Source organism: Vibrio renipiscarius (assembly GCF_000827885.1).
GTDB lineage: Bacteria > Pseudomonadota > Gammaproteobacteria > Enterobacterales > Vibrionaceae > Vibrio > Vibrio renipiscarius.
The window spans coordinates 173,015-224,587 of sequence record NZ_JTKH01000008.1; the positions used below are offsets into that span (position 1 = coordinate 173,015).

Annotated in this window: 45 protein-coding genes, 1 tRNA gene, 3 rRNA genes and 1 other RNA gene (1 of these 50 running past the window's edge); 17 read left to right on the forward strand and 33 right to left on the reverse strand. The window is 46.0% G+C overall.

The genetic code is table 11. The features are described from left to right. Positions 1-524 carry the 3' portion of a TIGR04211 family SH3 domain-containing protein gene (locus OJ16_RS08150; RefSeq protein WP_040989139.1) on the forward strand. 88 nt of this gene lie to the left of the window's left edge, so 524 of the gene's 612 nt are visible here — the last part of the coding sequence; its start codon lies off the left edge, out of view; its stop codon occupies positions 522-524. A gap of 111 nt (positions 525-635) precedes the next feature. Here OJ16_RS08150 and OJ16_RS08155 read toward each other — a convergent pair whose 3' ends face one another. Both OJ16_RS08155 and OJ16_RS08160 read right to left on the reverse strand, forming a co-directional pair. Continuing rightward, positions 636-1,409, reverse strand: coding sequence for a general secretion pathway protein GspB (locus OJ16_RS08155; protein ID WP_040989140.1), 774 nt, complete (start codon positions 1,407-1,409; stop codon positions 636-638). Then, a complete protein-coding gene (locus tag OJ16_RS08160; protein WP_040989190.1) occupies positions 1,409-3,052 on the reverse strand; it encodes an ExeA family protein in 1,644 nt (547 codons plus the stop codon). Before OJ16_RS08160 ends, OJ16_RS08155 begins: the two co-directional genes overlap by 1 nt. Positions 3,053-3,141: 89 nt before the next feature. Here OJ16_RS08160 and OJ16_RS08165 point away from each other — a divergent pair, with 89 nt between their 5' ends. Beyond that, positions 3,142-4,359 carry a multifunctional CCA addition/repair protein gene (locus tag OJ16_RS08165; RefSeq protein ID WP_040989191.1) on the forward strand — a complete coding sequence of 406 codons (1,218 nt, stop codon included), beginning with the start codon at positions 3,142-3,144 and terminating at the stop codon, positions 4,357-4,359. A gap of 192 nt (positions 4,360-4,551) precedes the next feature. On the opposite strand, the gene eno is transcribed toward OJ16_RS08165, so the two are convergent. The 5 genes from eno to rlmD all read right to left on the reverse strand — a co-directional run bounded on the left by eno (position 4,552) and on the right by rlmD (position 12,457). Further along, the gene (gene eno, locus OJ16_RS08170) at positions 4,552-5,850 is read right to left on the reverse strand and encodes a phosphopyruvate hydratase (protein WP_040989141.1); all 1,299 of its coding nucleotides are present in this window, start codon (positions 5,848-5,850) and stop codon (positions 4,552-4,554) included. A 76-nt stretch (positions 5,851-5,926) separates the two neighbouring features. Further along, the gene (locus tag OJ16_RS08175) at positions 5,927-7,567 is read right to left on the reverse strand and encodes a CTP synthase (protein WP_040989142.1); all 1,641 of its coding nucleotides are present in this window, start codon (positions 7,565-7,567) and stop codon (positions 5,927-5,929) included. Positions 7,568-7,772: 205 nt separating this feature from the next. Beyond that, the gene (gene mazG / locus OJ16_RS08180) at positions 7,773-8,570 is read right to left on the reverse strand and encodes a nucleoside triphosphate pyrophosphohydrolase (RefSeq protein WP_040989192.1); all 798 of its coding nucleotides are present in this window, start codon (positions 8,568-8,570) and stop codon (positions 7,773-7,775) included. Positions 8,571-8,829: 259 nt separating this feature from the next. After that, a complete protein-coding gene (gene relA, locus OJ16_RS08185) occupies positions 8,830-11,052 on the reverse strand; it encodes a GTP diphosphokinase (protein ID WP_040989143.1) in 2,223 nt (740 codons plus the stop codon). A gap of 76 nt (positions 11,053-11,128) precedes the next feature. After that, a complete protein-coding gene (gene rlmD / locus OJ16_RS08190) occupies positions 11,129-12,457 on the reverse strand; it encodes a 23S rRNA (uracil(1939)-C(5))-methyltransferase RlmD (RefSeq protein ID WP_040989144.1) in 1,329 nt (442 codons plus the stop codon). A 159-nt stretch (positions 12,458-12,616) separates the two neighbouring features. On the opposite strand from rlmD, the gene barA reads away from it, so the two are divergent. After that, positions 12,617-15,409, forward strand: coding sequence for a two-component sensor histidine kinase BarA (gene barA / locus OJ16_RS08195; protein ID WP_040989145.1), 2,793 nt, complete (start codon positions 12,617-12,619; stop codon positions 15,407-15,409). A 117-nt stretch (positions 15,410-15,526) separates the two neighbouring features. Here barA and acpS read toward each other — a convergent pair whose 3' ends face one another. The 11 genes from acpS to rpoE all read right to left on the reverse strand — a co-directional run bounded on the left by acpS (position 15,527) and on the right by rpoE (position 24,687). Then, positions 15,527-15,910 carry a holo-ACP synthase gene (acpS, locus tag OJ16_RS08200; protein WP_040989146.1) on the reverse strand — a complete coding sequence of 128 codons (384 nt, stop codon included), beginning with the start codon at positions 15,908-15,910 and terminating at the stop codon, positions 15,527-15,529. A 3-nt stretch (positions 15,911-15,913) separates the two neighbouring features. Continuing rightward, on the reverse strand, positions 15,914-16,645 hold the full coding sequence (pdxJ, locus tag OJ16_RS08205) for a pyridoxine 5'-phosphate synthase (RefSeq protein ID WP_040989147.1): 732 nt from the start codon (positions 16,643-16,645) through the stop codon (positions 15,914-15,916). Then, positions 16,642-17,364: a DNA repair protein RecO gene (recO, locus tag OJ16_RS08210; protein WP_040989148.1), complete on the reverse strand. Its 723-nt coding sequence runs from the start codon at positions 17,362-17,364 to the stop codon at positions 16,642-16,644. The genes pdxJ and recO overlap by 4 nt, the downstream gene beginning before the upstream one ends. Before the next feature lie 101 nt (positions 17,365-17,465). Continuing rightward, positions 17,466-18,440 (reverse strand): GTPase Era, encoded by a 975-nt coding sequence (gene era, locus OJ16_RS08215; RefSeq protein ID WP_040989149.1) that lies wholly within the window; start codon positions 18,438-18,440, stop codon positions 17,466-17,468. Further along, positions 18,433-19,110 (reverse strand): ribonuclease III, encoded by a 678-nt coding sequence (gene rnc / locus OJ16_RS08220; RefSeq protein ID WP_040989150.1) that lies wholly within the window; start codon positions 19,108-19,110, stop codon positions 18,433-18,435. Before rnc ends, era begins: the two co-directional genes overlap by 8 nt. Positions 19,111-19,125: 15 nt before the next feature. Continuing rightward, complete coding sequence (lepB, locus tag OJ16_RS08225; RefSeq protein WP_040989151.1) at positions 19,126-20,022, reverse strand: signal peptidase I; 897 nt, start codon at positions 20,020-20,022, stop codon at positions 19,126-19,128. A gap of 90 nt (positions 20,023-20,112) precedes the next feature. Next, the gene (lepA, locus tag OJ16_RS08230) at positions 20,113-21,906 is read right to left on the reverse strand and encodes a translation elongation factor 4 (RefSeq protein WP_040989152.1); all 1,794 of its coding nucleotides are present in this window, start codon (positions 21,904-21,906) and stop codon (positions 20,113-20,115) included. Positions 21,907-22,020: 114 nt separating this feature from the next. Beyond that, a complete protein-coding gene (locus OJ16_RS08235) occupies positions 22,021-22,491 on the reverse strand; it encodes a SoxR reducing system RseC family protein (protein ID WP_040989153.1) in 471 nt (156 codons plus the stop codon). Continuing rightward, positions 22,488-23,468 carry a sigma-E factor regulatory protein RseB gene (gene rseB / locus OJ16_RS08240; protein WP_040989154.1) on the reverse strand — a complete coding sequence of 327 codons (981 nt, stop codon included), beginning with the start codon at positions 23,466-23,468 and terminating at the stop codon, positions 22,488-22,490. Before rseB ends, OJ16_RS08235 begins: the two co-directional genes overlap by 4 nt. After that, the gene (locus OJ16_RS08245; protein WP_040989155.1) at positions 23,465-24,085 is read right to left on the reverse strand and encodes a sigma-E factor negative regulatory protein; all 621 of its coding nucleotides are present in this window, start codon (positions 24,083-24,085) and stop codon (positions 23,465-23,467) included. The genes rseB and OJ16_RS08245 overlap by 4 nt, the downstream gene beginning before the upstream one ends. A gap of 23 nt (positions 24,086-24,108) precedes the next feature. After that, positions 24,109-24,687 carry an RNA polymerase sigma factor RpoE gene (gene rpoE, locus OJ16_RS08250; protein WP_040989156.1) on the reverse strand — a complete coding sequence of 193 codons (579 nt, stop codon included), beginning with the start codon at positions 24,685-24,687 and terminating at the stop codon, positions 24,109-24,111. Positions 24,688-24,999: 312 nt separating this feature from the next. Here rpoE and nadB point away from each other — a divergent pair, with 312 nt between their 5' ends. Then, positions 25,000-26,619, forward strand: a complete 1,620-nt coding sequence (gene nadB, locus OJ16_RS08255; RefSeq protein WP_040989157.1) for an L-aspartate oxidase — start codon at positions 25,000-25,002, stop codon at positions 26,617-26,619. Between the two features lie 44 nt (positions 26,620-26,663). Here nadB and OJ16_RS08260 read toward each other — a convergent pair whose 3' ends face one another. Both OJ16_RS08260 and OJ16_RS08265 read right to left on the reverse strand, forming a co-directional pair. After that, positions 26,664-26,978, reverse strand: a complete 315-nt coding sequence (locus OJ16_RS08260) for a hypothetical protein (RefSeq protein ID WP_040989158.1) — start codon at positions 26,976-26,978, stop codon at positions 26,664-26,666. 49 nt (positions 26,979-27,027) lie between these two features. Next, a complete protein-coding gene (locus OJ16_RS08265; RefSeq protein ID WP_040989159.1) occupies positions 27,028-27,288 on the reverse strand; it encodes an FAD assembly factor SdhE in 261 nt (86 codons plus the stop codon). A 246-nt stretch (positions 27,289-27,534) separates the two neighbouring features. Between OJ16_RS08265 and ygfZ the strand changes: the two genes are divergently transcribed. From ygfZ to OJ16_RS08280, 3 genes are all read left to right on the forward strand, one after another. Continuing rightward, positions 27,535-28,506, forward strand: a complete 972-nt coding sequence (gene ygfZ / locus OJ16_RS08270) for a tRNA-modifying protein YgfZ (protein ID WP_040989160.1) — start codon at positions 27,535-27,537, stop codon at positions 28,504-28,506. Further along, positions 28,496-28,972 carry an aminoacyl-tRNA deacylase gene (locus OJ16_RS08275; protein ID WP_040989193.1) on the forward strand — a complete coding sequence of 159 codons (477 nt, stop codon included), beginning with the start codon at positions 28,496-28,498 and terminating at the stop codon, positions 28,970-28,972. The genes ygfZ and OJ16_RS08275 overlap by 11 nt, the downstream gene beginning before the upstream one ends. 592 nt (positions 28,973-29,564) lie before the next feature. Further along, the gene (locus OJ16_RS08280) at positions 29,565-29,771 is read left to right on the forward strand and encodes a DUF1107 domain-containing protein (RefSeq protein WP_040989161.1); all 207 of its coding nucleotides are present in this window, start codon (positions 29,565-29,567) and stop codon (positions 29,769-29,771) included. Positions 29,772-29,859: 88 nt separating this feature from the next. Here OJ16_RS08280 and OJ16_RS08285 read toward each other — a convergent pair whose 3' ends face one another. Genes OJ16_RS08285 through OJ16_RS08295 form a run of 3 tightly spaced genes read right to left on the reverse strand, consistent with a single transcriptional unit; the run spans position 29,860 to position 32,878 of the window. After that, a complete protein-coding gene (locus tag OJ16_RS08285) occupies positions 29,860-31,086 on the reverse strand; it encodes an FAD-dependent 2-octaprenylphenol hydroxylase (protein ID WP_040989162.1) in 1,227 nt (408 codons plus the stop codon). A gap of 21 nt (positions 31,087-31,107) precedes the next feature. Beyond that, complete coding sequence (gene ubiH / locus OJ16_RS08290; RefSeq protein WP_040989163.1) at positions 31,108-32,286, reverse strand: 2-octaprenyl-6-methoxyphenyl hydroxylase; 1,179 nt, start codon at positions 32,284-32,286, stop codon at positions 31,108-31,110. A gap of 13 nt (positions 32,287-32,299) precedes the next feature. After that, positions 32,300-32,878 carry a YecA/YgfB family protein gene (locus tag OJ16_RS08295; protein WP_040989164.1) on the reverse strand — a complete coding sequence of 193 codons (579 nt, stop codon included), beginning with the start codon at positions 32,876-32,878 and terminating at the stop codon, positions 32,300-32,302. A gap of 236 nt (positions 32,879-33,114) precedes the next feature. On the opposite strand from OJ16_RS08295, the gene zapA reads away from it, so the two are divergent. The 5 genes from zapA (at position 33,115) to serA (ending at position 36,580) form a co-directional block, all read left to right on the forward strand. Beyond that, positions 33,115-33,438 (forward strand): cell division protein ZapA, encoded by a 324-nt coding sequence (gene zapA, locus OJ16_RS08300; protein WP_040989165.1) that lies wholly within the window; start codon positions 33,115-33,117, stop codon positions 33,436-33,438. A 69-nt stretch (positions 33,439-33,507) separates the two neighbouring features. Further along, positions 33,508-33,691, forward strand: a non-coding RNA gene (gene ssrS, locus OJ16_RS19750) — 6S RNA. 31 nt (positions 33,692-33,722) lie between these two features. Beyond that, the gene (locus OJ16_RS08305; RefSeq protein ID WP_040989166.1) at positions 33,723-34,316 is read left to right on the forward strand and encodes a 5-formyltetrahydrofolate cyclo-ligase; all 594 of its coding nucleotides are present in this window, start codon (positions 33,723-33,725) and stop codon (positions 34,314-34,316) included. 53 nt (positions 34,317-34,369) lie between these two features. Then, complete coding sequence (rpiA, locus tag OJ16_RS08310; protein WP_040989167.1) at positions 34,370-35,026, forward strand: ribose-5-phosphate isomerase RpiA; 657 nt, start codon at positions 34,370-34,372, stop codon at positions 35,024-35,026. A 324-nt stretch (positions 35,027-35,350) separates the two neighbouring features. Continuing rightward, a complete protein-coding gene (gene serA, locus OJ16_RS08315) occupies positions 35,351-36,580 on the forward strand; it encodes a phosphoglycerate dehydrogenase (RefSeq protein ID WP_040989168.1) in 1,230 nt (409 codons plus the stop codon). Between the two features lie 80 nt (positions 36,581-36,660). Here serA and ilvN read toward each other — a convergent pair whose 3' ends face one another. From ilvN to OJ16_RS08345, 6 genes are all read right to left on the reverse strand, one after another. After that, positions 36,661-37,155 carry an acetolactate synthase small subunit gene (ilvN, locus tag OJ16_RS08320; RefSeq protein ID WP_040989169.1) on the reverse strand — a complete coding sequence of 165 codons (495 nt, stop codon included), beginning with the start codon at positions 37,153-37,155 and terminating at the stop codon, positions 36,661-36,663. A gap of 1 nt (position 37,156) precedes the next feature. Continuing rightward, a complete protein-coding gene (locus OJ16_RS08325) occupies positions 37,157-38,881 on the reverse strand; it encodes an acetolactate synthase 3 large subunit (RefSeq protein ID WP_040989170.1) in 1,725 nt (574 codons plus the stop codon). 419 nt (positions 38,882-39,300) lie between these two features. After that, positions 39,301-41,109 carry an AMP-dependent synthetase/ligase gene (locus OJ16_RS08330; RefSeq protein WP_040989171.1) on the reverse strand — a complete coding sequence of 603 codons (1,809 nt, stop codon included), beginning with the start codon at positions 41,107-41,109 and terminating at the stop codon, positions 39,301-39,303. Between the two features lie 212 nt (positions 41,110-41,321). After that, positions 41,322-42,284 (reverse strand): transcriptional regulator LeuO, encoded by a 963-nt coding sequence (gene leuO / locus OJ16_RS08335; protein ID WP_040989172.1) that lies wholly within the window; start codon positions 42,282-42,284, stop codon positions 41,322-41,324. Positions 42,285-42,672: 388 nt separating this feature from the next. After that, entirely contained in the window at positions 42,673-43,719 is a 1,047-nt protein-coding gene (locus OJ16_RS08340; protein WP_040989173.1) for an MJ1255/VC2487 family glycosyltransferase, read from the reverse strand. Continuing rightward, a complete protein-coding gene (locus OJ16_RS08345; protein ID WP_040989174.1) occupies positions 43,716-44,252 on the reverse strand; it encodes a phosphatase PAP2 family protein in 537 nt (178 codons plus the stop codon). Before OJ16_RS08345 ends, OJ16_RS08340 begins: the two co-directional genes overlap by 4 nt. A 556-nt stretch (positions 44,253-44,808) precedes the next feature. On the opposite strand from OJ16_RS08345, the gene leuA reads away from it, so the two are divergent. From leuA to OJ16_RS08370, 5 genes are all read left to right on the forward strand, one after another. Then, the gene (gene leuA / locus OJ16_RS08350) at positions 44,809-46,356 is read left to right on the forward strand and encodes a 2-isopropylmalate synthase (RefSeq protein ID WP_040989175.1); all 1,548 of its coding nucleotides are present in this window, start codon (positions 44,809-44,811) and stop codon (positions 46,354-46,356) included. Positions 46,357-46,469: 113 nt separating this feature from the next. Next, positions 46,470-47,561: a 3-isopropylmalate dehydrogenase gene (gene leuB, locus OJ16_RS08355; protein WP_040989176.1), complete on the forward strand. Its 1,092-nt coding sequence runs from the start codon at positions 46,470-46,472 to the stop codon at positions 47,559-47,561. A gap of 217 nt (positions 47,562-47,778) precedes the next feature. Then, complete coding sequence (gene leuC, locus OJ16_RS08360; protein WP_040989177.1) at positions 47,779-49,179, forward strand: 3-isopropylmalate dehydratase large subunit; 1,401 nt, start codon at positions 47,779-47,781, stop codon at positions 49,177-49,179. Between the two features lie 10 nt (positions 49,180-49,189). After that, entirely contained in the window at positions 49,190-49,792 is a 603-nt protein-coding gene (leuD, locus tag OJ16_RS08365) for a 3-isopropylmalate dehydratase small subunit (protein ID WP_040989178.1), read from the forward strand. Between the two features lie 130 nt (positions 49,793-49,922). Then, positions 49,923-50,717, forward strand: a complete 795-nt coding sequence (locus OJ16_RS08370) for a DUF547 domain-containing protein (protein WP_040989179.1) — start codon at positions 49,923-49,925, stop codon at positions 50,715-50,717. Between the two features lie 98 nt (positions 50,718-50,815). On the opposite strand, the gene rrf (OJ16_RS08375) is transcribed toward OJ16_RS08370, so the two are convergent. From rrf (OJ16_RS08375) to OJ16_RS08390, 4 genes are all read right to left on the reverse strand, one after another. Beyond that, positions 50,816-50,931: ribosomal RNA gene (rrf, locus tag OJ16_RS08375) — 5S ribosomal RNA — on the reverse strand. Between the two features lie 16 nt (positions 50,932-50,947). Continuing rightward, positions 50,948-51,023: transfer RNA gene (locus OJ16_RS08380), tRNA-Thr, on the reverse strand. A 101-nt stretch (positions 51,024-51,124) separates the two neighbouring features. After that, positions 51,125-51,240, reverse strand: a 5S ribosomal RNA gene (rrf, locus tag OJ16_RS08385). A 92-nt stretch (positions 51,241-51,332) separates the two neighbouring features. Further along, positions 51,333-51,573: ribosomal RNA gene (locus tag OJ16_RS08390) — 23S ribosomal RNA — on the reverse strand; the annotation flags it as partial.

The window sequence follows — 51,573 nt, forward strand, 5'->3', positions numbered from 1 at the left end:
TCACTTACATGCATGCTGGGCCAAGTAACCAGTTTCGAATCATTGGCAGCGTGAATGCCGGTGAGCAAGTGAAGCTTATTGATGTTAATAAAGATTCTGGTTACAGCCAGGTCGTTGATAGTCGAGGCCGTAAAGGCTGGGTATCGACCAGCTTTATTACCACTCAAGAAGGTATGTCAACTCGCCTACCAAAGCTTGAAAAAGAGCTATCGGTAGTAAAAGAGAAGTTGGCGAATGCTAGCGGCATTGCTAACCGTGAAAAAGAAGGCCTTGTTGATTCTCTCAACACCCGTAATAGCCAGATCTCTGAGCTGGAAAAAAATTACGGTGAGATGAGCCAGCAGCTGACGGCATCACAAACCGAAGTGCGTAATCTACGCGCGAAACTTGATACGCAAAAAGATGATTTATTGCTGAAATATTTCATGTACGGCGGCGGTGTTGCCGGTATCGGTTTGTTGCTTGGTTTGCTACTGCCCGTTTTAATGCCACGTAAGCGTAATTCGCCAAACGGCTGGGCATAAATAAACATCCAATAAAAAAGGTCACATCGCGTGACCTTTTTTATTACTCGAAACAGCAGAGAATCGTTTTCTGCCATCCTATCGCGTTCTTACCGAATCGCTCAGAGCACGCTACCCTTGCCAATCATACAGGGCGGGAATGCGAATCAACTCACCATGAAACTCAATCACACAAGCTTGTGACTCTATCGCGATAAGTTCGATGCTATCGGGTAAATGATCCCCTTGTTTATATTCCACGTCGTTCACTTTGACCCAACGTTTGGCTTCATTACTAGAGTACACATGCGTTTGAAAGTTAAGTGCCGGTAAACGGCTAAACCAGTGGCTGCTATTCTCAACTAAACTCTGAGCCTGCGTGCCTTCCGGTTCATCGTTCGTAAACTCTGGCGCATCCATCGCCACTTGTAAGCGCTGAGCGATATCAGGCGACAAGCCACTTAAATCAAGCCCACTTAACAAGTCATCATCACTCACCACTTGCTCTTCGATGTCTTGTTCAGCCGCCTCACCCGCTTGCGAGAGCGCTTCGGTCGATTGAAAGCTCGACTCATCGATCATCGGTTCATCAATGAATGGCACTTCCGTTTGGGTATCGGCTAGCGTGGAAAACAGAGGGTATGGCAACATCTCCAATACCGCGGGCACTTCGATGATTTCTACCTTGCCCTGATTCTCTTCCACCCAGACATCACGTTCGCGGTCATAATAGCGAACACCCACCCAAGCCAGCGAAACCGCCACTGGCGTCAGTAACAAAAACACATTCAATGGCCAACGAGAACGAGAACGCGGCATCGCATTCGCATGGTAATGCAATGCCGATGCATGATGGCTCTGATAGCCTTTCTGAGACTCGCTAAGCTGTTCAATTAGATTTGCCATTACTCTTCCTCACCCAACATCAAATGGGGCGCTTGATCTTGCGAGAGCAGCTCTAAACGCTGCAAAGTACGCTGCCCAGCAATACCATCCACTTCGAGCCCCTGCCAATGCTGAAACAAGCTGACTTTATGCGTTAATGCTTCGCCATAATGCTCAGTATTACTCATCGGCAATTCCAGTAGGTGTGATAGTTGATAATCTAAGCTCGCAACGGCATGGCCACTCATGCCCGGCTTCAACGCTTGTGGCCATAGTTTTTGCCAAATAAGGTAATATTCACCCGACCAAATTTCATCAAGCCAATGTCGCTCAAACCCAACCCGTTGCCCATCAATAAGCAGCTCAACGCGCTCTTGGTTCGCTTTGTAGAGAATGGCGTAATACGGCTTATCCTCAATCGTGACGTTCAATACCACCGGCAAATTCGCCGCGAGCACCTGTTCAAACGGGCCACTGAAATTTTGGCAATGAAACAGTGATTGCGGGTTATCAACGCACATTTTATCCACGACGGAAGCACGATACCCCCACACTTTATACAATTCAGAAAGTGCATGCTCAAGCGGCGCGGCTTGCTCGGTATTTCCTTTTAAAATAAGCGAATTGAGTGCTGATGGATAAACCAATTCCTGCTCGATACGATTTGGCTTTTTGGGGTACTGTTGCTCAATACTGGCTTGCACATAGTGTCGGAATGATTCGGGCAAAGACGGTTCGGCATACAGCCAACTGCCCCAAGCCAATACGATGCCCGCCGCAGTGCAAAGCAGGGCCTGCATCCAATGATGACCGAACGACTTAGTTCTGATCTTGGCTTGTGGTGCATAATAATTCGCTTGAAAGCTCATTACTTCTTCACAAGCCCACTCAACGGATGGATTGGATGGCGCAGCTTCACCCCGTTGATAGGCTTGCTTTAATGCCGCATCACATACTAAGTTTATTAAGCGTGGAATGCCCTGCGTTTCTTGGGCAATCAGCTTGAGTGCTTTCGTGGAGAAGAGCTCACTGTCTCCCCCTGCGAGTTGCAGGCGGAAACGAATATATTTCGCCGTTTCATCCACATCGAGGGGCAATAAATGGTAACGCCCCGTCACTCGCTGCGCCAATTGTCGCAATTGCGGCATCTGTAGCTTTTGCTGCAATTCTGGCTGACCAATCAACAGGACTTTAAGCAACTTGCGCTGCTCGGTTTCGAGGTTGGTCAATAAGCGCAATTGCTCCAACACTTCCGCAGACAGGTGCTGAGCTTCATCAATCAATAATAAGGTTTGCTTGCCCTGTGCATAACTCTCTAATAAAAACTGTTTAATGGTCGTGGTCAGCTGCTTTAATGTGGCACTTTCCCCGTATTCCAAAGAGAACTCATCACAAATCGCTTCTAATAACTCAACATTAGAAAAGGTAGGATTTAGAATACACCCTGCCTGCGTCGACGCATCGAGCGCTTTAAGCATGGCTTTTGAGACGGTGGTTTTACCCGTTCCAACCTCCCCCGTCAGCATCGCAAAACCGCCACCATCACCTAACCCAGCTTGGAGGTGATAGATCGCTTCTTTATGACGTTGACTTAAATAGAGGAACCGTGGGTTAGGGACAATCGAAAACGGTAGCTCCACAAATCCAAAATGAGTGTTATACATAGTAATGGTCGCTGGGAATTTATGGATAACGAAAGTAACATTGCTGACCAGAATAGCCAATGGCAATCCAAACAAATAGAGAGGCAAAAGTGCAAAGATACTTAGTCGGTGGGGCGGTTCGCGATCAGTTACTCGACCTTGAGGTGTATGATCAAGATTGGGTAGTCGTTGGTGCGACACCAGAATATATGCTACAGCAAGGCTATACCGCAGTAGGGAAAGACTTCCCTGTGTTTCTGCACCCTAAATCGAAACAAGAGCACGCCCTCGCCCGTACGGAACGAAAAACGGGTGCCGGTTATACCGGGTTTGATTGCTACTTTGCACCGGATGTCACTCTAGAAGAAGACTTATTGCGCCGCGACTTAACCATTAATGCAATGGCACAAGACGGAAATGGCCATATCATCGACCCATTCGGCGGCCAACACGATCTGATTAACCGCAAATTGCGCCATGTTTCTGATGCCTTTGTCGAAGATCCTCTGCGCGTATTACGCGTCGCACGCTTCGCTGCCAAACTGGCACATTTGGGCTTTACAGTGGCAGACGAAACTTTGCTACTCATGGCTCAAATTGTCCAAAAGGGCGAACTGGAACATTTAACCGCAGAGCGTGTTTGGCAAGAATGGCAAAAATCCTTAACGACCCAAGATCCTGATGTTTTCTTGCAAGTGCTGCGAGATTGCGGCGCACTTGCGGTCGTATTGCCCGAGATCGATCAGCTGTTTGGTGTTCCTCAGCCAGAGCAGTGGCACCCTGAAATTGACACCGGCGTACACACGTTACTCGTTGCGAAACAAGCGGCCCGACTCAGTCCCTCTCCCATCGTTCGCTTTGCCGCTCAAGTGCACGACTTAGGCAAAGGAGTGACGCCTGAAAAAGAATGGCCAAGCCATAAAATGCATTGTCATACCGGACTTAAACTGATTAAAGCCCTGTGTGCCCGCATCCGAGTTCCTAATGAATACCGCGATTTAGCGCTGATGGTATGTGAACAACATTCCAATATTCACCGTGCGGCTGAGTTGAAATCGGCCACTAAACTCAAAATACTCAATAAATTTGATGTCTGGCGTAAACCCGAAAGATTAGACGACATTTTACTGTGCTGCATGGCAGATAGCCGCGGACGCACAGGACATGAAAAGATTGAATACCCGCAGAAGTCTCTGTTTGAAGACGCCTATCAGGCTGCGTTAGCGGTGGACGTTAAAGCGATCATTGCCGACGGATTTAAAGGGGCGGCGATTCGAGAAGAAATGGATGTTCGACGAGTGATGGCCATCGAAAACGGCCGAACATAACAAAGCCATAGGCCACGCAAAGCCGTGTCCCTGCGCAATTAGACTCTCACAACAAACGTCTCAACACTTGAGGCGTTTTTTTTGCGTGGCAAAGTGTAGAGCGCGCTCACTGTGAGCTTTCCTCCAAAGACAAAAAGGCCCCACCGAAGTGGAGCCTTTCAAAGCATTAAGCGAATAACTTAGAAATCTAAATTATTGACCTTTAACTTCTTTAAGACCGTTAAAAGGAGCGCGCTCACCTAGAGCTTCCTCGATACGGATAAGTTGGTTGTACTTAGCAACACGGTCAGAACGGCTCATAGAACCCGTTTTGATTTGACCTGCAGCAGTACCTACCGCTAGGTCAGCGATAGTTGCGTCTTCAGTTTCGCCTGAACGGTGAGAGATTACAGCTGTGTAACCTGCGTCTTTAGCCATCTTGATTGCAGCTAGAGTTTCAGTTAGAGAACCGATTTGGTTGAACTTGATAAGGATAGAGTTAGTGATGCCTTTCTCGATACCTTCAGCAAGAATCTTAGTGTTAGTAACGAATAGATCGTCACCAACTAGCTGAATTTTGTCGCCTAGAAGTTCAGTTTGGTGTTTGAAACCAGTCCAATCAGACTCGTCAAGACCGTCTTCGATAGAAACGATTGGGAATTGCTCAACTAGACCAGCTAGGTAGTGGTTGAACTCTTCAGAAGTGAAAGTTTTGCCTTCACCTTTCATGTTGTAGATGCCAGCGTCTTTGTCGTAGAACTCAGATGCAGCACAGTCCATAGCAAGAGTGATGTCTGTACCTAGTACGTAACCTGCAGCTGCAACAGCTTCTGCGATTACTTCTAGCGCTTCAGCGTTAGACTTAAGGTTAGGAGCGAAACCACCTTCGTCGCCAACTGCAGTGTTGTAGCCTTTAGACTTCAATACTTTAGCTAGGTTGTGGAATACTTCAGCGCCCATGCGAACTGCTTCTTTAAGAGTTTTTGCGCCAACTGGTTGGATCATGAACTCTTGGATGTCAACGTTGTTGTCTGCGTGCTCGCCGCCGTTGATGATGTTCATCATTGGTAGAGGCATAGAGAACTGACCAGCAGTACCGTTTAGCTCAGCAATGTGCTCGTATAGAGGCATGCCTTTAGCAGCAGCAGCCGCTTTTGCGTTTGCTAGAGAAACAGCTAGGATAGCGTTCGCGCCGAACTTAGATTTGTTTTCAGTGCCGTCTAGCTCAATCATTACTGCGTCGATTGCAGCTTGATCTTTAGCATCTTTGCCTACTAGAGCGTCAGCGATTGCGCCGTTAACAGCTTCAATTGCTTTAAGAACGCCTTTACCTAGGAAACGTGATTTGTCACCGTCACGTAGCTCAAGAGCTTCACGTGAACCAGTTGATGCGCCAGATGGAGCAGCAGCCATACCGACGAAACCGCCTTCTAGGTGTACTTCAGCTTCTACAGTTGGGTTACCACGTGAATCGATGATTTCACGACCTAGAACTTTAACGATCTTAGACATTGAATGTTTCCTTCTCGTTGAATATATAATGTCAAAATTAACGGCAGCAACATTGAAATGCTGCTGCCTGTATTCCTTACTTCTCTAATTCGCCGCGCTGGAACTGACCAGCTGCTTTTACGAAACCGGCAAACAGAGGGTGACCATCACGTGGTGTAGAGGTGAACTCTGGGTGGAACTGAGCCGCAACAAACCATGGGTGGTTCGGGTTCTCAATCACTTCTACCAGTTTCTTGTCCGCTGAAAGACCAGACACTTTTAAGCCTGCTTTTTCAATTTGTGGACGAAGATTGTTGTTCACTTCGTAACGGTGACGGTGACGCTCATGAATCGTCGCGCTTCCGTATAGTTCGTGAGCTTTTGTTCCTTTCTCAAGGTGACATAGCTGTGAACCAAGACGCATAGTACCACCTAGGTCAGAGGTTTCAGTACGTTCTTCAACTTTACCTTCGCCATCAACCCATTCAGTGATCAAGCCAACCACTGGGTACTTCGTCTCTTTATTAAATTCTGTTGAGTGTGCACCTTCCATACCCGCAACGTTGCGCGCGTATTCAATCAGTGCCACTTGCATACCTAGACAGATGCCTAAGTAAGGTACGTTGTTCTCACGAGCGTATTGTGCTGCAAGAATCTTACCTTCGATACCACGGTCGCCAAAGCCACCAGGTACTAGGATTGCATCAAAACCTTCTAGGATTTCAACACCTTTGCTCTCAACATCTTGAGAATCAACGTATTGAATCTTAACGCTTAGACGGTTCTTAAGACCGGCATGCTTTAGCGCTTCGTTAACTGATTTGTATGCGTCTGGTAGTTCAATGTACTTACCAACCATACCAATCGTCACTTCACCCGTTGGGTTCGCTTCTTCGTAGATGACTTGTTCCCACTCAGAAAGGTTTGCTGCTGGTGCAGTAATACCAAAACGAGTACATACAAGATCATCAAGGCCTTGAGCATGAATAAGTTGAGGGATTTTGTAGATAGAATCTACGTCCTTCATTGAGATTACTGCTTTTTCTTGTACGTTACAGAATAGAGCAATCTTCTTACGTTCGTTGGCAGGGATCACACGATCACTACGACAAACGAGAATGTCAGGCTGGATACCGATTGAAAGAAGTTCTTTAACAGAGTGTTGAGTCGGTTTCGTTTTCACTTCACCTGCCGCAGCAAGGTAAGGAACCAATGTTAGGTGCATGAACATCGTATGTTCACGGCCTAGCTCAACAGCTAGCTGACGAATCGCTTCCATAAACGGTAGAGATTCGATATCACCAACCGTACCACCAACTTCAACGATCGCAACGTCGTGGCCTTGAGAGCCAGCAATTACGCGGTCTTTGATTGCGTTTGTGATATGAGGGATAACCTGAATAGTGGCGCCTAGGTAGTCACCGCGACGCTCTTTTGCTAGAACGTCTGAGTAAACACGACCTGCCGTAAAGTTATTGCGTTTAGTCATCTTGGTACGAATAAAACGTTCGTAGTGACCAAGATCAAGGTCTGTTTCTGCGCCATCTTCCGTGACGAACACTTCACCGTGTTGAGTTGGGCTCATAGTGCCTGGGTCAACGTTGATGTAAGGGTCAAGCTTCATCATGGTCACTTTAAGACCACGAGCTTCTAGAATAGCCGCAAGAGATGCAGCAGCAATACCTTTACCTAGAGAGGATACAACCCCGCCAGTAACAAAAATGTAATTTGTCGTCATGTTTAACCTGAAATTGGTTGAATGAGGGAAATAGATTTCTTCTGGACGGGATAAAAATATACCAGAAGCACCTAACCGCCACAACGTGAAATCTATCACACCACTCTTTTTTATTTTTTGCTTCAAATCAAACTGAGTGAATACGGCAGTCTCTTAGCTGAACTGAAGCCGCCCTTCTTGCCTTAAATTATCATCGGGCAAGAGTTTACTTCGATTCATCCCGTTTGACTTCGTCCCACCAAGCGTCTAATTCGTCCAAATTGCACTGATTAAGTTGTCGTCCATTTTGCGCTACTTTTTGCTCAACCGATTGAAAGCGCTTTACAAACTTCAAGTTGGCTTTGGCCAGTGCCACTTCAGGATTAACTCGCAGATGACGGGATAAATTCACCGTTGCAAACAGCAAGTCACCGAGTTCCATTTCAACCTTGTCTTGCGCCACTTCCACTTGCAGCGCTTCTTCCATCACTTCATCGATTTCTTCACGAACTTTATCGACCACCGGACCCAGTGAATCCCAATCAAAACCTACGCTGGCACACTTTTTTTGAATCTTTGTAGCACGTGAAAGTGCAGGTAGCGAGTTTGGTATTGAGTCTAGAATACTTTGTTCTGATTTGCCTACTTGTGCCTTTTCTTTTGCTTTTTCTGCTTCCCAATTCGCACTAATTTCTTCATCAGAATTAAACGTAACCTCAGAAAAAACATGAGGATGTCGACGCGTTAATTTTTCATTAACCGTTGCAACGACCTCTGAAAAATCGAACAAATCTTGTTCTTTCGCCAGCTGGCTATAAAAGATCACTTGGAACAATAAATCCCCCAGTTCTTCTTTTAGATTCGGCCAATCTTGATTATGAATTGCATCCACCACTTCATACGTTTCTTCGATAGTATGCGGCACAATTGTTTCAAAATTTTGTTGACGATCCCAAGGGCATCCCTCTTTCGGATCGCGCAACTTGGCCATAATCTGTTCTAACTGTTCAATTGGGTGACTCATTTTCATTTTTTCCTTAAACAAAAAGGCGAGCAGCATAACCACTCACCTTTGTAATTTTTATTTGTGCCGTTTGCTGGCATACGGATTCTGGCCGTCTAAGTGCTAAAACTAGATTCCCTATCACGCGCGTTTCGCTGTAAGGATTGACCACTCGAGTCTTTTTTCTCAGTCGACCCAAAAATGATGCTGAAGCCATTCTCTAAATAATGGCGACTGTCGCGTTGTTGATTGCGCGACAGTCGTCAGTATGACGAGAATGTTAGCCGAGGCGCTTCACCGTCATCACATCTTTGATCTGTTCGACTCGCTTCGATACACGCGCCAGCACTTCAACGTTACTGACTTCTAAATCAAAGTCTAAAATCGAGAGTTGGGTACGATAATCCACACGGCTCTTCATGCTGTTCACCTTCACTTTTTCGTTGGCAAACAGCGTGGTGATCTCTTTCAACAAACCTCCGCGCTCCATGGCTTCGACACGTAGAGTCAGTAAGTAAGAACCCGCAAAACCACTGCCCCAGACGGTATCGATAATACGTTCAGGTGCATGATGTCGTAATTCTTCAAGCTGCTCACAGTCAGCACGGTGCACCGAGATGCCACGACCTTGAGTGATGTAGCCACAAATCACGTCGCCTGGGATCGGTTGGCAACAACGTGCTAAATGATTCATCAGGTTATCGACCCCTTCAACGACAACGGCGTCTTTATTTGGACGAGTTGGAATTGATGGCTTACTTTCCGCTTCAAGCAGTTTTTCAAGCGCTTGTTTATCTTCTTCTTCCGCGGTCGGCTTGTTAACCAAGGCGTTGATATGATTAATTATTTGATTGATGCGCAAGTCACCACTGCCAACGCCCACATACAATTCATCGGCTGAATTGACATTGAAACGTTTCAGCGCGTATTGCTCTGCGTGTTTGAGTGTTGCACCAATCTTACCCAATTCATGCTCGAGAATTTCACGCCCGGCTTCGAGGTTTTTCTCTCGACTCTGTTTGCGGAACCATGCATTAATTTTGGCACGCGCACGACCTGAAGTGACAAAGCCTAGTGATGGGTTTAGCCAGTCGCGCGATGGGTTCGGTTCTTTTTGGGTAATGATTTCTACTTGGTCGCCCATTGATAGCTTATGGGTGAATGGCACGATGCGTCCGGCCACTTTGGCACCAATGCAGCGGTGACCGACCATTGAGTGAATGTGATAAGCGAAATCAAGCGGTGTTGCGCCCATTGGCAAATCAACCACATCGCCACGAGGAGTAAAGGCATAGACACGATCATCAAACACTTGGCTGCGCAGTTCATCGAGCATTTCGCCCGAGTCTGACATTTCTTCTTGCCAGTCGATCAGTTTACGTAGCCATGTAATCTTCTCGTCGTAGCCGCTACGACCTGAGCTTGCACCTTCTTTGTATTTCCAGTGTGCTGCCACACCCAACTCAGAATCTTCGTGCATATCTTTGGTGCGAATCTGAATCTCAATGGTTTTGCCTTCTGGCCCCAAAACCACCGTATGGATTGATTGATAGCCATTCGGTTTTGGGTTAGCCACGTAATCGTCAAACTCACTTGGTAAGTGTTTGTATTTCGTATGAACGATACCTAGCGCCGCGTAACAGTCTTGCAATTTATCAGCGATGATACGCACAGCGCGCACATCAAACAGCTCATCAAACTCCAAGCTCTTTTTCTGCATCTTACGCCAGATGCTGTAGATGTGTTTTGGACGGCCGCTCACCTCGGCATTAATGCCGGTAGATTGCATTTCTTCCGTCAAATCATCGACAAAATCTTTGATATATTGTTCGCGTACGATACGGCGCTCAGACAGCTGTTTCGCGATCTGTTTATAGGTTTCAGGTTGCTGGTAGCGGAAAGCGTAATCTTCGATTTCCCACTTTAATTGACCAATACCAAGACGGTTTGCTAATGGTGCGTAAATATTGGCACACTCTTGAGCCGCTGCTCGGCGTACCTCAGCCGGTGCTTTTTTTACTTCAATCAGATTACAAATTCGCTCAGCCAACTTAATGACTACGCAGCGAAAATCATCCACCATGGCCAATAGCATGCGGCGCACGTTATCGACTTGCGATGACGCAGCACTGCCTTCTAAGGTGACGTTAAGCTGCCCTAGGGCGGCCATTTCTTCCACGCCATCAATCAGCTTAATGATTTCTTTGTTGTATTCTTCTTCAAGCTTTTCGCGTTGCAAAGCACCACTGGACACCAAAGGAAAGAGCTGTGCCGCCACCAATGTTGATTTATCCATGGATAATGTGATGAGAATTTCAATCATCTCTCGACCACGCCACAACAAGAGTTGAGCGTTATCGTTGCCTTGCAAAAATGTTTCGCACTGACGATATACTTCCGTTAAGCGCTGAGCAGTTTTCGCATCTTGTTTTAAGCTTGAAATCCACTTATCCAGCTCAAACTGTTCATCTTGATTTAAGTGCGCGCTTCTTACCGCAACCATTTTTCTTCGTCCTAGTTGTTATTTTCTTTTACCGACTAACCTTGTCTAATAGGCTGTGTCACCTAACGTTGACGCGTTATTTACCATCACGCTTTACAAAAAGAGCCATCGACTCTAAATGCGCAGTGTGCGGGAACATATCTAACATGCCTAACTTTTCCAACTGATATCCTTGTTTCAGCAAACTTTGGCTGTCACGGGCAAGCGTAGCAGGATTACATGAAACATAAACCACGCGACGAGCGCCTAATCGAGCCAATTGATCCACTATACCACTTGCGCCCGCTCTAGCTGGATCGAGCAGTATCTTATCAAACTTTTCACTTGCCCACGGCTGAGATGACAAATCTTGTTCTAAATTTGCTTGGTAGAACAGAGCATTGTCTAACTGATTCAGTGCTGCGTTACTTTGCGCCTTTTCAACCATCGCATCCACGCCTTCCACACCAACGACCGCTTTAACTTGCTTAGCGATAGGCAGGCTAAAGTTGCCTAAACCACAGAACAAATCCAAAACACGATCATTGCCATCAAGATCTAACCAAGCAAGCGCCTGCTCAACCATTTGTTGGTTCACCTTTTGGTTAACCTGAATAAAGTTATTAGGTGCAAATGGAATGGTCGTGCCGGTTTCAAGATAATGCGCTTCTTGCCCTAACACACGGTCGAGCTGATCAGTTTGTGGCATTAAATACAGCGTTGCGTTGTACTTTACAGCAAAGGCTTCAAGTTGCTTTTGCTCTTTATTCGTTAGCGGGCTTAGGTGACGTAACACCATGACGTTGGTGTTATCACCTTTCACCAGTTCAATATGTCCGATCGACTCTTGACGAGTAAAACCTTGCAGCAATTGATGCAACTCAGGCAGCATCGCATTCAGTTCTGGCGCCAGTACCGGACAATGGGTGACATCGACTATTTGCTTACTTTGCTTACGGCGGAAACCAAATTGCAATTGACGCGTTTTTTTATCAAGCATCACACTGATACGAGCACGACGACGGTAGCCCAAGCCTTCTCCTGAAATGGCCGACTCTAGCGCTAACGTCTGGCCTGAAAACTTACTCATCAAATCTGACAGGGTTTGTTGCTTGTATTCTAACTGGGACTCTAAGCCAAGATGCTGCATGTTACAGCCACCACATTGGTCGTAGACTGGGCAAAATGGCTTAACTCGTTGCTCGCTTGCTTTTTGTACTTTAATCAAACTCGCGCGAGAAAATTTACTCTTCTCTTCGATGAGTTGAACCAGTACTTGCTCACCTGGCAATGCGCCATCAATGAAGATTGGCTTGCCCTTTTGAAAGCAGATACCAGCCCCTTGGTGATCCAATTTATCCACCGTCATCGATTGATGTTTGGTATTAAGTTGTGTTTTCTTCTTCGGTTGGAAAAATTGCGCCATGCTCTGTGCCTGCTCTCTATTGCTGCAAATAGTCCAGGCATCACCTTTTAGAGCCTGGATCATTGTATGAGCCGAGTGAGTTGATTATGCTTAACTCTTCGACGGCTCATTTTTATGATGGCTATTTTCCCATATCCACACCACGATGTTTAGACAATAATGACCAGATATGGCTTACGCGCCCGCGTTATTACTCTCACTCTAGCGCCAACCCTTATAATCGGTTTGCTTCTGAGCGCAATTTTTTCATTTAACCGTTATCACGACCTAGAAAAACAAGTCATCAATTCTGGTTTAAGTATTATTGAACCACTCGCGATCGCCAGTGAAGATGGTTTAAAAAATAACAGTCGAGAGTCGGTTCGACGCATCATCAGCTACGCCCACAGAAAAAACTCTAAGTTTGTCCGTAGTATCGCGGTGTTTGATTACAACCACGAACTCTTTGTGACCTCGAATTTCCACCCAAGTTTTGAATCGCTCACCTTTCCTCGTAATGAACCGATTCCACTTTTGGTCACCTCACACCTCAAAGAAAACACGCTGGTACTGCGCGCGCCGATCATCAGCGAGTCAGGCATTATTGCCAGCCCTCGAGGCCAACAAAACAATCCGGCGATGGGTTACATCGCGATTGAACTCGACCTCTCCTCGCTACGATTGCAGCAATACCAAGAAATTTTCTCGGCCTTTTTAGTGCTATTGACCGGGCTTGGCTTGTCGGGTTTCTTCGCCATGCGCTTAATGCATGATGTCACCCGCCCGATTTCACACATGAAAAATATGGTCGACCGTATTCGTCGCGGCCATCTTGATGTGCGTATCGAAGGCAAAATGCACGGCGAATTAGACCAACTGAAAAACGGCATCAATGCGATGGCCGTATCGCTGTCTGAATACCACGTAGAAATGCAGCACAGTATCGATCAAGCCACATCAGATTTGCGTGAAACACTGGAACAGTTGGAAATCCAAAACGTTGAGTTAGATATTGCCAAAAAACGCGCCCAAGAAGCCGCGCGAGTAAAATCGGAATTCTTAGCCAACATGTCGCACGAATTGCGCACGCCACTCAATGGGGTCATTGGCTTTACTCGACAAATGCTTAAAACCAAGCTCTCAAATAGTCAAACTGACTACCTGCAAACCATCGAGAAATCGGGCAACAATTTATTGACCATCATTAACGACATTCTGGATTTCTCGAAGTTGGAAGCAGGTAAACTGGCGCTGGAGAACATTCCGTTTGAGTTCCAAGAAACCTTAGAAGAGGTAGTGAACCTACAAGCCACCAGCGCACATGAAAAAGGGTTGGAAATCACACTCAAAATTGACCCTAAAGTGCCGATCGGCCTTGTTGGTGATCCACTGCGCATCCAGCAAGTTCTGACCAACCTTGTCGGTAACTCGATTAAGTTCACGGAACGCGGCAACATTGATATCAGTGTTGAGTTGCGTTCACAAAAAGAAGATGCGGTCGAATTGCAGTTTATGGTGCGAGATACAGGCATCGGCATCTCAGAGCGCCAACAAGCGCAATTGTTCCAAGCCTTTAGTCAGGCTGACGCCAGCATATCTCGCCGCTATGGCGGAACCGGCCTTGGCTTGGTCATTACCCAGAAACTGGTCAGCCAAATGGGGGGTGAGATCAGCCTAACCAGTCGCTTACACCAAGGTTCAACCTTCTGGTTCACGCTGCGTTTGCACACCACTGATATGCCGATGAGCGAGCTTATTGAGACTCAAGTATTGAATCAGCGTTCACTGCTGCTGGTTGAACCCAATATGCAAGCGGCTTCAATTACACGTCAAATGCTGGCTCAGCAAGGTTTAGTGGTCACCTACCGCTCATCACTACCGGATGAGATAGAACGATTTGATTATGTGTTACTGAACTTAGCGCCAAATCGCACCAATGAATTAGGGAAAGTAGAGAAACAAGTAGAGAAGGCGCTGCTGTGCGCTCCTCATGTGGTCGTAGGCACACCAAGTACCACATTGGCGCTCTCTGATCACCTGATTCAGAAATACCAGATTCACTGCGTGACAAAACCATTGTCACGTAAGAAATTACTTCAGACACTCGCGGCAAACCAAGAGAGCTTGCCAGACATCGAAATTGAAATACCGATCAGTACCCAGACCCAACCGCTGACGGTAATGGCCGTTGATGATAACCCAGCCAACCTGAAGCTGATCAGCGCGCTACTCGAAGAGCGAGTTGAACGTGTTGTGACATGCACCAATGGCAGCGATGCGGTTAAACAAGCCGAAAAACACCATTTCGATATCATCTTGATGGACATTCAAATGCCGCATATGGACGGCGTGACGGCTTGCGGCAAGATCAAACAAATCGAACTCAATGCAAACACGCCGATCATCGCTGTAACGGCACATGCGATGAGCGGTGAGCGAGAACGGTTACTCAACGCGGGAATGGACGACTATCTAACTAAGCCAATTGAAGAGCATGTACTGCAACAGGTTTTGATGCACTGGAGTCCGCACACCAAAGAAGATGAATTGCAAAAGCTGACACTGCCGACGCAATCAGAGATGGAGCCCATCATCGCGACCAATGAACACAACAATATGATTATTGATTGGCAAGCGGCGTTGAAGCAATCAGCCAACAAAGAAGACCTGGCTAAAGAGATGCTCAGCATGCTGCTCGATTACATGCCAGAAGTCAGCGCGGTGGTTGAAGACGCTCTTGAAGATGAGACGTTTGACATCGAGCAATTAATCCACCATGTGCATAAACTGCATGGCAGTTGCTCTTACTGCGGTGTTCCTCGCCTGAAAAATGTCTGCGCCACGATAGAAAAAGCGCTCCGTTCAGGCAGCGGTATTGAGGATATTGAGCCGGAGTTGTTTGAACTGCAAGATGAGATGGAAAAAGTCACCGCCAGTGCAAAACCGTATTTAGACGGGGTCACAAACTCTTAGCGTGATCGACCATCCATAAAAAAGAGCGCATCACATTGCGCTCTTTTTTTATCGATTCCACAAAGTCCGTTGTAATACCAATCTGCAAAGATGATCACCGACTTATGTGGATGGCTATTAATGGCTTTCGTAAATAACCGTGGCCATCGCATAATGACGTTCGTCAGAAATAGACAGATGAATACTGCTGACCTTACGTTGCTGTGCAATCTCCAAGGCTTTATTGCTCAGCGTCAATATTGGCTTGCCCCAAGCGTCATTACTAATGGTAAAGTCTTGAAAACTCACCCCCATTGCAATGCCCGTACCCAGCGCTTTTGATGCAGCTTCTTTAGCCGCAAAGCGTTTCGCCAAATAGCGCCCTTGCTGCTTAATAGAATGAAAAACGACCAATTCATCCGGCGTCAAAATCCGCTCCGCAAATGCAGGACCGCTACGAGTTAACGCTTTTTCGACTCGCTCAATTTCAGCAATATCTGTTCCTAAACCGACGATAGCCATGACTTATTTACGCGCTTCAACCATCAGGGCTTTCATATCTGCAACCGCTTTGCCCAAACCATCAAATGCAGCGCGACCAATGATAGAGTGACCAATATTGAGCTCGTAGATTTCTGGAATGGCTGCGATTGCCGCCACGTTATGATAGGTCAAACCGTGTCCCGCATTGACGACAATGCCCAAACTCGCAGCATAACTCGCCCCTGCCGCAATTTTTTTCAGCTCATTGGCTTGCTCAATGTCACTTTCTGCATCGGCATAGTGGCCCGTATGAAGCTCAATAAAGGGCGCACCGCAGGCTTTTGCTGCATCAATTTGTTCACGATCCGCATCAATAAAAAGAGAAACCTTGATACCGGCAGCCGACAACGTTTGAGTCGCCGCTTTCACTTTCTCTAATTGACCGGCGACGTTAAGCCCGCCTTCTGTCGTCAACTCTTCACGCTTTTCTGGTACGAGGCATACATATTCCGGATTGGTTTTTAATGCAATCTCAACCATTTCATCCGTTACCGCCATTTCAAGATTCATGCGCGTTTGCAGCGTTTCACTAAGAATACGCACATCGCGATCATTAATATGGCGACGATCTTCACGTAGGTGAATGGTGATGCCATCCGCCCCAGCTCGCTCTGCTATCTCTGCCGCATGGACAGGATCGGGGTATTTCGTTCCGCGTGCATTACGTAACGTTGCGATATGGTCAATATTGACACCTAGGTAAATTGAGCTCATTTTTCAATACTCCTTGCTCGTGGGGCTCTTGAAATAAAGAGTTCCCTACTTTTTAATGGTTTACCGCCAAGATAAGGCTTTAAGGCTATACGTGTAAAGCGCTTTGCCGCTTGAAGCTGCTCTTTAGTCACAAAGCGGCGCTCGCTGATCGCGATCAACTCATCACCTCGGAACGAGAGGTTGTCGAATCGTACTGAGGCAATAAAACCTTTCTGCTCACGATAGCGATAAGTCATCTTCGGGTCTACCGGCTCTCCTGTCCCAGCACAATGGAGAAAATCGACCCCGTACCCCATGGCAGACAGTAGCGCTAACTCGAAACGGCGCAGAGCTGGTTCTGGGTTCTCCGCTTGTGCCAATTCTGTCAACGCGTGGAGATAATCATGAAACAACCCCGGCATCGCCACTTCAGCCATCAATACCCGCCCAAGCAATTCATTCACGTACATTGCTGAGTAGAGGAAAATGCCTGAAAGCGGTAGACCGAGACTAATGGGTTCAGCTTGGCGTAGGGTTTTCATCGAGCCATTGCCTGACCATTTGAGCAAGAGTGGCGTAAAAGGCTGTAAGGCACCTTTTAGGTTCGAGCGTTTACTACGCGCGCCTTTAGACATCAGCGTCACTCGGCCATACTCCTCACTAAAGACATCAAGAATTAAACTTGATTCACTGTAAGGACGGCGATGAAGCACAAAACAACGCTGCAAGCCTTCTGACATTTTTCCATCCAAGATTTTTGCGGGTTAGAAACAAAATAAGGAGCCAAACGGCTCCTTATTATCAGTTCAATTTCGGAGCGACATACTCTCGCTATTCGAAATTATAAATCGTCGATGTAACCCAGTGAACGTAGGGCGCGCTCATCGTCAGCCCAACCTGATTTCACTTTTACCCAAGTTTCTAGGTAAACTTTACGGCCGAACAATTCTTCCATATCAAGACGCGCTTCGCGACCGATGGTTTTGATCTTATCGCCGCCTTTACCAATCACCATCTTCTTCTGACCACTACGCTCAACAAGAATTAGGGCATTGATATGGAAGCCATCCGTATCTGGGTTGTAATCGAAACGCTCAATTTCAACCGTTACAGAGTAAGGTAATTCCTCACCCGTAAAACGCATCAATTTTTCACGTACAATTTCAGATGCCATGAAGCGCTGTGAACGGTCTGTCACATACTCTTCAGGGAAATGGTGCGTCGCTTTCGGAAGGAAATCACGCACGTGCTTACGCAACACGTCAACGTTCTTACCCAACTTCGCTGAAATTGGCACGATATCGACAAAGTCCATCAAACTTGAAATGTCTGACATGTGCTTCATGACATCATTTCGGTCTGCAACAACGTCTACCTTGTTGATACATAAAACCACTGGGAACTTAGCGTTACGCAGCTTATTCAGTACCATTTCATCGTCAGCAGTCCAGTGCGTACCATCGACAACAAAGAACACCAAGTTTACATCACTCAGTGATGAGCTTGCTGCACGGTTCATCAAACGGTTAATCGCACGCTTCTCTTCAATGTGTAACCCTGGCGTATCAACGAAGATCGCTTGGTAATCACCTTGAGTGTCAACGCCCATGATGCGGTGACGGGTCGTTTGTGGCTTACGTGAGGTAATCGAAATCTTCTGACCAAGGATGTTGTTCAGTAGTGTTGATTTGCCTACGTTAGGGCGACCAACAATCGCGATAAAGCCACAGTGTTGGTTTTCAGGTGTGCTTTCTTTACTGGTTGAGTTAAAGAAGGCGTCGATATCAAACTCGTTATTATCTTTTGAATCAGTCATTGGTCAATTGCTCTAATGCGCTTTCCGCAGCCGCTTGTTCTGCCTTGCGACGGCTGGTACCTTTGCCAATTACAGGCGATCCAATACCTGCAATCTCACAAGACACAGTAAACTCTTGGTTGTGTGCCTCACCTTTAATATTAGTCACAATATAGGTTGGAAGAGGTTTTCTTCTTCCTTGCAAAAACTCTTGAAGACGAGTTTTTGGATCTTTTTGTGATGCACCCGGTTTAATTTCATCTAAACGAGATTGATACCAGCTAAGCACAACGCGACGAACAACTTCAACGTCACTATCTAAATAGATCGCGCCAATAATCGCTTCAACTGCATCGGCTAGAATAGAATCACGACGGAAACCGCCACTCTTCAATTCACCTGGACCTAATTTTAAGTAATCTCCTAGGACAAACTCACGCCCTAATTCAGCCAACGTATTACCACGCACCAGCGTTGCACGCATACGGCTCATATCACCCTCATTCACTTTCGGAAAACGGTGATACAAATCATCAGCAATGACAAAACTTAAAATTGAATCGCCCAGAAACTCAAGACGTTCATTGTGTTTCCCATTGGCGCTACGGTGAGTCAGCGCCAGATGGATAAACTCGGCATCATTAAATGTGTAGCCGAGTTTTTTCTCTAAAATTGCGATTGGAGAATTCATACTCTCTCGATTTGGTTAGTTAATACCACCGATGCGATTGAAGCGTACATCGGTTGGGATCCAAGTAGGTAAAACGCTATTTTCATCACGCTCAAATTCAAAGCTGATCCAAATAGCAACGGCTTTACCGACTAAATTGGCTTCTGGAACAAAGCCCCAGTAGCGACTGTCAGCACTGTTGTCACGGTTATCACCCATCACAAAGTATTGACCTTCTGGAACAACCCACTCACTGACACCGCTGCGTGGCTCATAGGCCTCGACGCGATCACGACGAAGTGGATTGATAAGAATTTGATGCGCATGCTCGCCAAGTTGTTCATTCATTTGAACCATCGGAACACCACTTTGCATAAACTGGCTTTCCGTCACGTTCGATAATTTCACTGGCTTACAAATGCCTTCACCTGGTTTTTGAATACAAATGTCTTTGTCGCGGCTGTAACGTACGATATCACCTGGCAAACCGACTACACGTTTAATGTAGTCAATGCTTGGCTGTGGTGGGTATTTAAACACCACTGAATCGCCACGCTCAGGCTTACCGGTTTCGACTAATTGTGTGCGCCATACTGGATCTTTTAGACCGTAAGCGTATTTCTCAACCAGAATAAAATCACCAACTAATAGCGTTGGCATCATCGAACCCGAAGGGATCTGAAACGGTTCATAAATAAATGAACGCAGTACCAAGACAAAGGCAATAACAGGGAAAATCGATACGCTATTTTCAATCCACCAAGGCTGCGCGCTGACTTTTTCTTTTGCCGCCGCATCTAAGCCGTTAGTCTGCGCTTCCACTTCAGCTAATTTTAGCTGACGTTTTTTCGCAAAAACTAACTTCTCTAGCACCCATACGATTCCCGTAATTAAAGTGACTAAAACGAGAATGAGTGAAAATGTATTCGCCATTGACTTCCCTTACTTTCAAAAATGCGAAAGTGAAAGAGCCGAAACCCTTTCACTTTATTTGATCATGATACTGAGCGGTTGCTCAATTTATTAATCTTTACCAACATGAAGAATCGCTAGGAACGCTTCTTGAGGCAGTTCAACGTTACCGATCTGCTTCATACGTTTCTTACCTTCTTTCTGTTTCTTCAACAGTTTCTTCTTACGGCTGATATCGCCACCGTAACATTTTGCGATTACGTTTTTACGTAACTGCTTAACGGTAGAACGCGCGATGATGTGGTTACCAATCGCTGCTTGAATTGCGATATCAAACATTTGACGAGGAATGAACTCTTTCATCTTCTCAACCAATAGACGACCACGGTTTTGTGATTGATCTTTGTGAGTGATGATTGCAAGTGCATCCACTTTGTCGCCATTCAATAGTACGTCTACACGTACCATGTTCGACATTTCAAAACGTTGGAAGTTGTAATCCAGTGACGCATAGCCACGTGACGTTGATTTCAAACGGTCAAAGAAGTCGAGAACCACTTCTGCCATTGGAATATCGTAAGTCACTGCCACTTGGTTACCGTGGTAAACCATGTCTACCTGCATACCGCGTTTTTCAACACACAAGGTGATCACATTACCTAGGTAATCCGCTGGTACCAAGATATTACAGCGAGCAATCGGCTCACGCATTTCTTCGATATCGTTGATCGCTGGCAATTTTGCCGGACTATCAACGTACAGCGTGGTACCGTCGGTTTGGATCACTTCGTACACTACGGTTGGTGCGGTAGTGATAAGGTCGAGATCGTACTCACGCTCTAGACGCTCTTGAATGATTTCCATGTGCAACATGCCAAGGAAACCACAACGGAAACCAAAGCCTAGTGCTGCTGAGCTTTCTGGCTCATAGAACAGTGACGCATCGTTTAGGCTTAGCTTGCCTAGTGCATCACGGAAGTTTTCGTAATCATCAGATGAAACAGGGAACAAGCCCGCGTATACCTGAGGCTTCACTTTTTTAAAGCCTGGTAGCGCTTTCTCACTGCCGTTTTTAGCCAGTGTTAGCGTATCGCCTACTGGTGCACCCAAGATGTCTTTGATACCACAAACTACCCAGCCAACTTCACCAGTATTAAGCTCTTTGGTATCAATCTGTTTTGGTGTGAAGATACCTAGACGGTCAACACCCCAAACTTGGCCAGTACTCATTACTTTGATCTTGTCGTTTTTCTTGATTGAGCCGTTTTTAACACGAACCAAAGAAACAACACCAAGGTAGTTATCAAACCATGAGTCGATGATCAGCGCTTGTAGTGGCGCATCTGGATCGCCTTCTGGCGCTGGGATCGCCGCTACGATGTTTTCTAGAACATCGTCAACACCTAAACCTGTTTTTGCACTACAACGCGTTGCTTCCATCGCGTCGATGCCAACAATCTCTTCGATCTCTTCCGCTACGCGCTCAGGCTCAGCTGCTGGTAAATCGATTTTATTTAGAATCGGAACCACTTCTAGGTTCATTTCGATTGCGGTGTAGCAGTTTGCCAAAGTTTGTGCTTCTACGCCTTGACCGGCATCGACAACCAATAGCGCACCTTCACAGGCAGCAAGAGAGCGAGAAACTTCGTAAGAGAAGTCTACGTGCCCCGGAGTGTCGATGAAGTTTAGCTGGTATGTTTCACCGTCTTTCGCCGTGTAATCAAGAGTCACACTTTGTGCTTTGATGGTAATACCGCGCTCACGTTCAAGGTCCATAGAGTCAAGAACTTGGGCTGCCATTTCGCGATCGGATAAACCGCCACAAACTTGGATCAGACGGTCAGATAGGGTCGACTTACCGTGGTCGATGTGGGCGATAATCGAAAAGTTACGAATGTGCTTCATGGTTTGGTATGACTAAGCTCTTTTAAATAGGACATAAGAAAGCCGTCGTTTGACGGCATTTCAATCAAGTTGGAGGATTCTATCCAATTTTGTTACCCAAGTCACTTGAGTATTTCACTGGATAGGCTCGCCCAATACTCTTAATAATATGACTTGTTGCGAGGATTGTCGCTCTATGCGAGAAGCAAAACGCTTGGCAAGCATAATGCCAAGCACCGTCGCTAAGGCTGAGCATAGAATGACAACGCCCTCCCCTAAGCCGAATGCTGGCGCGACCCACCAATGCGCAACGAGGGCGCCAAAGATGAGCGAAAACAATGGGACAAGGTAAACAATCGCCGCCGATTGCAGTAGGTTCTTTTCGGCCATGCCAATTTCAACAACTTGGCCAACTTGCAGTAATTGTTTCGTCACTAAATGCCAATAGAGCGTTTTGCTACCGATCGCTTTAGAGACAATGCCGGTACCGCAATTTTTTTGCGAAGCACAGCTAGAGCAACTGGTTTTTTGCTCACAACTCAACTCTACCTGATATCCCGATTGGCTTTGAACCACCGATGATACCGTCGCTAATGCCGTCATCATTGTGTGAGTTTCTCTTGCACTTCAACGTTCGGCTTAACAAAAGAAATCGACTGAGCGATTCGCTTAGCGGTTGCAGGAGGAATATCCCCCACCACTGAGATTTCTGCATCGCCACGAACAAAAGTATGCAGGGTACGACGACCTTGGCGAACAATTTGCCCTTTCAATGAGTGATCATCTCGTTGAGAAATATAAATCGAGAAGCTAAACAAGCCATCACTGTACATCTGACTTTCAACCATTTGATCCGTCACCGCCATACGATAACGATTGAGCTCTTTCGCTTCAAAACCTTTTGGTATCCAGCCCACCGTCCAGAATGTTTGTTTAACTTCGCCTTTCGGTAAAGACAGTACCTGAGGCAACTTCACCTCATTCAAACCGCTGAGTACTTCAGCAATTTTGTCGGTGACGTTGTACGAGATCGTGCGGTATTGCTCGAGGACTTCGCCATCACGATCCACTAGATCGGCGCGTAATGGCAGGTGGCTGGTTTCATCAACCCATAACATGTAGCTATAACGGAGACCGTCTTTTGGCACAACACGAATGACCTGACAAGCAACGCCCGCCTCACGCGCACGACCGACTTTAATAAAGTCGTAAATGTCGCTGAGTTGGTCAATGTTCGAATTCAGCATCGGAATGGTCGGCGCAACCATATTGCCCGATTCAATCGTAAAAGGATCGACACCGGGTTCAATGTAACTCACTTCATCACCACGACGGATAACTTCACGAATCGGTCCGCTGAGGTAGACTAGATGCGCAAGCTGCTGCTCACCATCAAGTGCGTGGCGATATAATAGCGGTTCAATACTATTTTTCTTAATCAGGATATAAGAGAGTTCATAATTGAGGTGCTGACTTGCGTCGTTCATTTGATGCAACAAAGCCTCTGCAGGTGGTTCACCAGCAAAGGCTAATGGTGTATTCAAACTGAACAGTGTCAGCGCACTGATCAGAATTTTTTTCATTCAACTACCGTATCTGGATTATCGTTACGCTCCATTGCGCTTTCACTGTTCAGTCTAAGCTGGAGTTCGTAATCTTGCAGCATAGCATTAATGCGGCGACGCTGCTCTTGTACGTTAATGTCATTCTTTGATGAGGTGTCGATTGAATCGCGAGTTAAACTCACCGGTTCAACACTACCACTAAACGGGATCGTCTGGAGTACAGGCAATTGATCCGTTTCACTGGTTGCTTCACCACCAAACTGTTGCACACCTAAAATCACGGCAAGAGACACACACGCCGCAATACCAACTTGACCAAATTGCGTTATCCACGTTGGCAGATGACGTTTTGCTTGGTGCGGTGCTGGTTGAGATTCAATTCTCGCTTCATTAATGTCACTGACGTTATTCGCCGTAAACACATTATGTGCAGGTTCATTTTCTAGCGCTAAAGCAACGCTTTCAGCAATATTCCACTCCGGCTTTTGAGGTGCCTCACCACGTAGAACATCACCAATTAAATGGTAGTTTTTCCACGCTTCTAAGCCATTCTGGTCATTTTCCAGCTCTACAATCAAAGCCTTATCAACCAGTTCTCCATCCATGAGTGCTGAAAGTTTCTCTTTGTCAGCCATTCTTTTCACCATATTAGTTGCGACTAGCGTTGCAAAAGTGGTTGGATTTTTTTCTCAACCGCTTCTCGTGCACGGAAGATACGCGAACGTACCGTTCCAACAGGGCAATCCATTACTGCGGCAATCTCTTCATAGCTTAAGCCATCCAGCTCACGCAAAGTCATCGCAGTTTTTAAATCGTCAGGTAGTGCTTCTATCGCACCGAAAACGACACGTTTCAATTCATTGGACAACGTTAAGTTCTCAGGGTTCGATATTTCTTTTAATGCACTCCCCGTTTCATAATATTCGGCGTCTTCAGTGTCCACATCTTGCGCTGGCGGCCTACGGCTTTGAGCGGCTAGGTGGTTTTTCGCAGTATTAACAGCGATACGATATAACCAAGTATAAAATGCGCTTTCGCCACGGAAACTCGGTATTGCTCGATAAGCTTTAATAAATGCTTCTTGCGCTACGTCAGGCACATCGCCAGGGTTATTAACGTAACGGGAAATAAGGTTGCAGACTTTGTTTTGATATCTCAAAACTAATAAATTGAATGCTTGCTTATCGCCACTCTGAACTCGCTCAATTAATACTTGATCGGTCAGCTGCTCGTTCATTCGAGCGGGTACTCCTATCGTTCTACACCCTTACCTAAACAGATATGAGTATTTATTATGCATAATGTAGTATTGACACCACTGCTTACTTGAGCACTATTGTGACCAGGCAAAAAACAGAAAGTTCAAAGAAAATTCTGTTTTTTGTGATTAAGTAATGGGCTACTTCGTCTTTGCTCGATTGTGCGGACGACAGGCATGAAAAGCAATGACAATAAAACACTATTCCGATGGACTGAGTGTTATTATTGGCATTAATCGTTTTAGATAGAGTGCTTCCACTCTACGATAACTCAGGATTTTAAAACTTTTATGAACGCGAACCGTGAACATCAGTGTGATGTGTTAGTGGTAGGTAGTGGTGCGGCCGGTCTATCGTTAGCGTTGCGTGTAGCCGAACATGGCAAAGTCATTGTGTTAAGTAAAGGACCACGCAGTGAAGGTGCAACATTTTACGCCCAAGGCGGTATTGCCGCGGTGTTTGATGAGTCTGACAGCATAGATTCACACGTTGAAGATACGCTGATTGCAGGCGGAGGCATCTGTGAAGAAGAAACCGTTAAATTTATTGCTGAAAACGCGAAAGAGTGTGTGCAGTGGTTAATTGATGGCGGCGTCCCCTTTGACCGTGTTGAAAATGACAGCGATGAAGCGCCTCGTTATCACCTAACCCGAGAAGGTGGCCACAGTCACCGCCGCATTCTGCATGCCGCAGACGCGACCGGGATGGCGATGCAAACATCGCTGCAAGATAATGTTCATAATCACCCTAACATTACGGTTTTAGAGCGTCATAATGCTCTTGACCTAATCACTGAAGACAAAATTGGTGGTGATAGTGAGAAGGTGATCGGTGCCTATATCTGGAACCGCAATGATGAGCACGTTGAAACCGTCCGTGCGAAATTCGTGGTTCTCGCCACCGGTGGCGCCTCAAAGGTGTATCAGTACACTTCAAATCCGGATGTCTCTTCTGGTGATGGCATTGCTATCGCTTGGCGTGCCGGTTGTCGTGTCGCCAACCTTGAGTTTAACCAGTTCCATCCCACTTGCTTATACCACCCAGAATCACGCAACTTCCTATTAACGGAAGCCCTACGCGGTGAAGGTGCATTCCTGCGTCGCCCAGATGGCACTCGCTTTATGCCTGATTTTGATGAGCGTGCAGAGCTGGCTCCTCGAGATGTCGTCGCTCGTGCTATCGACTTTGAAATGAAGCGCCTTGGCGCTGACTGCATGTATGTCGACATCAGTCATAAACCAGCAGAGTTTATCGAAAAACACTTCCCAACCATTCACGCGAAGTTAATGGAGTTAGGGATTGATATGACCAAAGAGCCAATCCCTATTGTACCGGCCGCTCACTATACTTGTGGTGGTGTGATGGTCGATCAGCGTGGTCAAACCGATTTATCTCATCTCTACGCGATTGGGGAAGTAAGCTACACCGGCCTGCATGGCGCGAACCGTATGGCTTCTAACTCTTTATTAGAATGTGTGGTCTATGCTTGGTCAGCCGCAAAGAGCATTATTGATAATATAAATAATGTTGAGCTACCACCGACGCTACCTTGTTGGGATGAGAGCCAAGTTACCAACAGTGATGAAGAAGTGATCATCCAACATAACTGGCATGAACTGCGTCTGTTTATGTGGGATTACATGGGTATCGTGCGTACAGACAAACGTCTCGAACGAGCACTGCGCCGCATCCAGTTATTACAACAAGAAACACATGAGTACTACAGTAACTTCCGTGTTTCAAATAACTTGCTTGAGCTGCGTAATTTGCTGCAAGTCGCTGAGTTGATGGTTCGTTGTGCGATGCAACGTAAAGAAAGCCGTGGCCTACACTACACGCTTGATTATCCAGAACAGAAAAAAGACAGCGGCCCAACCATTCTAGCGCCCCAAAAAGCCCCTGTAGAATAAGGCAAAGACTTATCTACACGCTCGAGTTGGCATAAAAAGGGATCTTAATGATCCCTTTTTATTTGGATCACCAATTGCCGATACGTCGATGTGTCGACGCTATCTCGCCACAACAAGCACCAACCTTTATCGATGCGTAATAGCAAAAACCATTCAACAAACGGGAATAATGCCAAGGTACACTGCCCCTCAGAGTCACCGAGAATCACCCGACCATCGGAATAAAACATCATGTCGCCTTGCAGAGATTTTATTAATAATCCATCGTTTTGGTGTTCTTTAATCAGTAGATAGAGTAGACAAAAAGTGGGGGCAATAGAGAGATCACTGAGGATGATAAAACTACAGGCCAATACCATGAGTATCGTATTGACCTGTCTATAATGAAGACTGCGCTGAGCGTGGAGCTTAACGCACTTTACTGAGGTTATGTGCAACGATCTTATCTACGATACATGCGTGGCTTAAGTTTTCACTACGAGCATGTCCCATAATCCAAGTGAACAGATCAGGATCATCGCACTCAAGCAAAGAAACAAAATCACGTTGCTCTGTTTCGGTTAACGCATCGAAGCACTCTTCAAAAAATGGCATCACGACAACATCTAACTCTAGCATGCCACGACGACATGCCCATTTGATACGTGCTTTTTCTTCCGCGGTGTACATTCTTCTTCCTCACCTGTGCCGGTTATTTGGCTCGAGTGTAACAAGCTAGGCTTGTAACAACCACTAACTCAATCACATTGCTGTCACACTTTTGCGAGTGAGGTCGTTTGACGACAATAATAAAAGCGATCCCCCTTTACGCTGACCCACCAAAGCAATTCCTATTTCTATTGTTGCGTAATGCCCATAACAAGACTTAACATTAACAAACTCTATTTTTGCACCAGAATCATCAAGGTACCCATCATGGATTGGCTCAACGACTTTACACCGCACCCTACCTTATCGAGTGACCCATTACCGGCATTAATGCTGACTCACCTAAAATCATGGGGAATCATTTCACTGATTGGCAACGATGCGAAATCCTACTTGCAAGGCCAAGTGACCTGCGATGTGGTGCAACTACCCCAAGACCAATCGACCTTTGGTGCACATTGTGATGCGAAAGGAAAAGTGTGGGCTGCATTTCGTCTATTCCATCACCAAGCGGGTTATGCGTTGTTTGAACCAAAGTCAGCCATAGAAAAACAACTGGCTGAATTAAAAAAATACGCTATTTTCTCCAAAGTCGACATCATTGAAAGCCACGATATCCTACTAGGGCTGTTCGGTGAGCAAGCTCAGGCGATGATTGACAGCTTGACGACCACAGGGGGTGATGTTCGCCAGCTGAATAACGGTGGCAGCGCAGTAAAGATTGATGAACAACGTTGGTTATTGGTGCTTGATCCACAAGCCGCTGAAACCCTTGTTAATCAAATCGAGGCACTAAAAGTAGAAGAGGCACTTTGGCGTCTTTATGATATTCAAGCAGCCTTACCGATCATTGAACAAGTCGAGCAAAACGAACACATTCCACAAGCCATCAATCTGCAAGCACTGAATGGCATCAGCTTTAAAAAAGGCTGTTACACCGGGCAAGAAACGGTTGCGCGTGCGAAATATCGCGGCATCAATAAACGTGCGATGTATATTGTTAAAGGCCACACCGATAGCGATATTGGAGAAGAAACAAGCTTAGAACGTGCAGTCGGTGAAAACTGGCGTGGGGCAGGCAAATTAATGGCTTATTACCGCTTTAATGACGGCGAAACCCTCGGCCTTGTTGTGCTGCCGAATAACCTTGAAGCAGAAACCGCATTGCGCCTTGCTTCTCAGCCTCAAGCGACTTGGACTATCCAAGCACTGCCTTACTCACTTGATGATGACGAATAACATTCATCACACGGCTGTCACTCAGTACTTAGATTCTCAGCAGGTGGCCTATCGCCTGCTGAGGCATCAATCACCAACCATCAGCATTGAAGAGACCGCTCGCCAACGAGGCATTCGTCCCGCTCAAATGGTCAAAGCTATTCTGTTACGTGACATGAGTGATCGCTATGCGCTTGCTTGTGTTCCTGGCGATCAAGCGGTCGATCCAAAAAAAGTTCGCGCGCTATTACAATATCGCCGAATGACTTGTGTTGATTTGGCTCAAATTCCCGAGATCACTGGCTATCAAGCCGGAGCTGTAACGCCACTCCAACTCAAAACCCCAATGCCCATTATCTTTGATCCCCTCCTTAAGTCAGAGTCGGAAGTGACCATTAGCAGCGGTTCAAACATGGCCGGTATTGCACTCGACCTGAGCGACCTTATCCAACTTTGCCAACCTCGATTTGCCCATATTTGCCGTTAGTTTCCATGTAACAAGTGTAATAAATACCAAGAAATACTACCTAATTCACAACTACCACCGCTCAGGCTGGTATTTTTATTCAATTTAAAAGCATAAGTAGTCGCGTGATATTTTTTACTTTATGATAACAAAACGCATAGAGCGCAGTTTGGCTAACATAATCACCCCAGAACCTTTCTGAACAGATTTGCCCGATAAGCCTCTATGAGTAGAAGTGAATCCATTGAATGACTCAAGGATATCCACTTTTTTGTGTAATGCATCTGTGACTATTCGCCCGCTCATAGCGGGCTTTTTTTTGCCTAAAAAATTACATTCCCTTAGCAAAGTTAACTTTTAATCAGCTATTCTTAATTATGTCATAGTCCGATGGTCAAATAATCGTCCATTGGAACTTAATGACCCACTTCAACGTCAGAAGATTAGTGAGGTTTAAATCACACGAATTTGGTGTTTTGTCCGCTGTTTTGCTCACGACAGCACAATTATCCAAATTGATAAACTACAACTGATTATTCCCCTAACAAAGTCACACATTTACAAACGGGGAATCACTATAATCACCGCGGCTTGATAATATAAGGATAATTCTATGAGACTGTTTAAGCGCTATACACCCGGTATGATCGCGAAACACGTAAGTCGGCTTTTCAAGGGTAGAATCTATATTTATGGTGTCGGAAAATTTGAATTCGACAACGGAAAACTGATTTTGCCAGAACAAGCAGAACATAGACATTTTCAAGCAGTTAAAGAAGTAAACAAAGAGATCATGCGCTTGCGTTGCGCCTACGCCTAGCCCGCTGAAGACTCGAAGAAAATCAGAACAAATAAAAAGGTTGGCTCAATGCCAACCTTTTCCATTTAAAGACAATCACATCATCGCGCTATTGAATCGATGAAAGCGGGTATTTGGCCAAGTTAGGCAAATCGCCTTTCAAGCCCAACGCTCGCTTCATTATCTCATCTTTCGCACCAGGAAGTTGACCCGCCAGTTTCATACCAAGGCCACGAATTAGCTTCTTCGCTGGGTTATTTCCTTCAAACAGGTCACGGAAACCTTGCATCGCAGTGATCATTTTCGCCGCTTCCGCTTTACGCCAGCGCTCATAGCTACGAAGGTTTCGCTTACTGCCAATATCTTGCCCTTTTTGCCACAACTGCAAGACCTCTTGCGCCAAGCAAGCGGCATCCAATAAGCCTAGGTTCACGCCTTGACCAGCCAGTGGATGGATCGTATGCGCCGCATCGCCGACCAAGGCCACACGTTCAGTCACAAAATCTCGGGCATAACGCATTTTAAGTGGAAAGGCAAAGCGCTCACCGATCACTTCACACATACCAAGGCGAGCATCAAATTCTGCCGTCAACGCTTTATTGAAGGCCTCTTTATCCATCGACACCAAACGTTCAGCACGGCTAGGCTCGGTTGACCAAACGATCGAGCTCATTTGACTGCCTCCCATTGGTAGAAATGCCAAAGGCCCTTGTGGCGTGAAAATTTGACGGGCTATCTTTTCATGCGGTTCTTGCGTCCATACGTTAGCAACAATCGCACTGTGGCCATAATCCCAATGCGTCAAAGGAATATCTTGCTGGCGACGAACCCAGGAATTCGCACCGTCAGCGCCAACCACCAATTTAGCCGTCAGCGATTGGCCATTGTCCAGCGTCAGCCATGCTTCACTTTCTCCCATTGCCATTGATTGGCATTGAGCAGGCATAAAGAGAGTAACGTTAGACTGCTTTTGTACTTGTTCAAGCAGTGCCAATTGAATGACTCGGTTTTCGACGATATGGCCCAGATCTGGCTGTGCCATTTTTTCTGCATCAAATTCAATGCGAGCAAAGCTGTCTTGCTCCCATACTTCCATGGCACGATAAGCGGCCGCTCGACGGTCGATAATCCCTTGCCATGCGCCAAGATTACGCAGAATACTTTCGCTAGAACGACTCAATGCCGATACACGCACATCCGGTAATTCTCGAAGATCACTTTCAGGCTCTCGGCTTTCAATCACTGCGATTCTCAAATCGCTGTCTTTCATTGCTGCCGCCAGTGCAAGGCCAACCATGCCACCACCAACAATCGCAATATCAACGCTTTGCATCATCTATTTGCATCCTTCTGAGCACTATCGTGCCACCAAACCTAATGTTCTTTGTAGCATCGGCGTTTTAAGAGACGGTATGTTATCCATTAAAGCCAATCCAAGATTACGACCAACTCGTAATGATAAGTAATCATTAGAAAAAATATGGACCAATGAACTTGTCATCGCAATGGTGTTTTGGCGATCCGCCTGCCTGCGTTGAGCAAATGCATTGATAACCGAATAACGGCCAACATCTTCCAGCGATTGAATGACTTCTTCAGCCAAACTCGCTACATCTCGAATGCCAAGGTTAAACCCTTGACCTGCGATTGGGTGAAGCGTTTGAGCTGCATTGCCGACGATCGCGAATCGATGCGACGTGTTTTGTGCACGGTAACGAAGCAATAGAGGGTAACTCGCTCGCTGTCCAACGTGAGTGAACGCCCCTAAACGCCAACCAAAGGCTTGCTGTAATTGAGATAAAAACAGCGCATCGTCTAACTGTAATACACGCTCAGCTTCTGCGGGGCGTAAGCACCACACCAATGACATACGGTCATCGCTCATCGGCAGTAAAGCAACCGGCCCTTGATCTGTGAATCGCTCAAAAGCTCGCCCTTGATGCGCTTGCTGACAACGGATATTGGCAATCACAGCGACCTGGTCAAAATCATGTTGCTGTAATTCAAAACCTAATGCTTGGCAACACGTTGAAATCGCCCCATCCGCCGCCACCAGCAATCGGCACTGGAGTGACTCACCACTTTGCAATCTCACAACATTGTGCTGCTCACTGCGCTCAACATTTTGTACAGAATCAGGACTCATGACACTAATGGATGGGCGCGATTCAAGCTGCTTGTGATAGAGACGACCGATATCCGCCAGTTCCACCACATACCCAAGCGCTTCAACATCGATATCAGCATGATCAATACTGGTCATTCCTGCATGGTGTCGATCCGACACGTGGATATGCTTAATTGCGGTTGCGACTGGCAAAATGTCAGCCCATAAGCCCAGATTTTTTAATATCTGCACCGTCCCAAAAGAGAGGGCAATAGAACGCGAATCAAAACCGGGGTGTGCATGGTTATCAACCGAGAACGGTTCCACCACTGCGATTCTGAGCTGGCCTTTTGACTGAGTATCCAAAGCCAAAGCAAGGGTCATCCCTGCCATTGCACCACCCGCAATCACCACATCAAACTGCTTCATCAAACTAACCTAATTAATGAATGATTGGCGCGGCGGTTGGTTCGGCAGGCTTTTGGCCAAACTCAGCATGAACCGTCAGCACACACACTTTTACATGCTCAAGCACTTGTTCAAGCAGCATCGCTTGTTCTTGCGGATCTTCATCTTCATCAATGCCCAATTTTGAAATCTCTTCCAAATCGGCAAGCGCCTCTTTTACGCTGTCGGATGCTTTTTTCAGATCCACTGCGACCAAACCCAAACCAGAAATAAAGTGATTCACCCACTCCGCCAAGCCATCGGCAATATCAAACAAACTCGCGCTTGCCTCTTCATCCGGCATAAGCATCGACAGCTCCATATCGCTGCCCGTTAATTCTTGTGTGGTGGCATCGAGGGCTTGTTGCGCCAATTTTAATGCACGATCAGGCCAGCCCATTCCTTCATTGGTATAATCAAAAATCAGCGGCTGCCAACTTTTATCCGTTAAGCTTAAGCCTCCGCTCAGCATTCCCGTCAGCAAGCCGTGTATTTCAGCTGGATTGACCGCGATACCCGCTGATTGCAATTCAGTCGCGAAGGTTAAGTAATCTGGAAGAATGATGTTACTCATGGATAGACCTAATTTTACAAAAATAATACTTAATCGTACCACTTTGACGGTTTTGCGAAAATGAACAAGGCAACAATAATGAGCGGGTTTTACACAATTTGCCCAATAACTGTGTTATTTACCTTTGTTTTGCTAATGTTCTACGGGAAAGACTTGAATCTTAACTGGGCTTTTTTTATAGTTTCCACCTCGGTGATGGTCTGCATTATCACCTTAATACTAAGTGTAGAGTGGATATGAGTAATCAAGCGGTAGACGTTGAAATTTTTGGTAGGCTGACACGAGTAAACTGCCCTCCCGGTCAGGAAGAAGCTTTACTTCAAGCTGCTAAACGACTCAGTGATCGCTTGAAAGACATGACAGATAAAACTAAAGTGACCAATGAAGTGCATTTGCTCACCATTGCCGCACTGAACTTCTGTTATGAATTAGAAACTCGCGATTCTTCTACACAAGCGCAAGAGCAGCAGCAACTTCAACTTGCTGAGCGTATGGAAAAGCTCACCGCATCACTTGATGATGCATTAAGTAAAGTACCGCAGGGAAAGCAGTCACTTTAACGAAAAATTCTCTACCGTTGTCAACCAACTAGCGAAAGAGCTAGAACGATTGATGACCGTGGAAACCAGTTTACCCTGGGGTGTACGTTAGTGGGATTAAGTCCCTGAGCCGATAAGCAATCCAAAAGGGTTAGTATTTGAAGGCTATTGAGCAAGCTCGGCTCGTACCGAGAAGCCTACGGTCGTCATTGCTGATCCGCCTTGAACCTACTGGTTCAAGGGTCCAAATCTCCAACGGCACTCTGGGGTATCTCCTTGATACCCTACTAATTGGGTAACACATCATGCTATCTCGACAGCAATTTCGTCAGCAGATCCGTCATACCAGACAACAACTCAGCGCCTCATTTCAACACCAGGCCAGCTTGAATCTGATCAAACAGTTCGCACATCTACCCGAGTTACCCTCCGCAAACCATATCGCCTTGTATCTTACCGCCGATGGTGAAATCGACACACAACCGCTCATTGAGTGGCTATGGCAACAGGGTAAACACGTCTACCTGCCCGTCATTCATCCTTTTTCTAAAGGTCACCTGCTTTTTCTTCATTATCAACCCGGTACACCAATGGTACTCAACCAATACCGCATCGCAGAACCCAAGCTTAATCAATTACTGATCCGCCCTATCAATCAACTCGATATTATTTGTACGCCATTAGTTGGCTTTGATTCAACCGGTCACAGACTCGGTATGGGGGGTGGCTATTACGATCGTACACTTGCGCCTTGGTTTAGAGATCATCGAGGGCCAAAACCTATCGGGCTTGCCCACGATTGTCAGCATGTCGATAAACTTCCCGTCGAAGCTTGGGATGTACCACTATCTAAAATAGTGACGCCAAGCAAAATATGGCAATGGGAATGTCACGGCTGAGGGTATATAATTCGCCGCGCAAACGATAACGAACTTCCAGTTAGGAGATGAGCATGACTCAAGATGAGATGAAAAAAGAAGCCGGTTGGGCTGCGCTTAAGTATGTTGAGAAAGACAGTATTGTAGGCGTCGGTACGGGCTCTACTGTGAATCACTTCATCGATGCTCTGGCGACAATCAAAGATGATATCAAGGGCGCGGTATCAAGCTCTGAAGCTTCAACCGCAAAACTCAAAGCGTTGGGTATCGAAGTTTTTGATTGTAACGAAGTCGCACGCCTAGATGTGTATGTTGATGGCGCTGACGAAATCAACGCATACCGCGATATGATCAAAGGTGGTGGTGCTGCATTAACTCGTGAAAAGATCGTTGCTGCGATCTCAGATAAGTTCATCTGTATTGTTGATGATACCAAAGCAGTCGATATTCTTGGCCAATTCCCACTGCCGGTTGAAGTGATTCCGATGGCACGCTCTTACGTGGCTCGTGAACTGGTAAAACTGGGTGGCGATCCTGCTTACCGCGAAGGTGTACTCACGGACAACGGTAACGTGATCCTTGATGTTCACAACATGCAAATCAGCAACCCTAAAGAGATGGAACGTTCGATCAATGCGATCGCTGGCGTCGTTACCGTCGGCCTATTTGCTGCTCGCGGTGCTGATGTCGTGATCACTGGTACGCCAAATGGTGCAAAAATCGAAGAATAAAAAGTAATAGATTCGCCGCAAAAATTTGTACGTTCTCACCAAGATAAACAGTGGTGACAACCTCAATAAGAAAAGCGAGATTCTGTTATTTCATTACAAGCGGTCCTATTCAGGGCCGTTTTTTGTTTTTTACTGCTCAAAAATTATTCTTTATTCCGTAATTTTCTTACCCAAACTTTATTTTTTTTGTTAAGTTAGTGAGCAGAAGACGCACAAGGAAAACGTTTGCGTGCCGATAAGAAAGTCATAGCGACTCTTTTCTAGCCCGATTTCATACGATGTGCGCCAGTTTTGCCCCCTTTCCCCACTTTAAGGATGAAGACAATGGCCAAAGTTTCACTGGATAAAGAAAAAATCAAAATACTTCTTTTAGAGGGTCTCCACCCATCATCAGTAGAAGTTCTACAAGCCGCCGGTTACACCAACATCGAATATCATAAAGGCTCTTTGTCGGATGACGAATTGATGGAAGCGGTAAAAGACGCCCACTTTATTGGTATCCGTTCTCGCACAAACTTAACCAAACAAGTCATTGATGCCGCCGAAAAATTAGTTGCGGTTGGTTGTTTTTGTATTGGCACAAATCAAGTCGACCTTCATGCCACTGCGGTTCGAGGCATTCCTGTGTTCAATGCACCATTTTCTAACACGCGCAGCGTAGCAGAGCTCGTGCTTGGTCAGATTCTTCTTCTCATGCGCGGCATTCCTGAAAAAAATGCCTTAGCACATCGTGGGATTTGGAAAAAAAGCGCCGACAACTCTTACGAAGCTCGTGGGAAGCGCCTCGGTATCATTGGTTACGGCCATATTGGCACTCAGTTAGGTATTATTGCTGAAAACTTGGGCATGCGCGTGTACTACTACGATATTGAAAACAAACTATCGCTCGGTAACGCCACACAAGTGTTCACCATGAGTGAACTGCTCAATAAGTGTGATGTCATTTCTCTGCACGTACCTGAAACACCAGAAACGAAGAACATGATGGGCACAGAAGAATTTGCACGCATGAAGCCTGGCTCGATCTTTATTAACGCGGCTCGCGGCACTGTGGTCGATATAGAAGCGCTATGTCATTCGCTTGAAGCTGGCCACATTTCAGGTGCTGCCATCGATGTGTTCCCAACGGAACCGGCAACCAATGCGGAAACATTCGAATCACCGCTGCAAAAATACGACAACGTGATTCTCACTCCGCATGTGGGGGGGTCAACCCAAGAAGCACAAGAAAACATTGGTGTAGAGGTGGCGGGTAAGCTGGCGAAATACTCTGACAACGGATCAACCCTATCAAGTGTGAACTTCCCTGAAGTCTCACTGCCTGAGCACCGTGATTGTTCACGCTTACTGCATATCCATAAAAACCGCCCTGGTATTTTGACGCAAATTAACACCATCTTCGCCGAAGAAGGCATCAACATTGCAGGTCAGTACTTACAAACAGCAGCAGAAATTGGCTACGTGGTGATCGATGTTGAAACAGAGCGCTCAGCGGAGGCTCTGGCGAAACTAAAAACCATCGAGGGCACGATTCGCGCGCGTATTCTGCACTAATCGTCAATCAAAGCTAACGACATAAAAAAACCACCGAACGTTCGGTGGTTTTTCTTTTCTATACCGGCATCAGAATAGCATTACGCTTTTAACGCTCGCTCACCGCGTGCAATACCCACCACACCACTACGTGCCACTTCAATCACTTCCGTCACCTCAGAAAGCGCTTGGATGAAGGCATCCAGCTTTTCGCTATCACCCGTCAACTGCACTGTGTATTGCGATGCCGTGACATCCACAATCTGACCACGGAAAATATCGGCGGTACGTTTCACTTCCGCACGAGCAAAACCACTGGCCTTAACTTTCACCAACATCAGTTCGCGTTCAATATGATCCAGCTCTGACACTTCTTGCACTTTCAGTACATCAATGAGCTTATGCAGCTGCTTTTGAATCTGCTCTAACACCAGATCATCGGTATTTGTCGTAATATTTAAACGTGAGAGTGTGTCATCGTCTGTAGGAGAAACGGTGAGAGACTCAATGTTATAACCACGCTGAGAAAACAAACCAACCACCCGCGATAAAGCACCCGGTTGGTTTTCCATCAATAGTGAAATGATATGTCTCATCTTATGAGCTCTCCTTCTTACTTAGCCACATTTTGTCCATACCCTCGCCTTTGATCTGCATTGGGTACACATGCTCTGTTTCATCGACGTTAATATCAACAAACACCAAACGGTCTTTCATCTCGAGTGCGCGTCGTAGACCCGCTTCGAGTTCATCCGGTGTTTCGATACGGATACCAACGTGACCGTAGGCTTCGGCAATAGCCGCAAAATCCGGTACTGAGCTCATGTAAGAATTAGAGTGGCGGCCTTGATAAATAATATCTTGCCACTGTTTCACCATCCCAAGGAAACGGTTGTTCAAATTGATAATTTTCACTGGGATATCGTACTGCATCGCGGTTGATAGCTCTTGGATATTCATCTGAATACTGCCATCTCCCGTCACGACCACCACTTCTTCGTCAGGCTTAGCAAACTTCACCCCCATACCAGCAGGTAGACCAAAGCCCATCGTTCCCAAGCCGCCCGAGTTTATCCAACGGCGTGGCTTGTTAAATGGGTAGTAAAGCGCGGCAAACATTTGATGCTGGCCAACATCCGATGCGACATAGGCATCGCCATTGGTCAGCTTGTGCAATGCCTCAATCACTTGCTGAGGCTTAATGCGCTCTGATGATGTGTCGTACTTTAAGCACTCTTTGTTACGCCAGGTTTGAATTTCATCCCACCACTGGTTCAAGGCTTGCTCATCATTGCTGCCACCTTGCTCCACCAGCAAACTCATCATTGATGCGAGGACTTTATCGGCAGAGCCTACGATAGGCAGATCCGCTTTAACGTTCTTTGAAATTGAAGAAGGATCGATATCAATATGCATGATTTTAGCGTTGGGGCAGTACTTTTCTAAATTATTGGTCGTGCGATCGTCAAAACGAACCCCAACACCAAAGATCAGATCGGCGCCATGCATCGCCATATTGGCCTCGTAGGTACCATGCATCCCAAGCATACCAAGAGAGTTTTTATGTGTACCAGGAAACGCTCCGAGCCCCATAAGCGTGCTAACTACGGGCAGGTTTAGGGTTTCCGCTAATTTCAGCAGTGGCTCATCCGCTTCTGAAATCACAGCGCCGCCCCCCACATACAACACCGGCTTTTTCGCTTCGAGTAGTGCTTTCAGCCCTTTTTTGATCTGACCTTTGTGACCTGTCGTGGTTGGCTTATATGAACGCATAGAAAGCGAAGCTGGATATTCGTACGGCAGTTTAATTTGTGGATTAAGAATATCTTTCGGTAAGTCGATGACGACAGGGCCAGGACGGCCGGTTGTCGCAATATAGAAGGCTTTCTTAACAGTTTCGGGGATGTCTTCTGCTTTTTTCACAAGGAAGCTGTGTTTAACCACTGGACGTGAAACGCCGACAATATCGCACTCCTGAAACGCATCATTACCAATGAGGTTCGTTGGCACATTGCCAGAGATGACAATCATTGGAATCGAATCCATGTATGCCGTCGCAATGCCGGTAATGGTATTCGTGGCACCAGGACCTGAACACACAAGAACCACTCCTGGGTTTCCCGTCGCGCGTGCGTAGCCATCGGCCATATGCGTTGCGGCTTGTTCATGACGAACAAGCACGTGCTTAATTTGGTCGGTTTTAGCATGAAGTGCATCATAGATATCCAGTACTGAACCGCCTGGATAGCCAAATATCTGTTCAACTCCTTCTTCGATGAGAGATTGAACAACCATCTCTGCACCGGACAACATTGCTGTCATATTTTTCTCCTTACCTGCGCCAATCAATAGGGTTCATCGCTTGGCCGGTTACACATAGTTAGGGCTTATTCGTAGCCTAAATGAAATACTTCCACTCTTTCTCTATGCCTTGCGCATGTCATAACAACACACAAGCAATATCAACAAATGTAACGTTTTATTTTCAAAGAATCTATGCCGACTTTTCTCTCACTACCCACACAATGCTATGAATTCCGAGAATTACGACAATAAATAAGGAAATACTGACTGAAAATCAGAATCTTTTAAGGAAACAGCAGAAAATAAAGCTGAATATTTTTTATACACCGGGCGACGAAGTCTTGTTCAGCCTCAATTTAGAATAAAAAAAATCCCCCACGACCAAATGACGGTAGTGAGGGATTTTTAATCAACCTAAAAATTTAGGTGGGAAAAAGCTACTTTTTCGACGGTTTATCGTCGTACATTTCTTCGATTTCGTCTTGGTATTTATCGTTAATCACTTTACGACGCAATTTCTGCGTTGGTGTTAACTCACCATCATCCATCGAGAATGCTTTTGGCAACAATTTAAATTTCTTCACCTGCTCAAACTTAGCCAGTTCTTTTTGCAGGTCATTAACGCGGGATTCTAGCATCTCAACGATTTGGTGATGCTTAATCAACTCCACACGGTCATGGTATTTAATATTGAGCTCTTTCGCGTATTCTTCCAGGCTATCAAAGCATGGGACAATCAACGCTGATACGAATTTACGCGTATCGGCAATCACCGCAATTTGCTCGATGAAATGGTCTTTACCAATTGCGCCTTCAACCACTTGCGGTGCAATGTACTTACCGTTCGATGTTTTCATCAGCTCTTTGATGCGATCAGTAATAAATAGATTACCGTTCTCATCAATATGGCCTGCATCACCGGTTTTTAAGAAGCCGTGTTCATCAAAGGTTTGTGCGGTCTCTTCAGGCATTTTGTAGTAACCACGCATCACCATTGGACCACGAACTAAGATCTCGTTGTTCTCGCCAATCTTCACTTGTGCGCCCGGCATCGACATACCGATAGAAGCTGGATCAAAACATTTGTCATCCCAGCAAGATACGGTCGCCGTCGTTTCCGTCATACCGTAGCCCAACTTCACGTTGATACCAATCGCATGGAAGAAACGGCCAATCGTCTCGTCTAACTTCGCACCACCACATGGCATGAAGTTAATTCGACCACCGAGCAATGCTCGCAATTTTGACAGCACCAATTTGTCTGCGAGTTTGTACGATTTGGTCAGCATCAACGATGGCTTACGTCCATCTTGATGGCATACGGCCATTTTCGCGCCCATGTTAACCGCCCATGTGAACAACACTTTGCGGATAAAGGGGGCTTTAGCGACCTTCTCATGAATAGCAGAGAAAATCTTTTCATAGAAGCGTGGAACCGCACTCATTACCGTAGGGCGGATTTCGCTCAATGCATCCCGCACTTGCATCGTATCTTGCAAGTAGCAGTTGGTTGCACCGCGATACAATACGTAGAACGTCCAAGCGCGCTCAAAGACATGAGACAGCGGCAGGAAACATAACGAAACGTCTTGATCGGTCAAGCTCAAACGCTGATCGTGGCCTTGCAATTGTGCGCCAATGTTCGCGTAATCAAGCATCACACCTTTTGGCTGGCCCGTAGTACCAGAGGTGTAAATGAGCGTTAATAGGTCGTCAAGGTTGGCATCATCAATACGTTGCATTAGTTCCGCTTGATGCGCTTCATCACCACGAGCGATGAAATCTTGCCAGCTGCAAACAAACGCATGATCTTGTAGGTCGATATCATCAGACATCGCAACGATCAGCTCGAGTTGCTCGCACTGTTCAAAAATAGACACAGCCATATCAAATTGAGGCTGCTCACCAACAAACAGAACCTTAACATCTGCATTTTGCAAAATGTACGCTGATTGCGCAGCGGTGCTCGTTGGGTAAATAGGCACAATCACGCTACGAACTTGCAGTGTAGCGATATCCGCAATCGTCCATTGCGGCATGTTGTTTGAGAAGATCCCTATCTTATCTTGTACTCGTAATCCTTGAGCCAATAGAGCCAGTGAAATTGCATCCACTTGCTGACCAAATTGCTGCCAGCTAATGCCTTGCCATAAGCCATCAACTTTGTGCTTGAGCGCGGTGCGTTCGCCGCTTTGCGCAATTTGTTCACGAATTCTTTTAACGATATGAAAGTCTAAATTGGCCATCTTTTCTACCTTTAGGCTTACACCTGTAAGCCTTTTGCGCGCACAGTGTACATTTCAAGCTAAAAAAGGCAACTGACACGTATCAAACTTATAAGAAAAAGCCTCGGTAGCTATCGCCATCCGAGGCTTATAATTAAGTATTTCAAAGAATTAGAGGTCAGTCATGACTCAACTTAATTTTCAATATAACCTTTATTTTCATATGGTTAAGATTAAGCTTTGCGTGCAACCACCTCACCGCAAACTTCCATTAACTGATCTCGTAACCAAATATGTCCTTTATCTTTTTCACTCGATTCATGCCAGCTCAAATAGCCATTAATTCTCGTATTCTCGAATGGTGAGGTGACAATTTGTAACTGTTGGTGATTATCGGCATTTTCAACCATCCAGCGCGGCGCAATCGTTACGAGCTCAGATTGACCCACAACATACAGCACGTTACTTAAACTGGTGCCTTCATAATAAGCATTGATGTCGAGCTCTCGATACGCTTGCTCAGAGAAACTGCGCTGCCCATGCACTTTAGATAAGATTGCGTGACGCTCAGAACGCAGTGATTCAACACTGACCGCCCCATCAATTCTTGGGTGAGATTTTGCCGCCACCACGACCAATTCATCTTGGAATATTTCAGTACTCGAGAAACCTTGCTCATCAAATCGAGCGTAGTCGATAACAAAATCAATTTCTTGATAACGCATACGTTCCGCTAATTGACGATCAAATTCCGCATCGAGGTGTAACTGCACGTGAGGGGCTTGTTGATGGATAGAGTGCATCACCTGCGGGGCAAAACGCATATCACATGGGCTGCACATCGCCAGTTTAAATAGACGTGTTGACGTTTCAGGAGAGAAGACTGAACTCGGTAGCTCATTGCGGATCAATTGTAATGATTGACGTACGGGACCAAATAATTGGCGAGCACGCTGAGTGGGTTGAATCCCGCGACCTTGGCGCATAAATAATTCGTCATTAAACATCACTTTCAAACGCGCGACCGCATTGCTTACCGCAGGCTGTGACATATTCAAATTATGTGCGGCTCGCGTAATGTTTTGCTCTTGCATTACCGCATCAAAAACAGTCAACAAATTAAGATCAACGCCACGTAATGTACTTTCCATTCGGTAGCTTGCAATGGCACTCATTGGTTCTTTCGCTTCGGTCATCAGTCTCTTCTCTTAAGTTGAATCATGAGTCAAAGCACGCCACAAGCCTTCTTGTTTGGCCGTCTTTAGATGTCGCGGTTTGACGTGCTGATTATCTATTTATGATTTAGATGAGTAGTAAGTGAAAGAGACTATCGACCAATCGACCGACGGGGTGCAACTGGATTGACAATTAATCAGTATTTTTTTGTTACGCCCAAACAAAAACCTTAAAATACAATCAGATAATATAAAAATAAAAAAAGATAAATTGTTCTTTTTTAGCTCTTTGAGCAACAATTCACTCTAACTATGAGTCAAACGTACGCCGCTTAGCATCATTGATGCTACTAATGACCCAATACGACAATGCATAATGAAAATATATACGTCCTTCTTTATCGGCTCGCTATTCATGAAAAGCATAACTTGGAAAATCCACTTGGCTCCATAACTGATCCGTCAATTGCTCGGTATTACTCCAGTCGCCCTTGAGCACCCATTCGACTATCGCACTCGCAACATCGGGGTAATCGACACTTTCAGCCGATTCTTCATCAAGCCATCTTCTGACGACAGAGGCATCCAAGCTCTCCATGCTACTGGCTAAGCCTAAACTTTCTAATGTCGCTACATTGGACAACTGTTCAAACTGCCCTGCCAGAGGCTTGAGTAATAATTTTTTACCTAACGTCAGCGCTTCCGAGGGTAACTCAAATCCGCCATTCGCAATGATGCCCGCACAACGGTTTAGGTAATGCTGAAACTCTTCCAAACTCAATGGAAAGAAACGAATATTATCGATTTGGGTCTCAACCGAGATTTGCGGATGAAAACACACAAAGGTTTGACTGGTAAATCGGAGCAATAAGTCTTTTATGTCTTCCAAACTTTCAAACGGTAAGTAGATCAATATGTACGACTCAGCATTTACCTTTTCTTTTTTGGTATGAACAATGGGGGGAAGTATCGGTTGATTAAAATGATGCCAGTGCAGCCCTAGATACAAAGGGCTTGGCGCAAAGTAGCGGATGACTTGCTTATCGATCCAACTTGCTCCTTTAAGAGGCACAGGGTAGCGGAAGGCATTTTGATGGCTAATGCTGATGATCGCCTTTTTCTGCTGCTTCGCCGCCCATGCCGTCACTGGCTCAAAGTCGTTGAGTATCAAATCATAGCTTGAAAGATCCATCGCTGAAATTTCTTGCCAAAGCTCAACAACGTTATTTTTGATCACGGTTTGCGGGTAATTGATCCGCCCATTTTCCGTAATGAACGTCAGCCCGCGGCGAGTCTGATACTCTCCAAACGCTTCCATCGCAAAGTAATCGCCAGCCGCTCTCCCAGAGAACAGAAAATCCACATCAATCTGCTTTTCTTTTAGTGCATGGCACATCGCCCGTGCCCGCGCAATATGGCCATTTCCGGTGCCTTGAACTCCATACAAAATCTTCATAATCCATAGCTTCCTATCAAACTCAATGCCGTCGTCGCACAGGCGATCCCCATACACGCTCCAATCAGTACATCACTAAAAAAATGCACGCCAAGTAAAATGCGTGACATCGCTATCAATGCCGCCCATACCAATGAAAATGATTCATATGCCGGATAAAATTGACCAATCAGGGTCGCGATTAAAAATGCCGCGGCAGTATGACCCGAAGGCAAACTGTAACGATCTGACGGTGTAATAAAAGAAGGGACCAAGGCACAGAGTTCTTGAGGTCGACGTCGCTTAAACACGTTTTTTGCAGTCCAATAGATGGGTAATTCAATCACAAAGGCAAGCAAGCCTGCCGCTAAAAACAAGCTCCCAGCCTCTCCCCCTAGCCACCAGGAGAGCCCCCCTAATAGCGCATATAAATGTCCATCTCCAGTATGTGAAATAACACGACATAGTTTTGAAATAGGGCGAGAGAATTTGTGCTGTAAACAGAATAGAGAGAACGCAAGGTCAAACTTGGCGATAGGCTCAATAGAACGCATAAAACACCTCTGTAGTTAGTGCTATTATGTTCAAACTAATCGTCTTTCGTGACACTGATTTGACGTTTTTTTGTTGAGTTAGTGACAGCGCTCCTCTTTATTTTTCAACACTCACAGAGAACGATTCTGGTTTGTTGTTTAGACACAAAGACACTTCAAGTGTATGAGAAAAACGTAAATAAAAACCAGGTCATATCGAATTTCATTTATTGCATAGAAATCCTTTGTTGCGATTAAGATCCACTCAAAGTGGATAAAAAAACAACTTTAAGGTTGACGTGTAGTGCTGAGTACGGTACTAATCTATTAACTTAAATATGTGGTTTCATTAACTCTCTTAGGAAGTAGTTAACAATGATAAGAACATTTTCTCGCCAACTGAGCCTCCTCCTGATCGTGAATCAATCGCGCGGGTAGGCTGTGGAAGAGAATTAACCACACAGATTTACAACAGACCCGCACCGAGTTGCGGGTTTTTTTATGATCAAATACTGGAAGTAATCGTTAAATACCCGCAGCTCAGTGGATACATAAACGAATGAAGAAGGAAGCTCTTATGAACGATCAAGTCATTATTTTCGACACCACGTTGCGTGATGGCGAACAAGCATTGTCAGCCAGTTTGACAGTAAAAGAAAAACTGCAGATTGCGTATGCACTTGAACGTCTCGGGGTGGATGTGATTGAAGCAGGATTTCCAGTTTCTTCTCCAGGCGATTTTGAATCCGTACAGACCATTGCTCGACACATTAAACACAGTCGCATCTGCGCGCTTTCTCGTGCGGTACCAAGTGATATTGATGCGGCCGCACAAGCCCTAAAAGTCGCTGAAGCATTCCGTATTCATACCTTTATATCCACCTCAACCGTCCATGTACAAGACAAGTTGCGCCGTAGCTACGACGATGTAGTTGAAATGGCGGTACGAGCCGTAAAGCACGCTCGTCAATACACTGATGATGTTGAATTTTCCTGTGAAGATGCAGGACGTACCCCTATCGACAATCTATGTCGCATGGTCGAAGCGGCAATCAAAGCCGGTGCAAGTACCGTTAATATTCCTGATACCGTTGGCTACACCGTCCCAAATGAGTTTGGTGGCATTATCGAAACACTGTTTAATCGTGTGCCTAATATCGATAAGGCGATCATATCCGTCCATTGCCATGATGACTTGGGCATGTCTGTTGCCAACTCGATCGCCGCGGTTCAAGCCGGGGCTCGCCAGATTGAAGGTACGATTAACGGGATTGGTGAACGTGCCGGTAACTGTGCGCTAGAAGAGATCGCAATGATCATTAAGACACGCCAGGAGCTACTAGGCGTGCATACCGGCCTTAAACACGATGAAATTCACCGTACCAGCAAACTTGTCAGCCAATTGTGCAACATGCCAATTCAAAGCAACAAAGCGATTGTCGGCACCAATGCTTTTAGCCACTCGTCAGGCATTCACCAAGACGGCATGTTGAAGAACAAAAACACCTACGAAATCATGACGCCTGAGTCGATAGGTTTGAAAAATCAATCACTCAACCTAACCAGTCGTAGTGGCCGTGCCGCGGTGAAGAGCCATATGGATGCGATGGGTTACAAAGATGAAGAGTACAACCTAAATGCCTTGTATGACGCTTTCTTAAAGCTAGCGGACCGAAAAGGTCAGGTCTTTGATTACGACTTAGAAGCACTAATGCACTTCTCTAACTTGCGTGATGAAGATGATTTCTACCGATTGAATTACCTAAGCGTGCAATCTGGCAGTGTCATGGCGACAACCACAATTCAATTGCAATGCGGCGATGAAGAGAAGTGTGAAGCAGCCGTTGGCAATGGCCCAGTGGATGCGCTTTATCAATGTATTTATCGTGTGACTGGTTACGACATTGTATTGGATAAATTTGACCTAACCGCCAAAGGTGAAGGCGAAGATGGTTTAGGCCAGGCCGATATTATTGCCAATTACAAAGGGCGTAAATATCACGGCACGGGTATCTCGACCGATATCGTTGAGGCGTCGGGTCAGGCGCTGCTGCATGTGATTAATAGCATTCATCGCGCCGATAAAATTGCCGAGATTAAGCAGAAAAAAATCGCCACCGTATAGGATGATAATCAAGCGCTCTCCAGTTGCACTTGATGAACAAAATACAGCAAAAAACGCTAAGCCTATCATCAGGATGAGTGACTTGAGATAGGTACAAAAATTAAAGGATTAACATGACAGACAAAACATACAAGATCGCAGTCTTAGCCGGTGACGGTATTGGCCCAGAAGTGATGGCGCAAGCGAACAAAGTATTAGATGCGATTGAGACTAAGCGAGGCATTACGTTTCAACGTGAAGCGCATGATGTGGGCGGTATCGCGATCGATAATCACGGTAGCCCATTACCACAAGCGACCATCGCAGCTTGTGAACAATCCGATGCGGTTCTGTTTGGTTCCGTGGGTGGCCCAAAATGGGAGCACTTACCACCAAATGATCAACCAGAGCGTGGCGCACTTCTACCACTGCGTAAACACTTCCAGCTCTTTTGTAACCTACGCCCTGCACAAATCCATGCCGGCTTAGAGTCATTCTCACCACTGCGTGCCGATATCTCAGAGCGTGGTTTTGATATCGTTGTTGTCCGTGAACTGACTGGTGGCATCTACTTTGGTCAACCGAAAGGTCGTGAAGGTGAAGGGCCAAACGAGAAAGCATTTGATACTGAGATTTACCATCGCTTTGAAATTGAACGTATTGCTAAAATTGCGTTTGAGTCTGCTCGTTTACGTGGAAAAAAAGTATGCTCAGTCGACAAAGCCAACGTACTACAAAGCTCCATTCTATGGCGTGAAGTGGTTGAAGAGATTGCCAAAGATTATCCAGATGTTGAGCTTTCACACATCTACATCGACAACGCGACCATGCAGCTAATCAAAGACCCTTCTCAGTTTGACGTCATGCTATGTTCCAACATTTTTGGTGACATCATTTCTGATGAGTGCGCAATGATCACTGGCTCAATGGGCATGCTCCCTTCCGCAAGCCTAAACGAAAGTCAATTTGGTTTGTACGAACCAGCAGGAGGCAGCGCACCGGATATCGCTGGCAAAAACATCGCCAACCCTGTCGCTCAAATTCTTTCAGCTGCGCTGATGTTACGCTATAGCCTAGGTGAAGAAGATGCCGCGCAAGATATCGAGAACGCAGTATCCAAGGCACTGTCAGCAGGGGAATTAACGGCCGATCTCGCAGGCGATAAACCAGCACTATCGACCTCTGAGATGGGCGATAAAATCGCTGAATACATCTTAAATTCGTAGCACGGTTTAATTTATAACAACTGATTAGAATCGCCTCACAACAATAATAAATAAATCAATGCGTTGGATTTACCTCTAATTCATTGATGTTATAACAAAAGCGTTATTTCATTTACTCCAAGGTATTTAGCTCGCTAGAGCTGGTCTCTCTTACAGACAAAGAGTAATGAAGGAATCAAAGACTATTGTGGTGATAAGACGATGAGGAAAGGAAGCAATGGGTAAAACACTATATGAAAAAGTCTACGATGCACACGTAGCTGTCGCCGCTGAAGGTGAAACCCCAATTTTATATATCGATCGTCACTTAGTGCACGAAGTTACCTCTCCACAAGCTTTCGATGGCTTACGAGAAAAGGGACGCAAAGTTCGCCAAGTAAACAAAACCTTCGCCACCATGGATCACAACGTATCCACCACAACCAAAGACATTAATGCTTCAGGTGAGATGGCTCGTATCCAAATGGAAACGCTATCAAAAAACTGTGAAGAGTTTGGCGTCACTCTGTATGACATCAACCACAAATACCAAGGCATTGTGCACGTTATGGGCCCAGAGCTAGGGATTACTCTACCGGGTATGACGATCGTTTGTGGTGACTCTCATACCGCCACGCACGGTGCTTTTGGTTCGCTCGCCTTTGGCATCGGAACCTCAGAAGTTGAGCATGTCCTTGCGACGCAAACTCTCAAGCAAGCACGTGCTAAAACAATGAAAATTGAGGTCAAAGGCAAAGTATCAGAAGGGATCACGGCGAAAGACATCGTACTGGCGATTATCGGCAAAACAACAGCAGCAGGCGGCACTGGTTATGTCGTTGAGTTCTGTGGTGAAGCAATTACAGACCTTACAATGGAAGGTCGTATGACGGTATGTAACATGGCGATTGAGCTCGGTGCTAAAGCCGGTCTTATCGCACCTGACGCGACCACCTTTGATTACATTAAAGATCGCAAATTCTCACCAAAAGGTGATGATTTCACTGCGGCAGTTGACTACTGGTCGACGCTAAAAACAGATGAAGACGCTCAGTTTGATGCAGTAGTGTCACTCAACGCTGCGGATATTAAGCCGCAAGTTACCTGGGGTACTAACCCTGGCCAAGTAATCGCCGTTGACGCCCCTATTCCATCACCCGCAAGCTTCGCGGATCCCGTAGAAAAAGCATCAGCAGAAAAAGCATTGGCTTATATGGGATTAGAAGCAGGTAAGGCCTTATCTGATTACTCTGTTGATAAGGTCTTTGTTGGCTCTTGTACAAACTCTCGAATTGAAGATATGCGCGCAGCGGCTGAAGTCGCGAAAGGACGAAAAGTCGCTTCACATGTTCAAGCGCTGATCGTTCCAGGATCGGAGCAAGTAAAAGCTCAGGCAGAAGCTGAAGGACTGGATACCATTTTTAAAGACGCCGGATTTGAATGGCGTCTACCGGGCTGTTCAATGTGCTTGGCAATGAACAACGATCGCCTAGGTCCTCAAGAACGCTGCGCATCGACTTCAAACCGCAACTTTGAAGGTCGCCAAGGGCGTGATGGCCGAACGCATCTAGTCAGCCCAGCAATGGCTGCAGCGGCCGCGATTGCCGGTCACTTTGTTGATATTCGTGAATTGGATTAGGGAGTTAAATATGTCAGGTTTTAAGCAACATACAGGCTTGGTTGTTCCTCTTGATGCCGCCAATGTCGATACGGATGCCATCATTCCGAAACAGTTTCTACAAAAGGTGTCGCGTTTAGGTTTTGGGAAACATCTGTTCCATGACTGGCGCTTTCTTGATGACGCAGGGCAACAAGCAAATCCAGAATTTGTTATGAATGCGCCTCGTTACCAAGGGGCTTCAATACTTATTGCTCGAGAAAACTTTGGTTGTGGTTCTTCCCGTGAACATGCCCCTTGGGCGCTAGCGGATTACGGTATTAAAGCGATGATCGCACCGAGTTTTGCTGATATTTTTTATGGCAACTCAATCAACAACCAAATGGTTCCAGTACGCTTAACTGAGCAAGAAGTGGATGAGATCTTTCAATTCGTTGAAGCCAATGAGGGTGCGCAGATAGAAATTGATCTGGAAGCGATGCGTGTTCGTGCCAATGGTAAAGAATACAGCTTTGAAATCGATTCGTTCCGCCGTCATTGCCTGCTCAACGGTTTAGACAACATTGGCCTAACCTTGCAGCACGAAGCTAAAATCACTGAATACGAAAACAAAATACCAAGCTTTCTTGCTTAGTTAAAACATCTAGGTTGGCTTAATCGCCAACCTTTTTTTATCCCTTTGAAGGATTGTTTACTTGTCGATGGAAAGAATTATCTTCTCTCAACGGTCTAATTAATCAGGTTCTATCAGCTTGAGTTTTATTATGAAAACAAGATTCGCTCTCAGCGTTACGTTAATCGCCCTCCCCTTTATTGCGTTTTCTACCCAGGCAGCGCCAAAGTCTGAACTGTGGTCTTATTGGAAGCAAAGTGATGAGAGCAATCAGATGACGATTGATCATCAGTCTTGGCAGGAGATCCTTGATCAATATCTATCGGTTTCAGGTCAGGATCACCTTTTCGCCTACCAAGCCGTCAAACAGCGAGATAAGCAAAAGCTGGATAACTATATAGCGCAATTAAGCCAAATCGACCCTAGAGAATATTCGCAGGCGGTGCAATATGCCTACTGGGTCAATCTCTACAATGCCATTACTGTTGATCTTATACTCGATGCTTACCCAGTAAAGTCGATTACTAAGTTAGGAGGATTTTTCAGTTTCGGCCCCTGGGATGAAAAGGTTGTTACTATTGAAGGAAAAAAACTAACGCTTAATGACATTGAGCATCGGATACTGCGTCCCATCTGGAATGATCCTCGTACTCACTATGCGGTTAACTGTGCAAGCTTAGGGTGTCCAAATTTGCAAACCAAGGCATTCACTGCACAAAATAAAGAGGCTCTATTAGAACAGGCCGCAAAAGCCTTTATTAATAGCCCGAAAGGTGTGCAAGTGACCGCTAAAGGCATCACGCTCTCTTCAATTTACGACTGGTTTGGCCGTGATTTTGCTGTTGATGGTGGTGTAATGGCACACATCGAATCCTACCGCTCAGGTTTCGCCGCAAGTTCTGAGGCCATAAAGTATGATTATGATTGGTCCCTAAATAAAAAGTAGCAGGAAGCAAAAAGCCCCGATCGGATGATCAGGGCTTAAAATTTTTGTCACTAATACGAAAAAGCCCCGACCAAATGGTCAGGGCTTTCGGAAATAAAACCTGGCGATGTCCTACTCTCACATGGGGAAGCCCCACACTACCATCGGCGCTATTGCGTTTCACTTCTGAGTTCGGCATGGAATCAGGTGGGTCCGCAACGCTATGGTCGCCAAGTAAATTCTTTTATAAATGGTGCTGATACCCAGAATCGAACTGGGGACCTCATCCTTACCAAGGATGCGCTCTACCGACTGAGCCATATCAGCGCACAAAGTCTTTTGTCCTTAAGGACCAAAAAAGCCCGCTCTTAAACGGGCTCTTTTAACAGTTGTCTTCACCTTTTAAAAAGGTAAAAACGAAATTTAAAGCCTGGCGATGTCCTACTCTCACATGGGGAAACCCCACACTACCATCGGCGCTATTGCGTTTCACTTCTGAGTTCGGCATGGAATCAGGTGGGTCCGCAACGCTATGGTCGCCAAGCAAATTCTTTAATTCGGAAAGCTGTCTTTATGTTCTCACACACATTCAATCATGTTCTTGCATTGAGTCCTACAAAACCCCTTGGGTGTTGTATGGTTAAGCCTCACGGGCAATTAGTACAGGTTAGCTCAACGCCTCACAGCGCTTACACACCCTGCCTATCAACGTTCTAGTCTCGAACAACCCTTTAGGGCACTTAAAGTGCCAGGGAAAACTCATCTCAAGGCTCGCTTCGCGCTTAGATGCTTTCAGCGCTTATCGATTCCGAACTTAGCTACCGGGCAATGCCACTGGCGTGACAACCCGAACACCAGAGGTTCGTCCACTCCGGTC

Bases quoted from the DNA above. Each gene is read 5' to 3' on its own strand.
- OJ16_RS08155 (WP_040989140.1), bottom strand. From the start codon at position 1,409: ATGGCAAATCTAATTGAACAGCTTAGCGAGTCTCAGAAAGGCTATCAG.
- OJ16_RS08160 (WP_040989190.1), bottom strand. From the start codon at position 3,052: ATGTATAACACTCATTTTGGATTTGTGGAGCTACCGTTTTCGATTGTC.
- eno (WP_040989141.1), bottom strand. From the start codon at position 5,850: ATGTCTAAGATCGTTAAAGTTCTAGGTCGTGAAATCATCGATTCACGT.
- OJ16_RS08175 (WP_040989142.1), bottom strand. From the start codon at position 7,567: ATGACGACAAATTACATTTTTGTTACTGGCGGGGTTGTATCCTCTCTA.
- mazG (WP_040989192.1), bottom strand. From the start codon at position 8,570: ATGAGTCACCCAATTGAACAGTTAGAACAGATTATGGCCAAGTTGCGC.
- relA (WP_040989143.1), bottom strand. From the start codon at position 11,052: ATGGTTGCGGTAAGAAGCGCGCACTTAAATCAAGATGAACAGTTTGAG.
- rlmD (WP_040989144.1), bottom strand. From the start codon at position 12,457: ATGGCGCAATTTTTCCAACCGAAGAAGAAAACACAACTTAATACCAAA.
- barA (WP_040989145.1), top strand. From the start codon at position 12,617: ATGACCAGATATGGCTTACGCGCCCGCGTTATTACTCTCACTCTAGCG.
- acpS (WP_040989146.1), bottom strand. From the start codon at position 15,910: ATGGCTATCGTCGGTTTAGGAACAGATATTGCTGAAATTGAGCGAGTC.
- pdxJ (WP_040989147.1), bottom strand. From the start codon at position 16,645: ATGAGCTCAATTTACCTAGGTGTCAATATTGACCATATCGCAACGTTA.
- recO (WP_040989148.1), bottom strand. From the start codon at position 17,364: ATGTCAGAAGGCTTGCAGCGTTGTTTTGTGCTTCATCGCCGTCCTTAC.
- era (WP_040989149.1), bottom strand. From the start codon at position 18,440: ATGACTGATTCAAAAGATAATAACGAGTTTGATATCGACGCCTTCTTT.
- rnc (WP_040989150.1), bottom strand. From the start codon at position 19,110: ATGAATTCTCCAATCGCAATTTTAGAGAAAAAACTCGGCTACACATTT.
- lepB (WP_040989151.1), bottom strand. From the start codon at position 20,022: ATGGCGAATACATTTTCACTCATTCTCGTTTTAGTCACTTTAATTACG.
- lepA (WP_040989152.1), bottom strand. From the start codon at position 21,906: ATGAAGCACATTCGTAACTTTTCGATTATCGCCCACATCGACCACGGT.
- OJ16_RS08235 (WP_040989153.1), bottom strand. From the start codon at position 22,491: ATGATGACGGCATTAGCGACGGTATCATCGGTGGTTCAAAGCCAATCG.
- rseB (WP_040989154.1), bottom strand. From the start codon at position 23,468: ATGAAAAAAATTCTGATCAGTGCGCTGACACTGTTCAGTTTGAATACA.
- OJ16_RS08245 (WP_040989155.1), bottom strand. From the start codon at position 24,085: ATGGCTGACAAAGAGAAACTTTCAGCACTCATGGATGGAGAACTGGTT.
- rpoE (WP_040989156.1), bottom strand. From the start codon at position 24,687: ATGAACGAGCAGCTGACCGATCAAGTATTAATTGAGCGAGTTCAGAGT.
- nadB (WP_040989157.1), top strand. From the start codon at position 25,000: ATGAACGCGAACCGTGAACATCAGTGTGATGTGTTAGTGGTAGGTAGT.
- OJ16_RS08260 (WP_040989158.1), bottom strand. From the start codon at position 26,978: ATGGTATTGGCCTGTAGTTTTATCATCCTCAGTGATCTCTCTATTGCC.
- OJ16_RS08265 (WP_040989159.1), bottom strand. From the start codon at position 27,288: ATGTACACCGCGGAAGAAAAAGCACGTATCAAATGGGCATGTCGTCGT.
- ygfZ (WP_040989160.1), top strand. From the start codon at position 27,535: ATGGATTGGCTCAACGACTTTACACCGCACCCTACCTTATCGAGTGAC.
- OJ16_RS08275 (WP_040989193.1), top strand. From the start codon at position 28,496: ATGACGAATAACATTCATCACACGGCTGTCACTCAGTACTTAGATTCT.
- OJ16_RS08280 (WP_040989161.1), top strand. From the start codon at position 29,565: ATGAGACTGTTTAAGCGCTATACACCCGGTATGATCGCGAAACACGTA.
- OJ16_RS08285 (WP_040989162.1), bottom strand. From the start codon at position 31,086: ATGATGCAAAGCGTTGATATTGCGATTGTTGGTGGTGGCATGGTTGGC.
- ubiH (WP_040989163.1), bottom strand. From the start codon at position 32,286: ATGAAGCAGTTTGATGTGGTGATTGCGGGTGGTGCAATGGCAGGGATG.
- OJ16_RS08295 (WP_040989164.1), bottom strand. From the start codon at position 32,878: ATGAGTAACATCATTCTTCCAGATTACTTAACCTTCGCGACTGAATTG.
- zapA (WP_040989165.1), top strand. From the start codon at position 33,115: ATGAGTAATCAAGCGGTAGACGTTGAAATTTTTGGTAGGCTGACACGA.
- OJ16_RS08305 (WP_040989166.1), top strand. From the start codon at position 33,723: ATGCTATCTCGACAGCAATTTCGTCAGCAGATCCGTCATACCAGACAA.
- rpiA (WP_040989167.1), top strand. From the start codon at position 34,370: ATGACTCAAGATGAGATGAAAAAAGAAGCCGGTTGGGCTGCGCTTAAG.
- serA (WP_040989168.1), top strand. From the start codon at position 35,351: ATGGCCAAAGTTTCACTGGATAAAGAAAAAATCAAAATACTTCTTTTA.
- ilvN (WP_040989169.1), bottom strand. From the start codon at position 37,155: ATGAGACATATCATTTCACTATTGATGGAAAACCAACCGGGTGCTTTA.
- OJ16_RS08325 (WP_040989170.1), bottom strand. From the start codon at position 38,881: ATGACAGCAATGTTGTCCGGTGCAGAGATGGTTGTTCAATCTCTCATC.
- OJ16_RS08330 (WP_040989171.1), bottom strand. From the start codon at position 41,109: ATGGCCAATTTAGACTTTCATATCGTTAAAAGAATTCGTGAACAAATT.
- leuO (WP_040989172.1), bottom strand. From the start codon at position 42,284: ATGACCGAAGCGAAAGAACCAATGAGTGCCATTGCAAGCTACCGAATG.
- OJ16_RS08340 (WP_040989173.1), bottom strand. From the start codon at position 43,719: ATGAAGATTTTGTATGGAGTTCAAGGCACCGGAAATGGCCATATTGCG.
- OJ16_RS08345 (WP_040989174.1), bottom strand. From the start codon at position 44,252: ATGCGTTCTATTGAGCCTATCGCCAAGTTTGACCTTGCGTTCTCTCTA.
- leuA (WP_040989175.1), top strand. From the start codon at position 44,809: ATGAACGATCAAGTCATTATTTTCGACACCACGTTGCGTGATGGCGAA.
- leuB (WP_040989176.1), top strand. From the start codon at position 46,470: ATGACAGACAAAACATACAAGATCGCAGTCTTAGCCGGTGACGGTATT.
- leuC (WP_040989177.1), top strand. From the start codon at position 47,779: ATGGGTAAAACACTATATGAAAAAGTCTACGATGCACACGTAGCTGTC.
- leuD (WP_040989178.1), top strand. From the start codon at position 49,190: ATGTCAGGTTTTAAGCAACATACAGGCTTGGTTGTTCCTCTTGATGCC.
- OJ16_RS08370 (WP_040989179.1), top strand. From the start codon at position 49,923: ATGAAAACAAGATTCGCTCTCAGCGTTACGTTAATCGCCCTCCCCTTT.